At 53.9% G+C, this 57671-nt stretch carries 54 protein-coding genes (1 of these 54 only partly in view); 17 read left to right on the top strand and 37 right to left on the bottom strand.

Features of this window, described 5'->3' with window-relative positions; all coding sequences use genetic code 11:
* From rsxC to blr, 7 genes are all read right to left on the bottom strand, one after another.
* Window positions 1-1978 (bottom strand): electron transport complex subunit RsxC (gene rsxC / locus QVF11_RS12575; RefSeq protein ID WP_287857213.1); only part of this gene is annotated, 1978 nt, incomplete at its 3' end.
* Window positions 1971-2549 carry an electron transport complex subunit RsxB gene (gene rsxB / locus QVF11_RS12580; protein WP_110273995.1) on the bottom strand — a complete coding sequence of 193 codons (579 nt, stop codon included), beginning with the start codon at window positions 2547-2549 and terminating at the stop codon, window positions 1971-1973. The genes rsxC and rsxB, both read right to left, overlap by 8 nt.
* On the bottom strand, window positions 2549-3130 hold the full coding sequence (rsxA, locus tag QVF11_RS12585) for an electron transport complex subunit RsxA (protein WP_110273996.1): 582 nt from the start codon (window positions 3128-3130) through the stop codon (window positions 2549-2551). Before rsxA ends, rsxB begins: the two co-directional genes overlap by 1 nt.
* A 77-nt stretch (window positions 3131-3207) precedes the next feature.
* Window positions 3208-3648, bottom strand: a complete 441-nt coding sequence (locus QVF11_RS12590; protein WP_112214389.1) for a DUF2569 domain-containing protein — start codon at window positions 3646-3648, stop codon at window positions 3208-3210.
* A gap of 205 nt (window positions 3649-3853) precedes the next feature.
* Window positions 3854-4069, bottom strand: coding sequence for a transcription modulator YdgT (gene ydgT, locus QVF11_RS12595; protein ID WP_004134363.1), 216 nt, complete (start codon window positions 4067-4069; stop codon window positions 3854-3856).
* Between the two features lie 220 nt (window positions 4070-4289).
* Window positions 4290-5660, bottom strand: a complete 1371-nt coding sequence (locus tag QVF11_RS12600) for a GH1 family beta-glucosidase (protein ID WP_287857218.1) — start codon at window positions 5658-5660, stop codon at window positions 4290-4292.
* 103 nt (window positions 5661-5763) lie between these two features.
* Window positions 5764-5913 carry a division septum protein Blr gene (gene blr, locus QVF11_RS12605; RefSeq protein ID WP_112214386.1) on the bottom strand — a complete coding sequence of 50 codons (150 nt, stop codon included), beginning with the start codon at window positions 5911-5913 and terminating at the stop codon, window positions 5764-5766.
* A 318-nt stretch (window positions 5914-6231) separates the two neighbouring features.
* Here blr and QVF11_RS12610 point away from each other — a divergent pair, with 318 nt between their 5' ends.
* The gene (locus QVF11_RS12610; RefSeq protein ID WP_287857220.1) at window positions 6232-7272 is read left to right on the top strand and encodes an oxidoreductase; all 1041 of its coding nucleotides are present in this window, start codon (window positions 6232-6234) and stop codon (window positions 7270-7272) included.
* A gap of 224 nt (window positions 7273-7496) precedes the next feature.
* Here QVF11_RS12610 and QVF11_RS12615 read toward each other — a convergent pair whose 3' ends face one another.
* From QVF11_RS12615 to add, 9 genes are all read right to left on the bottom strand, one after another.
* Complete coding sequence (locus QVF11_RS12615) at window positions 7497-8081, bottom strand: fimbrial protein (RefSeq protein WP_142513941.1); 585 nt, start codon at window positions 8079-8081, stop codon at window positions 7497-7499.
* A 28-nt stretch (window positions 8082-8109) separates the two neighbouring features.
* Window positions 8110-8697 (bottom strand): fimbrial protein, encoded by a 588-nt coding sequence (locus tag QVF11_RS12620; protein ID WP_287857222.1) that lies wholly within the window; start codon window positions 8695-8697, stop codon window positions 8110-8112.
* Window positions 8698-8766: 69 nt separating this feature from the next.
* Window positions 8767-9906, bottom strand: a complete 1140-nt coding sequence (locus QVF11_RS12625; protein ID WP_112214384.1) for a fimbrial protein — start codon at window positions 9904-9906, stop codon at window positions 8767-8769.
* The gene (locus QVF11_RS12630) at window positions 9903-10637 is read right to left on the bottom strand and encodes a fimbrial biogenesis chaperone (protein ID WP_287857224.1); all 735 of its coding nucleotides are present in this window, start codon (window positions 10635-10637) and stop codon (window positions 9903-9905) included. The genes QVF11_RS12625 and QVF11_RS12630 overlap by 4 nt, the downstream gene beginning before the upstream one ends.
* Before the next feature lie 27 nt (window positions 10638-10664).
* The gene (locus QVF11_RS12635; protein ID WP_287857226.1) at window positions 10665-13235 is read right to left on the bottom strand and encodes a fimbria/pilus outer membrane usher protein; all 2571 of its coding nucleotides are present in this window, start codon (window positions 13233-13235) and stop codon (window positions 10665-10667) included.
* Window positions 13236-13284: 49 nt separating this feature from the next.
* Complete coding sequence (locus QVF11_RS12640; RefSeq protein WP_287857227.1) at window positions 13285-13863, bottom strand: fimbrial protein; 579 nt, start codon at window positions 13861-13863, stop codon at window positions 13285-13287.
* A 24-nt stretch (window positions 13864-13887) separates the two neighbouring features.
* Window positions 13888-14463: a fimbrial protein gene (locus tag QVF11_RS12645; RefSeq protein ID WP_287857229.1), complete on the bottom strand. Its 576-nt coding sequence runs from the start codon at window positions 14461-14463 to the stop codon at window positions 13888-13890.
* Between the two features lie 54 nt (window positions 14464-14517).
* Entirely contained in the window at window positions 14518-15099 is a 582-nt protein-coding gene (locus tag QVF11_RS12650; RefSeq protein WP_287857231.1) for a fimbrial protein, read from the bottom strand.
* 429 nt (window positions 15100-15528) lie between these two features.
* Window positions 15529-16530 (bottom strand): adenosine deaminase, encoded by a 1002-nt coding sequence (gene add / locus QVF11_RS12655; RefSeq protein WP_287857233.1) that lies wholly within the window; start codon window positions 16528-16530, stop codon window positions 15529-15531.
* A gap of 273 nt (window positions 16531-16803) precedes the next feature.
* Here add and metQ point away from each other — a divergent pair, with 273 nt between their 5' ends.
* A complete protein-coding gene (gene metQ, locus QVF11_RS12660; RefSeq protein ID WP_110274011.1) occupies window positions 16804-17619 on the top strand; it encodes a methionine ABC transporter substrate-binding lipoprotein MetQ in 816 nt (271 codons plus the stop codon).
* 79 nt (window positions 17620-17698) lie between these two features.
* Here metQ and yedF read toward each other — a convergent pair whose 3' ends face one another.
* The 3 genes from yedF to ydfZ all read right to left on the bottom strand — a co-directional run bounded on the left by yedF (window position 17699) and on the right by ydfZ (window position 19546).
* Window positions 17699-17932: a sulfurtransferase-like selenium metabolism protein YedF gene (gene yedF, locus QVF11_RS12665; RefSeq protein WP_110274012.1), complete on the bottom strand. Its 234-nt coding sequence runs from the start codon at window positions 17930-17932 to the stop codon at window positions 17699-17701.
* Window positions 17929-19140, bottom strand: a complete 1212-nt coding sequence (yedE, locus tag QVF11_RS12670) for a selenium metabolism membrane protein YedE/FdhT (protein ID WP_287857237.1) — start codon at window positions 19138-19140, stop codon at window positions 17929-17931. The genes yedF and yedE overlap by 4 nt, the downstream gene beginning before the upstream one ends.
* Window positions 19141-19342: 202 nt before the next feature.
* Window positions 19343-19546, bottom strand: a complete 204-nt coding sequence (gene ydfZ / locus QVF11_RS12675) for a putative selenium delivery protein YdfZ (protein WP_110274014.1) — start codon at window positions 19544-19546, stop codon at window positions 19343-19345.
* A gap of 513 nt (window positions 19547-20059) precedes the next feature.
* On the opposite strand from ydfZ, the gene QVF11_RS12680 reads away from it, so the two are divergent.
* Window positions 20060-21088 (top strand): CorA family divalent cation transporter, encoded by a 1029-nt coding sequence (locus tag QVF11_RS12680; RefSeq protein ID WP_142513935.1) that lies wholly within the window; start codon window positions 20060-20062, stop codon window positions 21086-21088.
* Window positions 21089-21138: 50 nt separating this feature from the next.
* Here QVF11_RS12680 and QVF11_RS12685 read toward each other — a convergent pair whose 3' ends face one another.
* The 3 genes from QVF11_RS12685 to manA form a co-directional block, all read right to left on the bottom strand.
* Window positions 21139-22311: a MalY/PatB family protein gene (locus QVF11_RS12685; protein ID WP_142513934.1), complete on the bottom strand. Its 1173-nt coding sequence runs from the start codon at window positions 22309-22311 to the stop codon at window positions 21139-21141.
* 217 nt (window positions 22312-22528) lie between these two features.
* Window positions 22529-24088, bottom strand: coding sequence for a YdgA family protein (locus QVF11_RS12690; RefSeq protein WP_112214374.1), 1560 nt, complete (start codon window positions 24086-24088; stop codon window positions 22529-22531).
* A gap of 101 nt (window positions 24089-24189) precedes the next feature.
* Window positions 24190-25365, bottom strand: a complete 1176-nt coding sequence (gene manA, locus QVF11_RS12695) for a mannose-6-phosphate isomerase (RefSeq protein WP_287857242.1) — start codon at window positions 25363-25365, stop codon at window positions 24190-24192.
* A gap of 197 nt (window positions 25366-25562) precedes the next feature.
* Here manA and fumA (QVF11_RS12700) point away from each other — a divergent pair, with 197 nt between their 5' ends.
* Together fumA (QVF11_RS12700) and fumC are read left to right on the top strand one after the other, a co-directional pair.
* Window positions 25563-27209 (top strand): class I fumarate hydratase FumA, encoded by a 1647-nt coding sequence (fumA, locus tag QVF11_RS12700; RefSeq protein ID WP_287857244.1) that lies wholly within the window; start codon window positions 25563-25565, stop codon window positions 27207-27209.
* Between the two features lie 142 nt (window positions 27210-27351).
* Window positions 27352-28752 (top strand): class II fumarate hydratase, encoded by a 1401-nt coding sequence (fumC, locus tag QVF11_RS12705; RefSeq protein ID WP_287857246.1) that lies wholly within the window; start codon window positions 27352-27354, stop codon window positions 28750-28752.
* Here the strand turns inward: fumC and tus are convergent.
* The 3 genes from tus to rstA form a co-directional block, all read right to left on the bottom strand.
* The gene (gene tus / locus QVF11_RS12710) at window positions 28742-29674 is read right to left on the bottom strand and encodes a DNA replication terminus site-binding protein (RefSeq protein WP_287857248.1); all 933 of its coding nucleotides are present in this window, start codon (window positions 29672-29674) and stop codon (window positions 28742-28744) included. The two genes, fumC and tus, sit on opposite strands and share 11 nt — an antisense overlap.
* Window positions 29675-29749: 75 nt before the next feature.
* Complete coding sequence (gene rstB / locus QVF11_RS12715) at window positions 29750-31051, bottom strand: two-component system sensor histidine kinase RstB (protein WP_112214370.1); 1302 nt, start codon at window positions 31049-31051, stop codon at window positions 29750-29752.
* A 15-nt stretch (window positions 31052-31066) separates the two neighbouring features.
* Window positions 31067-31783 (bottom strand): two-component system response regulator RstA, encoded by a 717-nt coding sequence (gene rstA / locus QVF11_RS12720; protein ID WP_287857251.1) that lies wholly within the window; start codon window positions 31781-31783, stop codon window positions 31067-31069.
* A 127-nt stretch (window positions 31784-31910) separates the two neighbouring features.
* Between rstA and QVF11_RS12725 the strand changes: the two genes are divergently transcribed.
* Window positions 31911-32246: a GlpM family protein gene (locus QVF11_RS12725; protein ID WP_004119621.1), complete on the top strand. Its 336-nt coding sequence runs from the start codon at window positions 31911-31913 to the stop codon at window positions 32244-32246.
* On the opposite strand, the gene folM is transcribed toward QVF11_RS12725, so the two are convergent.
* The 3 genes from folM to ydgH form a co-directional block, all read right to left on the bottom strand.
* Complete coding sequence (folM, locus tag QVF11_RS12730; protein WP_287857253.1) at window positions 32243-32968, bottom strand: dihydromonapterin reductase; 726 nt, start codon at window positions 32966-32968, stop codon at window positions 32243-32245. The genes QVF11_RS12725 and folM overlap by 4 nt on opposite strands.
* A 36-nt stretch (window positions 32969-33004) precedes the next feature.
* Window positions 33005-34387, bottom strand: coding sequence for an amino acid permease (locus tag QVF11_RS12735; protein WP_287857255.1), 1383 nt, complete (start codon window positions 34385-34387; stop codon window positions 33005-33007).
* Between the two features lie 179 nt (window positions 34388-34566).
* A complete protein-coding gene (gene ydgH, locus QVF11_RS12740) occupies window positions 34567-35517 on the bottom strand; it encodes a DUF1471 family protein YdgH (protein ID WP_112214366.1) in 951 nt (316 codons plus the stop codon).
* 521 nt (window positions 35518-36038) lie between these two features.
* On the opposite strand from ydgH, the gene pntA reads away from it, so the two are divergent.
* From pntA to QVF11_RS12760, 3 genes are all read left to right on the top strand, one after another.
* Window positions 36039-37568, top strand: coding sequence for a Re/Si-specific NAD(P)(+) transhydrogenase subunit alpha (pntA, locus tag QVF11_RS12750; protein ID WP_112214365.1), 1530 nt, complete (start codon window positions 36039-36041; stop codon window positions 37566-37568).
* 10 nt (window positions 37569-37578) lie between these two features.
* The gene (pntB, locus tag QVF11_RS12755) at window positions 37579-38967 is read left to right on the top strand and encodes a Re/Si-specific NAD(P)(+) transhydrogenase subunit beta (protein ID WP_112214364.1); all 1389 of its coding nucleotides are present in this window, start codon (window positions 37579-37581) and stop codon (window positions 38965-38967) included.
* A 149-nt stretch (window positions 38968-39116) separates the two neighbouring features.
* Window positions 39117-39305, top strand: coding sequence for a YdiH family protein (locus QVF11_RS12760; RefSeq protein WP_112214363.1), 189 nt, complete (start codon window positions 39117-39119; stop codon window positions 39303-39305).
* Between the two features lie 126 nt (window positions 39306-39431).
* Here the strand turns inward: QVF11_RS12760 and uspE are convergent, their stop codons facing one another.
* The 3 genes from uspE to ogt form a co-directional block, all read right to left on the bottom strand.
* Entirely contained in the window at window positions 39432-40382 is a 951-nt protein-coding gene (gene uspE / locus QVF11_RS12765) for a universal stress protein UspE (RefSeq protein ID WP_112214362.1), read from the bottom strand.
* Window positions 40383-40521: 139 nt separating this feature from the next.
* Window positions 40522-41274, bottom strand: coding sequence for a fumarate/nitrate reduction transcriptional regulator Fnr (fnr, locus tag QVF11_RS12770; RefSeq protein WP_004102577.1), 753 nt, complete (start codon window positions 41272-41274; stop codon window positions 40522-40524).
* Window positions 41275-41469: 195 nt separating this feature from the next.
* On the bottom strand, window positions 41470-41985 hold the full coding sequence (ogt, locus tag QVF11_RS12775) for a methylated-DNA--[protein]-cysteine S-methyltransferase (RefSeq protein ID WP_287857259.1): 516 nt from the start codon (window positions 41983-41985) through the stop codon (window positions 41470-41472).
* 166 nt (window positions 41986-42151) lie between these two features.
* Here ogt and smrA point away from each other — a divergent pair, with 166 nt between their 5' ends.
* The gene (gene smrA / locus QVF11_RS12780; protein WP_112214360.1) at window positions 42152-42715 is read left to right on the top strand and encodes a DNA endonuclease SmrA; all 564 of its coding nucleotides are present in this window, start codon (window positions 42152-42154) and stop codon (window positions 42713-42715) included.
* Here the strand turns inward: smrA and QVF11_RS12785 are convergent.
* Window positions 42712-43518, bottom strand: coding sequence for an IclR family transcriptional regulator domain-containing protein (locus QVF11_RS12785; RefSeq protein WP_110274033.1), 807 nt, complete (start codon window positions 43516-43518; stop codon window positions 42712-42714). The two genes, smrA and QVF11_RS12785, sit on opposite strands and share 4 nt — an antisense overlap.
* Before the next feature lie 167 nt (window positions 43519-43685).
* Between QVF11_RS12785 and QVF11_RS12790 the strand changes: the two genes are divergently transcribed.
* From QVF11_RS12790 to pcaC, 6 genes are read left to right on the top strand one after another with little or no spacing between them, the layout of a single operon-like run.
* Window positions 43686-44372, top strand: a complete 687-nt coding sequence (locus QVF11_RS12790; RefSeq protein ID WP_287857262.1) for a 3-oxoacid CoA-transferase subunit A — start codon at window positions 43686-43688, stop codon at window positions 44370-44372.
* A 10-nt stretch (window positions 44373-44382) separates the two neighbouring features.
* Window positions 44383-45039 carry a 3-oxoacid CoA-transferase subunit B gene (locus tag QVF11_RS12795; RefSeq protein WP_112214358.1) on the top strand — a complete coding sequence of 219 codons (657 nt, stop codon included), beginning with the start codon at window positions 44383-44385 and terminating at the stop codon, window positions 45037-45039.
* 10 nt (window positions 45040-45049) lie between these two features.
* A complete protein-coding gene (pcaF, locus tag QVF11_RS12800; RefSeq protein WP_287857335.1) occupies window positions 45050-46252 on the top strand; it encodes a 3-oxoadipyl-CoA thiolase in 1203 nt (400 codons plus the stop codon).
* 9 nt (window positions 46253-46261) lie between these two features.
* Complete coding sequence (locus QVF11_RS12805) at window positions 46262-47614, top strand: 3-carboxy-cis,cis-muconate cycloisomerase (protein ID WP_287857273.1); 1353 nt, start codon at window positions 46262-46264, stop codon at window positions 47612-47614.
* A complete protein-coding gene (gene pcaD, locus QVF11_RS12810; protein WP_287857275.1) occupies window positions 47604-48371 on the top strand; it encodes a 3-oxoadipate enol-lactonase in 768 nt (255 codons plus the stop codon). Before QVF11_RS12805 ends, pcaD begins: the two co-directional genes overlap by 11 nt.
* A complete protein-coding gene (gene pcaC / locus QVF11_RS12815; protein ID WP_112214354.1) occupies window positions 48361-48744 on the top strand; it encodes a 4-carboxymuconolactone decarboxylase in 384 nt (127 codons plus the stop codon). Before pcaD ends, pcaC begins: the two co-directional genes overlap by 11 nt.
* Window positions 48745-48795: 51 nt before the next feature.
* On the opposite strand, the gene QVF11_RS12820 is transcribed toward pcaC, so the two are convergent.
* From QVF11_RS12820 to QVF11_RS12830, 3 genes are all read right to left on the bottom strand, one after another.
* Window positions 48796-51306 carry an acyltransferase family protein gene (locus QVF11_RS12820; protein ID WP_287857278.1) on the bottom strand — a complete coding sequence of 837 codons (2511 nt, stop codon included), beginning with the start codon at window positions 51304-51306 and terminating at the stop codon, window positions 48796-48798.
* Window positions 51307-51696: 390 nt separating this feature from the next.
* A complete protein-coding gene (locus QVF11_RS12825; protein ID WP_112214352.1) occupies window positions 51697-53082 on the bottom strand; it encodes an MFS transporter in 1386 nt (461 codons plus the stop codon).
* A 59-nt stretch (window positions 53083-53141) separates the two neighbouring features.
* Window positions 53142-54233 carry a cellulase family glycosylhydrolase gene (locus tag QVF11_RS12830; RefSeq protein WP_142513986.1) on the bottom strand — a complete coding sequence of 364 codons (1092 nt, stop codon included), beginning with the start codon at window positions 54231-54233 and terminating at the stop codon, window positions 53142-53144.
* Between the two features lie 189 nt (window positions 54234-54422).
* On the opposite strand from QVF11_RS12830, the gene QVF11_RS12835 reads away from it, so the two are divergent.
* The gene (locus tag QVF11_RS12835; RefSeq protein WP_142513985.1) at window positions 54423-55430 is read left to right on the top strand and encodes a LacI family DNA-binding transcriptional regulator; all 1008 of its coding nucleotides are present in this window, start codon (window positions 54423-54425) and stop codon (window positions 55428-55430) included.
* 50 nt (window positions 55431-55480) lie between these two features.
* On the opposite strand, the gene fumA (QVF11_RS12840) is transcribed toward QVF11_RS12835, so the two are convergent.
* Window positions 55481-57130 (bottom strand): class I fumarate hydratase FumA, encoded by a 1650-nt coding sequence (gene fumA, locus QVF11_RS12840; RefSeq protein WP_142515030.1) that lies wholly within the window; start codon window positions 57128-57130, stop codon window positions 55481-55483.
* A gap of 55 nt (window positions 57131-57185) precedes the next feature.
* Window positions 57186-57671, bottom strand: partial view of an anion permease gene (locus tag QVF11_RS12845; RefSeq protein ID WP_112214348.1) — the final stretch only. It continues 1020 nt past the right edge of the window; only the last 486 of its 1506 coding nucleotides appear in the window; the start codon falls outside the window, past its right edge; the stop codon is at window positions 57186-57188.

Genomic DNA, 57671 nt, shown 5'->3' on the forward strand with positions numbered 1-57671 from the left:
GAACTGCTTGCTGTTCTGCTTTGCGAGCTTTAGCTCGGGCGATAGCGGCTTCAACGGCGGCTTTGCGCGGATCAATCGCTGTGGTTGTTGGCTGCTCTGCGACGACAGGCTCAGCCGGAACTGCTTGCTGTTCTGCTTTGCGAGCTTTAGCTCGGGCGATAGCGGCTTCAACGGCGGCTTTGCGCGGATCAATCGCTGTGGTTGTTGGCTGCTCTGCGACGACAGGCTCAGCCGGAACCGCCTGCTGTTCAGCTTTGCGGGCCTTAGCGCGGGCGATAGCGGCTTCGACGGCGGCTTTACGTGGATCGGCTGCGGCAGGTTGCTCAACGGCAGATTCAACCGCTGCGCTATTCTGTTCAGCTTTTCGGGCGCGCGCCTCGGCCTTGCGCGCTTCGCGAGCGGCGATAGCCTCGCTATTATCCGGTTTGGCACCAGCCAGCACGATAATCGGCTGCGCGGCATCACGTTGTTTTTCACGAACGCGCGCCAGGGCGGCGTTAATGGCGTCCTGATCTTTGGCCGCTGGCTGTACCGCAGCTTGTTTATGACGCTCCTGACGCGCGACCTTATCCCGCTCCAGACGAGTCTGACGCGCTTCGAAGCGCGCTTTTGCTTCTGCGGCACGCTTCTCTTCCTGAGCAATCGCGTAGATTTCGGCTTTTTCCTGACGGAAATACTGCACCAGTGGGATATTGCTTGGGCAAACCCAGGCGCAGGCACCGCATTCGATACAATCTGCGAGGTTGTGACCGGTTGCTTTGTCGTGCTGCTGACCTTTACTAAACCAGTACAACTGCTGTGGCAGCAGATCGGCAGGACAGGCGTCGGCGCAGGCGCTACAGCGAATGCAGCCTTTTTCCTCTTCCGGCTCGCCCATTTCCGTTGCCGACGGGGCCAGCAGACAGTTGGTGATTTTTACCACTGGAACATCAAGCCACGGCAGGGTGAAGCCCATCAGCGGACCGCCCATAATCACCATTGGCTCAGCGCTCGGGCAGAAACCGGCGTCTTTAAGCAGATGGCTGACCGGGGTACCCAGTCGCGCCCAGACGTTACCCGGACGCGAAACTGCTTCACCGGTTAGCGTGACCACACGCTCTGTCAACGGCTCGCCATCCATCACCGCGCGTTTCACCGCATAGGCAGTACCCACGTTTTGCATCAAAACGCCGATATCGGACGAACGCCCGCCGTGGGGAACCTGTTTCCCGGTCAGGATTTGCGTCAGCTGCTTAGCGCCGCCAGACGGATATTTCGTTGGGATCACACGCAGCGCAATACCGTGGGTATCGGCTAGTACTGCGCGCAGCATTGAAATTGCCTGCGGTTTATTATCTTCGATGCCGATCAGCACCTGGCTCGGTTGCAGGATATGGGCAAGGATACGAATGCCGTCAACGATCTGTGCTGCGCAATCCTGCATCAGGCGATCGTCGGCGGTGATATAGGGTTCACACTCGGCAGCGTTAATGATTAAGGTGTCGATTTTGTCGCCGCCGCCGCGCAATTTCGTCCCGGTCGGAAAACCGGCACCGCCCAGTCCGGCCACGCCAAACTGGTGAATGCGCTCAATGAGATCTTCACGTGATTTATTCTGGTAGTCGTTCCAGCCGTCGCGCTCAATCCAACGGTCTTCGCCGTCGGCATCAATAATAACGCTCATTTCCGCCAGTGCGGACGGATGAGCGGTGGAGTGCGGAGCGATGGCCGTTACGGTGCCGGAGGTTGGCGCATGAACCGGCAGCATTCTGCCCCAGCCTCGCGTCAACGGCTGGCCGCGCAGGACGCGATCGCCCGGCTGAACGCACAGCTCCCCTTCGGCGCCAATATGCTGTTTCAGCGGAATAACCAACCGCTGCGGCAGTGGGACCTGACGCAGCGGGGTGCCGTTGGACTGGGTTTTCATTTCCGGCGGATGAATACCGCCGTTGAAGTCCCAGACTTTGTCTTTTCGAAAAGCGGAAAATAACTTAAACATGTTGTTCCACAGGAATAATGCGTACCGGAATGGTTTGAAGATCCCATTTCCAGGTTTCTGTCGTCGCGGCGACCGGGCGCAGTTCAATACATTGGGTCGGACATGGCGCGACGCAAAGATTACAGCCGGTACAGAGGTCGCTCATCACCGTATGCATGGCACGGGTGGCACCGACGATGGCATCGACAGGGCAGGCCTGGATGCATTTCGTGCAGCCGATGCAATTTGCTTCATCGATCACCGCCAGCATCCGTACCGGCTCCAGCTCTTGCACATCGCCGTCAGTGGGCTGCGGGTCGACGTTCAACAGCTCGGCAATTTTGAGCATCACGGCTTCGCCGCCGGGGGCGCAGCAGTTGATTTTCTCACCTTGCGTGCCCACTGCTTCCGCATAGGGACGACAGCCGGGGTAGCCACACTGACCACACTGGCTCTGCGGGAGCAGGGCGTCAATTTTTTCAACTACCGGGTCATCTTCCACCTCAAAGCGGCGGGAGGCGTAGCCCAGAATTAAGCCGAAAATCAGCCCAAGCAGGCTGATGGCGACAACGGCTATCCAGACAGCGTTCATTACAACTTCACCAAACCACTAAAGCCCATAAATGCCAGCGACATTAAACCTGCGGTGACTAACGCAATGGCGTTACCGCGAAACGGCGCGGGGACATCCGCAACCACCAGACGCTCGCGAATGGAGGCGAAAAGGACCATAACCAACGAAAAGCCAACTGCGGCGGCAAAGCCGTACAGTGCCGACTGCAGGAAGTTATGCCCAAGGTTAATGTTCAGCAGCGCCACGCCGAGCACCGCACAGTTGGTGGTGATCAGCGGCAAGAAAATACCTAACAGGCGATACAGCGCTGGACTGGTCTTACGTACCACCATTTCGGTAAATTGCACGACAACGGCGATGACCAGGATAAAGGCCAGCGTGCGCAGGTAGACCAGGTTCAGCGGGATGAGGATCCAGGTATCAATTAGCCAGGCGCAAATGGAGGCCAGCGTCATCACAAAGGTGGTGGCGAGCCCCATCCCCATAGCGGCTTCCAGTTTTTTGGAAACCCCCATAAACGGGCACAATCCAAGGAACTTCACCAGCACGAAGTTGTTAACGAGGACAGTACCCACAAAGAGCAGTAAATAATCAGCCATTATTCGACCTGAAATAGAAAAAGCCGTCTATTATCGAATAAATCGATACACGCGACAACAGGTTAACTGTGTGGTTATTACGGATTCACAAAGGTCCGTTTAACCCGCTCTGAACGCCTGAAGTAAGGTGCCAGCAGCGCAGCCGCAAGAAGAGGGAACAGAAGCTGGCGCAGTGCCAGGACGTCCGAAATCGGAGAAAAGGCAAAGGCTTTTATCGCCAACAGGAGCGTTATCAATAGCCAGATAATGTAATGTTTTGGTACACCTTTGCGGCGCTTGAAAAAGGCGATGGTCAGCCATAGCGTGTAGTACCACATAGCAATTGAGAACGCTAAGGACGCAATCCACAGGGCAAGGTGCTCGGGACTCATATTACTCAGCAATGTATAAGTCTGGGAAGACATCAGGGCATGAGTAAAAAGAAGTAGCGACAGTGAGGCGCTAAGTAGAGCAACCAGTAGCCATGCCAACGGCGCCAGAAGCCATCCGCCAATACGTTCCACAGAGTCAGAGGACATTATTACTCCCGAATTCAAAGCCAGTCATACCTGTCATACTTCAAGTTGCTTATGTGTTGGCTACGCTCGCTCACCCCAGTCACATAGTTATCTATGCTCCTGGGGACTTACTCCCTTGCCGCCTTTAAGCAACTCGAATTATTTAAGGTATATAAATAAAAGCAGGGCGGGAAGTATAAGCAACTGGCGTGAATGATTACAGTCTTTATTGCACGTAGCGCCAGACGGACTTAGGAACTTCACCGATGTTGAACAATTTGCCGCCGGAAACCAGCTCCGCCCGGCGATGGTCGGCAGCGCGATACATGTTGACGATCTCTTCGTTATCGGTCAGGGAATAGTTAAGGTGATCAAAAAGTTTTTCCAGACTTTCCAGCGAACTGATTTTACGGAATTTTAATAAGTAGTCCTGAACGGTCATTTGCGTATCCATTTTATAATCGGAATAAATAAGTCGAATATTACCAGCTTTCAGTAAACTTGTTCTCAACCAACAAGCCTTTACTTTCTCAGGCTGTAAGGAATTATTTCGGTTGTAAATACTGATGACAAGAACAGACGGCGTTCCCGGTGTAATACAAAGAAAATTTAAGAATATTCCAGAACTGAATCAGGCGCCGGAAGGCGCCTGGGAGAGAAGATTAACGCTGTTCGCCTCGGCTGGCAATAACGTTTTGGTACCAGAAAAAACTCTTTTTTCGTTTACGCGCCAGATTTTGCTGGTGATCGACATAGACGAACCCGTACTGCTTTTTGTAGCCGTTAAGCCAGCTTAAAAGGTCGATAAAGGACCAGGGGTAGTAGCCGCGCACGTCAGCACCGAGCGCCAGCGCATTTTCCAGCGCATTAATATGGCTGCTGAGATAGTCAATGCGCGGGTCGTCAACGACCTCACCATCAATGATCGGGTCTATTGCGCCCAGTCCGTTCTCAGTAATATAAATCGGAATATCACCATAGCGCTCTTTAACCATCATGATGCCGTCGGTTAACCCCTGCGGCCAAATCTCCCAGCCCCATTCGGTATAGGTGCTTTGCGGGTTGCGCACAAAGTAAAAGAGCCCATCAACCCCAGGCTCGCCGCCGGTCGGCTCTTCGGGAGGCTGCGCCGATACAGTTTCACGGCGATAGTAGTTAAGGCCGATAAAGTCACAACGGTTCTCTCGCAGCAGGGCATCGTCGCCAGCCGCAAACGCCGGGACGCCCCAGAGCGCCTGGGTTTGTTGCAGCAGCGCTTCAGGGTAGCAGCCTTTTAAGACCGGATCGTAAAGCCAGTGGGTGTGGATAGCGTCCGCCATCTCGGTCGCACGCTTATCTTCTTCGCTGTCGGTTAGCGAGGTGTGAGGTTGCAGGACGTTAACGAAGCCAATCTCGCCTTCAACGCCCATTTCACGAAAAGCTTTGATAGCCAGCGCATGGGCAATAAATACGTGGTGACAGGCCTGAATGGCGCGCGCCGGGTCACGGACGGCTGGTGGGTGGAGGCCGTTAATGTAACCGTGGCCGATAAAGACGATGGTTTCGTTAAAGGTGGCCCACAGTTTCACGCGGGAGCCAAAACGTTCGTAACAGAGGCGGGCATACTCAGCGAAAGCCTCTGCCGTGCTGCGCGCTTCCCAGCCGCCTTCATCCTGCAACGCCTGCGGCAAATCCCAGTGATAGAGGGTTATCATCGGTTCAATATTATGCGCCAGTAGTTCATCAATCAGATCGCTATAAAATTGAATACCTGCTTCGTTAACTTCACCGCGGCCTTCGGGCAGCAGGCGAGGCCATGAAATAGAGAAGCGATAGCTCTGCAAACCCATTTCCGCCATGAGAGCGACGTCTTCGCGAAAGCGATGGTAATGATCGACGGCTATATCACCGGTTGTGCCCTGAAAAGTGGTGCCTGGGAGGTGGGAATAAATATCCCAAATAGAAGGGCCTTTGCCATCGGCATCGTGTCCGCCTTCAACCTGATAAGCTGCGGTAGCGGCACCCCATAAAAAGTGTTGCGGAAATCCGGCCATGAAGAAACTCCTTATCGAATGATAAGGTGAGTGTAATGAAAGCATGTGCAACTGTGCAACCGGTTTCTGAAACCGGTTGCACAGTTGCGAAGCGGGTCACTGTTTATTTAGACAGGGGCTTCGTCTGAACTACATCAATAGACGGTGGAGACTGGTAGTTATCAATATGATGAGCGATAACTAAAAGCAGGGCCGAAACGCCCAAAACAATCCAGCCAATAAGTTCAACAATACGATTAAAAACGTTTTCCATAACTCTAAAGCAAATAATCAAACCAGGCTGAAATGTTACTAAATGACTGAAGCAACGCAAGCGTTACCTGGCTTCAGTTGCGCAACTGGCGTAAAAACGATCAATCATTCCCCCTGCGTTAGCATAAATAATGGCCTGAGACCTATAGTGAATATATACCCTGAATAATTTGAGTTGCAGGACAAGGCACTCGTGCCTTGAACAGCGCTTGCGCTGGCCCAGAAGGGGCGAGGCCGAAGGCCGAGTTATTGCCAACGCACATGCAACTTGAAGTATGACGGGTATAACGACGTTATTTCTCATTAAAGGAGTTGCAAGATGAGTGACGCTATCCGGGTTGGATTAATCGGTTACGGTTATGCGAGCAAAACCTTTCATGCGCCATTAATTAGCTGCACGCCGGGAATGACGCTGGCGGCTGTATCCAGCAGTGACGAAAGCAAAGTGCTTGCCGATTGGCCCGTAGTAAAGGTGGTTTCCGATCCGGGACGACTCTTTAGTGACCCGACCCTCGATCTAATTGTGATCCCGACGCCAAACGATACCCATTTCCCGCTGGCGAAGGCTGCGCTGGAGGCGGGTAAGCATGTGGTCGTTGATAAGCCCTTTACCGTGACGTTGTCACAAGCTCGTGAGCTGGATGTGGTTGCGAAAAGAGAAGGGCGTTTGCTATCGGTGTTTCACAATCGCCGCTGGGACAGCGATTTTCTTACCGTTAAAGCGCTGATTAACGAAGGTCTGCTCGGCGAAGTGGGTTATTTCGAATCCCATTTTGACCGCTACCGGCCGCAGGTACGTAATCGCTGGCGCGAGCAAGGCGGTCCGGGCAGCGGCATCTGGTACGATCTGGGTCCGCATCTTCTTGATCAGGTGGTCAATTTGTTTGGCCTTCCCGTTAGTATGAATGTCGATCTGGCGCAATTACGCCCGGGCTCGCAGTCCACCGATTATTTTCATGCTGTTTTGGCCTACCCGCAGCGTCGTGTAGTACTGCACGGTACGCTACTGGCTGCGGCGGAAACGGCACGCTATATCATTCACGGCTCGCGGGGAAGCTATGTGAAATATGGTCTGGATCCGCAGGAAGAGCGACTGAAAAGCGGTGAGCGCTTGCCGCTGGAGGATTGGGGATATGATATGCGTGATGGGATGCTGACGCGTGCTCAAGGTGAGGAAATAACTGAAGAGTCATGGCTCACGCTGCCCGGCAACTACCCGGCCTATTACGCCGCAATTCGTGATGCCCTTAACGGAGTCGGCGAGAATCCGGTTCCGGCAGGTCAGGCAATTCAGATAATGGAGCTGATTGAGCTTGGGCTGGAATCAGCCAGGCACCGGGCAGCAATTGGTATTGTTTGAGACATTGCACGGCATGGGGCAGATTGTGAGATTTAACACAGTAATGCTGACCGGAAAACCAGCACTATTCATCGATTAGTGCTGGTGAATGTCGCGAGAGAATCAAACAACCCAGTAATTAATGCGCCAGTGTCTATGTTCATTATCATTCTCTGTTATAAATTCGGTCGTGGTTTATCAGAATGGGGCCGGCAGTAATAGTCAGCCCCATCGTTTGCGGATTATTAATAATAGATGATGTTATAAGTCACGCTGGCGCTCATGTTGCCAGGAGTAATTGCGCCGCTCCCCGGTACCTTACGGTAAGAAACTCGATAGAGGTTATTGATAATATTACCTTTAACTCGTGGGAACCAGGCAGCATAGCTATTCCCTTTGTAGTTAGGTCTTTGAATACCTGAACGGGTCCCGTCCTCAGAATAGTTTGTGATCTGGAATCCGACATTTTTTGCGCTGTCCGCTGTTTGATTCGGCATATAGAGCGTGCCATCGCTGGAGACATTATCGGTATGAAATGAAGGATGGCCTGTCATTTCACCCTCCATATAAACGCAATCGCGGAAATGTAGCGATAGGGTTGTTTCCCCCATAATATCGCCGCTGGCTAGCGATTCGGCGGAGATGGCAGGGAGATCAATTACCGGATTGAGAGACGGCGTCCCTCCGGCTACGGAAATACCTTCGAAGACACAGGTCGATTGTATTGCTTCGCCCTCGAAGTTGAGGGTTCCATCATAGGCTATCGCTGATGAAGAGATAAGGTACAGAAGGGCGCCAGATAATCCGCCCGCGATTTTAATGGTCATCATCGTTAAAATTCCTTTTTATATCCGGGGTTCAGAAATAAGTCACTTCGTACCAGGCGGTGCTGGTTATGCGACCTGCGGTGATGGGTTTGGCTGGATCCAGTTTTCGATAACCAGCGCCGTACATAATGGTGATATCCTCCTGGCCTTGCGGTAACGCAATTATCGATCGGCTATCGGTGTAACCACTAAAGCTCATGGTGACCCCTGAGCTCGGGGATCCCCATGATGTTTGTTCATACCAGTGTAAAATCTCAATGCCCAGGTTGCCTGCGCCATTAGCCGTGGTGTTAGTCAGCCGATAATCGTCGTAGATATTATTTGCGTGAAATCCGACAACGATATTTTTCAGGGCTGCGGTCGCTTTGCATCCTTTGAGATAAATATAAAAACGGCTTATATCGCCGCTGGTCCCGTTGGTTAAGCGGGTAGAAACTTTAGGCAGCAGAATAGTGGCATTGGTCGATGGCGTTCCACCTTCCGCTGCCGCACCTGTTACTGCACAGGTACCATCGCTAATTTTCCCCGAAACGGTGAGGGTGCCATCGTTTGCCCACGTAAGCGGCACGCTTATCAAAAATAGCGCCCCTGGTAATATCGTCTTCAGTTTTATTCTCATTGCCATCCCCTGGTGTATTTCGATGTTATTGTCCGCCAAACAACGGACCGTTTATTGACGAGTGAACTTTTAGTCGTAGGTCACCCAGATATTGACCTTGCCCTTTATGCTGCCGGTGTAGGGTTTCCCATCGCTGGTAATGGCTGCGTATTGAACGTAACGAGCCGTCAGGGCGAGGGGGGCGGCGGTACGATAGACAGGGAGGCTATTATTCTGCCCGTTGCTCCCATATGCTCCCGCGTCCACAGGAGTACCGTCACCGACATGAATACGCTTGCCGTTAAGCAGCATCTCAATCTCCAGCCCCTCAATGCTTTTGCTATCGTCATGTCGATACAGCACGATATTCTGCTGCGCCGAGGTCTGCGTGCCGCTGTCTTCAAGGCGCAGGCGCAGGTGCGCCACCTGACCGGTACACTCCAGCTGTAGCTCAAAGGGCGTTTGTGCGCCGCGAGCAGGAAGTTCTTGTTGACTGCGGATCACCCAACGCCCCATCTCCACCTGATACGCTTTTGTTGAGAGCCGACAGGCGGGCGCGATTGGCGTTATACCACCCAACCCAAGATTCACGCTACTGCTCTGCGCCGCGCCGGTATCAAGCCAGAGTTGCGACTGCGCGGTCAGTGGCGATATCGCCGTGCCGTATACCACCTCTGCGGTTTTCACCAGTTCCGCTTTGGCTGACAAGGTGGCGACTTTCCTGGGGTTAAAAATATAGCGACCCGCGCTATCGGTGCTGACCTCCAGGCTGGCACAGGCGCTAAGCTGGGGCTGGTTTTTCACGCTTTCCCCCTGCGCGGTACGAAAGTGCCAGCGGATCCCGACGCCGGGATTAGTGGTCGGCATCAGTTCATCACCGCCTTTCACCGTAAGGCACAGTTGCCGGTTAGCGGGATTATCATGCGCGGCGTCGCGTAGTCGGGGCGTTGAGTTACTGATCCCCGAGCCGACACAAGAGAGGGTGTAATCCGGTAAAAAGGTGGCGTAATCCCATGACCAGAGTCGTGTGCCGTACGGCTGAGCATTATCGACAACCAATGGGATGATCTCGGCAAACGGCAGTCGGTCAGGCGTGTGGTAGAGGCAGGTCGCCGCCTTCTGGCCCGCACGGTCGCCATCAAACCAGTGAACCTCCTCACTGATGTTGGCGGCCAGCGCTGGATGCGCGCAGATGAGGCCGCTCAGTATTCCGGCGACCGATCGCTTCACAGCGCCACCTGCTGGGTTAATTCTTCACCTGTGCCGCCATAATCGTGCACCGCGCTCCACGTCAGCGCGGCCTGGCCTCCGGCAAAGGCTGGCGGGACCTCATAACGCTGACTCCCTTTCGGCGGCGGCATATGGAATTTGTCATTGAGCATCACTTCCGCTTTTCCGGCCCGCTTAAGCGCCAGCTTGCCGAAGCTGATGTAGTAGGGGGTGGGATTGCTGGCGATAAGCCAGGTTTTACCACCGCTCTTTTCCACCTGCCATTTCAGCTGTTTGACGGCACTGCGCGCTTCGTCGCCGTTGAGTCCAGTCGGACGAACGAAAACTTTAATTCGACTACGGATCGCCATGACTAGCTTATTCCCGCCGTCGCCGGAGGCTTTTGGCGGGATCTCTTGTACCGCCAGCCAGTAAACGGACTCCCGGTCCTGGGGAATGCCGCCGGGGATCACCACCAGGCGTAGCTTGCCCTGCTTTTTGCCATCAAGTTGCATCACCGGCGGGGTCAGGACTAGCGGGATGTTATCATCGTTTCCCTGGGTATCCTCCAGCCAGGACTGCACCATATAGGCCTGAGGCGCGTCGTTAATAATATCTACCGGAGTCTCTTTATCCGTTGCGTACGCGACGATACGGGTCAACATGGGACGCACGGCGGCCTGTGCCGATGGCATCATGCTGGCGGCAAGAGCCAGCGGAATAAGTGCTTTGAGGATGTGATTCCCTTTCATGGTCTTTTCCTTGTGATAAGTACGACATTACTGACACTGGACTGCGATTTTCTGATACCAGTTATTGGGCTCCAGTTGCGCTCCGCTCGCCACTGGTAGCAGGAAATAGCAGCGCTGGGTGGGCATATCTCCCCATTGCACGCGCATTTTTTGCTCGCGGTCGGCGGCGATGCCGCTGAGATAGGCCTGGCCTTTATTCCCGACGATCCCTGCTTCATCTTTTTCACCTTCGACGTAAATTAGCGCGCCGAGCGGAATCGGCTTACGACTGCGGATCTCAACCATTGCCCGGCGACCGACGCGGGTAGCGAAATGCAGCAGAACGGCGGCTCCCTGGGTCGGGATAACCTTGCGTGAAGACTCTTTCAGCTCCACGCCTTCGGTTTTGCTGGTATCCAGGGTCAGCGTGTTGTAGCGATATGGCGTCATATATGAAAGCACCGTGCGCCCCCAGCGGTCGGTATTGGTGCTGCTGTTTCCGCTCACCTGAATGCCTTTTGCATCAGGCGTTTCGATAATGCCGATGGTATCGCCCAGCATCGGGGTGAGTAGGATGCCGCCGGAATAGATCACCAGGCCGCCGCTCATGCCTGCGGAGAATTGCATGACGTCGTCGCTGTGCCCGATAGAACCGTTCACCGAACCGATGCTGCTCCCATAGCCCAACGACAGCGATTCGCTGGTACCACCGCCCGGATCGCGCTGAAGATTGGCGGAATAAGTCAGGGCGTTGTCCAGCGCGTTGCCGGAATAGCCCAGCGTTTGGCTATACTGGTTCTCCCGGTTGCGTGTCAGGCCGTAATTGAGCGAACCCGCATTGTGTTGGCGTTTGCCCCAATCAAAGGGGATGCTGACGTTCAGGTTGAGCTGGTTGTCTTTGCTCTGATCACTTTTCGTCCAGCTCCAGGTCAGGGAGACGCTGGCCGGGCCTATTTGCGTGCCGCCACCGGCAGTGAGGGTGCTGTTTTTCTCCGAGGTGTGGTAGTAGCGGTCCTGGCTTAGGGAAAAATAGAGATTGCCCCATGTATTAAGCCCCTGATTGAGATTAATTTCCGTTCGGCTACGTCGGCGACGATTCCAGCCTTCATCACCGTAGGCGTAGCCATTCACCTCCTCATGGTGATATCTCTCCATGTAATCGCTGAAGTCCATAAAACCCTGGGAATGATATTGGTGGCCAGCGACCTGAAGATTAGTGTCAGTGGATTCGAAATAGCGGGCGTAAAGCACTCGTAGTGCGGAACCGTTTTTTTGGGCCTCGTTTTGCCAGGTTTCGCGATAGCGAGCTCCCGCCAGTTCCAGCGAAAAAGCGCCGATAGCACCGATATTCCATGCCGCACCCGCCGACAGCGACTGGTAGTCTTCCGCGACCAGTGTGGTGGAGAGTAGCGTCAGATGCTCAAAACCGTACTCCAGGCTGCCGAAACCCAGCCAGGGTTCACCTTCGGCATGACTATTTTGTCGATATTGGCCGACCGCCGCGCTATAGCGCAGCGCACCGGGACGAATCATGGTGGGGAGCGTGGAATAGGGCACCCGGAACACTTGTCGGCTACCATCAGCCTCTTCAATCGTCACTTCCAGGTCAGCACCCGAACGCGCGCTGGAAAGGTCGTCAATGGCAAAGGCTCCCGGTGTTACCGTGGTGCTGTAAATTGTTGAGTTTTGCTGGCGGATGGTCACTTTTGCATTGGTACGGGCGATCCCACGGATAACCGGGGAGAAATCAAACTGATTATCGAGCATCATGCGTTCGGTGGTCGCCAGCGTCACGCCGCGCAGGGGAATATTATTGAGGATTGCACTGCGTGACTGAGTAAAAATATCGCCGATAGAGATATGGCCGCGGGCGGCGGCAATGCCCCGATTGAGATAGAGGCTATCGTGATTGGTTTCCCAGCCGTTACCTTCATTTTTACTGAAGGAGTCGGTACTAAACAGTCGCCAGGGACCGGCTCCGCCCGTACTGTTCAGGCTAATCCATGCGTTGCGGCTGATTTTTTCATCGTTCTCGCTAACATCTTTAAGCTGTGATTGGTAGAAGTAGCCACTGTAGCTGGTGCGTAGATTCGCCACGCCATCGTCCCACTCTTTAGGCGAAAGCATCGCGGAATCGATGCGCTTTACCGCTTCCTGAGGTACCTGAAGAGATAACATTTGCAGGCTATTATCGTAGCTGACTGTCGATGCTGGAATGCGGGCAGTCACGTCTTCGCACTGGCTGGCGGTCAGCGTCGCTGGGTCGATATCCCCGTCAGCATCTGCGGAGAGTCGCCAGCCGTTGTACTGTTCGGTGCGTATCCCCAGTTGTTGCAGAAACGCGGTGGAAAGGCAGGGGACAGTCGTTTTGTTTTGTCTGTCTTCAACAAACAAAATTGAATAACGATCGATAAAGCGATCGTTCAGGGTGAAATCGACCGTTTTCAGGCCTGGCGTTACCGCATTGCGATAGAGAAAAACTTCAGCCGTTGCTCCGTGCTTATCTTTACGCAAAAACTGGGTCTCATATTCACTGTCGACGGCCAGCGCGTGGTGAACAGGCGCAAAGAATGCGCTGAGAACAAAGCCAGCCGAAAGCTGTTTTCCGTAACCTGTCACGCCATTTCCTTAACTATTTTGTGTTGTTATCGTGATTTACGCCGCCTGATTACTGATATTCCATCTCATAATCGACGCTGGTAGAAAACGCGCCGGGCGTGGCTGTTTCCTGCCAGGCTTCCTGGGCGACCGCTGTGAAGCCAAAGCGAATGAGACCGTCTCCGGAAGTGGATAACGCACTCCACGCTGTTGCCGAACGCCCGTTACCTACCGGCATAAATTGACCACCTCCAGAATCAAGGCTGCGCTCATACAGCACGACGACTTTTCCCTGCGCGCCGTCGCGAATGGCATTGCGCAATTTGCCGTCGCTTCCGGCATAAGGACTGCTCATTTTTATGCGGATGTTTTTCTGACTGGCGCGGACATAGCAGCCGGTAAGGTGAATCTGGAACCCGTTAATAGCAGTGACGGCATTACTGTTCTCAGAAAGATTGGTGAGCGTGATAACAGGATTAATTTCCGGCTGTCGGGTACCGACATCACTGTCGGATATCACCCCCAGCACGGCGCAGGTGGTATCGGTAATCGCGCCAGTAACGTTAATCGTGCCGTCGGCGGCTATTCCAGATTGCGACACCAGCAGCATCAACACAGCTGCGGCGGATACCAGGGTTTTAGTGTTCATCGATTTCATGATCCCTGTGATTAATCACTGATATTCCATCTCATAATCGACGCTGGTAGAAAACGCGCCGGGCGTGGCTGTTTCGCCATATGCGGTATGGGCGGAAGCGATAAAACCGAGCCGAATGATGCCGTCCTCGCCGCCGCTCTGCGCTGGCAGGTTGAACCATGCTGTTGCCGATCGCCCCTGGCCTACCGGCAGACTCTGGTTGCTGTTGTTGGTCACGCTGCGCTCATACAGCATGATGACCTTCCCCTGAGCACCGCCGCGAATGGCATTACGCAGATAACCGCTGCTGTCGGCATAGGGGCTGGCTAAACGGATGCGGATATTTTGCCGTTGAGCCGCTGCGTAGCAGTTTTTGATATGGATTTGGAACCAGCGAAAGCTGGTGGCGGAATTTGAGTCTTCAGAAAGATTAGTCAGAGTGATGACTGGATTAAGTACCGGCTGAGCTGTGCCAATTTCGCTATCGGAAATTACGCCTAATATGTTGCAGGTGCTGTCGGTAATCGCGCCGGATAGGGTCAATGAACCCTCGGAAGCCTGTAATAAAGGAGACGACAGAATTAAAGTTAGAGCCAGCAATTTTATTTTCATATCGGCGATAACCTGGCGGTGGATAACCTCCCGACCAGTGGCCGGGAGATAAAATCAAAAATAAGAAATTTCGTAGTTAATGGTGTTATAAACCGCGCCAGCGGTGACCGCTGCCCCGCTATTGACAACGGAATAAGAGGCTTGATACTTCATTGTCACATCGCCAGAAGTTGTTGGCAGTGCAGCGCCCGGATCCAGATTGGTGCCGCCGTTGACGTCAATGGCAGCGCCTGTTTCTGTCTGAAGAATGACCCCAATATTGCCTGCAGCGGCGCTGTTACCATTCGCACCTGCGACGATCACGCCATTGCTGACGGTATCAGCGGTGGTGAACAGCGCGCGTACGTTTTGTAGGCTGGTGGTTGCCAGACAACCGGTCAGCAGGATCTCAAAGTTGGTGGTGCCCGCGATGTTGGTGCCGCTGTCGAAAGCCGATGTTGGCAGTGTTGGCAGGTTAATCGTCGCAGCGGTGGAGTGGGTCTGGCCGGTTTGTGCCGCACCGGCGACAACGCAGGTTGAGGCGGTGATGGTTCCGTTAAAAGTAATGGTGCCATCCGCTGCCAGCGCAAGCGGGGAAGCCAGCAATAGTGCGGTTGTACCGGTAATTAATGTCGTCTTGATATTCATAAAATTCATAAAATTCACGTCCTTCTGAGGTAATTGCATCGATTCCCACGATAGGCTCGAAATAACCGAATGCAACGGCATGGATTAATCCGTTATGCGGTTAGGTGAGTTATTTAGGGACTTTGTATATAGTCGCCGCATTTATAAAAATTATATTAATTTAATGTGATTCTATTTGCTCTTTATTAGGTGTTTATTTAAAAAAGACTAGTGATTACTGGTGCGCTTTTGCTTGCAGCATAATAGAAGGTGGAAAATAACAATTCAAGTTTTTTATTTATTAAATGAGGTTGTTAAGTGAAGTTATTAAATGAATTCTTAATGAATTCATATTCCTTTTTTTACAGGAGATAGTTATTTCAAAGTGATTTATTTGGCATGCGGAAGAAGCTATTTAAAACTTAAAATCCCCCCCCGCTTTAAAACGGGAGGGTATCATCAAGCCTGTTGTACGCGCGCAATCAGCGCTGCTTTTTCCTGTGGGCTTAAAAAAGCGAGTTCCAGACCATTCACTTGCGCCTGACGAATTTGCTCGCGACTCAGGCCAGCAGCAGGGGCTGCGACGGTATATTCGTGGATAATATCAACGCCCTGGACGGCCGGGTCGTCAGTGTTAATACAGGCCAGCACGCCGTGTTCCAGGAACGTTTTAAGCGGATGTTGGGCCAGCGAGGGCACGGTGCTGGTCTGGATATTTGACGTCAGGCAGGACTCAATGCCTATACGCTGCGCGGCAAGATAATCCATCAGCGCCAGATCTTGTACCGCTTTTACGCCGTGACCGATACGTTCTGCGCCCAGCTCACGAATCGCCTGCCAGATGCTTTCCGGGCCTGCGGCTTCTCCCGCGTGCACGGTAATGCGCCAACCCACATCGCGGGCGCGGCTGAAGTGGTCCATAAACAGATTGCCAGGAAAACCGAGTTCATCTCCGGCGAGGTCGAGAGCAGTAATGCCGTCGCGGTGGGCAAGCAGGGCTTCCAGCTCTTCCTGACACGCAGCTTCACCGAAGGTGCGGCTCAGAATACCGATCAGACGCGCTTCAACGTTAAAATCGCGGCTGCCTTCTTTCACGCCGGCGATGACCGCTTCTACCACGCCTGCAACCGGCAACTGGTGCGTCATTGCCATATAGCGCGGGGAGAATCGCAGTTCAACATAGTGCAGGCCATTTCGCGCCGCATCCTCAAGGTTTTCGTAAGCAACGCGGCGGCAGGCTTCCAGCGAGGCCAGCACTTTTACGCCCCAATCCAGCTTAGAGAGAAAACTCACCAGGTCAGGTTCATTGCTGGTGACCTGTACGTGCGGGCGCAGGGTATCAAGAGTGTTTGCTGGAAGATAAAGATTGAACTGTCGGCCAAGATCGAGGATGGTTTGGGCCCGGATATTGCCATCAAGGTGGCGGTGAATGTCGGTTAGTGGCAAAGTTGAATCAATCATGGTCGCACTCTTTTTTTAGTTAAAGTGCGCACCATTGTACATCAGAGCGATAAACGGTTAAAAGCTCTGAAAAATACCGAATAAATCAATGGAAAAGAGAAAAAGCAGGGAGGATTACCCTTTTAAGTGCGTGGGTGACGGTAGCGTTCATAGCAAAACGCTATTAATCATAGTGAAACAGTCTTTAATTTTGCCAGCGAGATTTTTTATAGTCTCCGGCACTAGTTTTCCTGCAATGAGTGGCAGGCTATTTTAAAAAAGGACCCTGGGAATATGGTTTTCACGTTAAAAAAAATCACGGTATCACTGGCTGTGGCAAGCGCACTGTTGCTGAGCGGCTGCAAACCTTCTGAGCAGGATCCCAATCACGTCAAAGTGGGGATTAGCGCGGGCGTTGACCAGGAAGTGTGGGCGGTGGCGCAAAAAGTCGCAAAAGAGAAATACAATCTCGATGTTGAAGTAGTGACGTTTAATGATTTCGTGCTACCCAACGAGGCGCTCAACAACGGCGATCTGGATGCTAATGCTTTCCAGCACAAGCCCTATCTGGATAAGCAGATTCAGGAGCGCGGTTACAAGCTGGTTGAAGTGGGGACGACATTTGTTTATCCCATAGCGGCATACTCGAAGAAAATCAATTCGGTCGCGCAACTGCAAGATGGCGCGCAGGTCGCGGTGCCGAATGACCCGACCAACCTTGGACGTGCGCTGCTTCTGCTGCAAAAACAGGGGCTGATTACGCTGAAAGATGGCGTCGGGCTGTTGCCGACCTCGCTGGATATTATCAGCAACCCGAAAAATCTGAAGATTGTTGAAATTGAGGCCCCGCAGCTAACCCGCGCGCTGGACGACCAGCAAATAACGATGGCGATCATCAATACCACTTTCTCAAGCCAGGTGGGGCTGTCACCGTCGCGCAATGGCCTGTTTGTCGAAAGCAAAGACTCGCCTTACGTCAACATCTTCGCCAGTCGCATCGAAAACAAAGACAGTGAAAAGGTGAAAAACCTGGTCAAAGCCTATCAAAGCGATGAAGTCGCCGCTGCGGCGGAGGAGCTTTATAAAGGTGATGCGGTGAAAGGCTGGTAATCTTGCGAAATACCCGGTCCGGTAAGGCGTTAGACGCCGCCGGGCCAGTTCCGGCAGCGTGCACTCTGTTGGCTCGCGCCTATTTTTGAATTAAATAACGAATGGTTGGCCCATCCTGCTGGATATCAAGCACGGTGTAGCCATGATTTTTCGCATCCAGCGGGATATTGTTAATCGACTGCGGACAGTCGCTGACCACTTCCAGAATTTCGCCTTTCTTTAACGAAGGTAGAGCTTCCAGAGTGGCGATTGCCGGATAGGGGCAGGGTTCGCCAACCATATCGAGGCGATAATCCGGAACGATAGTTTTCATGCTGTCTCCTTAATGGATGCGGCGGTGAGGGACTTGCGGCGGAAAAAGTGTTTCTCCCAGGCGATGACCAAAATTAGCGCGATAAGCAGCAGAAGATAGGTCACCAGCAGGCCGCCGAAGGGGCCAAATGTCGCTAACAGATTGATTTTATCCCAGTTGGTTGCCAGCACCGGTGAGAGCCCATCCCAGTAATAAGCAAGGATAGTTGAGCCAATAACGTTGCCCAATCCGACCCACCAGAAATGCACCTGTCCCTCAACAGCACGGTACATCCAGCCGGTTTCACAGCCGCCCGCCAGCACGATACCGAAGCCAAACAGTAGGCCCCCGATGACCGCATTAGGGCCTGCCCACATAATTTTCGGCTCCATGCCAAGCTGCACGTAGCTAAAAATCCCAATAGCGCTGGCGGCCATACCGAAAATAATCGCCTTCGCCATATTGGTACGCCCGGTGATCCACATATCGCGGAAAGCAGAAGTGAAGCAGATTTGTGCGCGTTCAATCAGTAGGCCAAATCCAACGCCGAACAGCATTGCCAGACCGAGCTTGGGTTGATTCGCAGCCGTCAGCAGTCCCCAGGCAATCATGGCGAAAAATACCATCATCCCAAGGCGGAAACGACGCCGCGCCTGATCAGGCTTTTGCGTTAAAGGCGACGCGCTGGAGACCTTTTGCATCTTCACCGGAATGCGAAAAATAGGCAGCAAGGTAAAGCGCGCACCGAACCAGGTGCCGATAGCGGTAGCGATGGCAAAGAACCAGGCATGCAGAGAAAACTGCGGAATGCCGGTGAAGAATGCCGCCAGATTACAACCCATCGCCAGACGCGCGCCGAAACCGGCGATGATCCCTCCGGCGATGGCCTGGAGAATACGAACCCGGCTGCGCGGAAAGCGTAGCTTAACGTTGTTGGCCCACAGCGCCGCGGCGAAGCAGCCGCCGAACATGCCGATAATCATCATGCCGTCGATGCGGGTTAGCGGTGTTCCCTCAAGATGAATCAGTTTGTAGTAGCCCCACTGTTCGCTGTGAATGCCGACCAGTTGCAGTAACTGTCCGCCCCAGCGAGTAAATTCGCCGGTGACCGCCCAGAAGGTACCAGTAATACCGAAGTAGTAGGTAGAGAGAATACCGGCGGCGATAACTGCGGGAACGGGTGACCAGAACTTAATCAGCCACGCTTGTTTGAATTGTTGCCATGCCATGAAAATGCCTCTGAACTCAGAAGGTATATTACCCGTAGCGGGTTGGAGAGGCGCGATAATACGCCGTTTGAGCAGTTAAAACTCTCGACGGGATCAAAGTGAGGCGATGATATGAAGGTAAAAGGCCACGCGTTGTGGCCTTTTACAAGCGGCTATCCACTGCTATATCGAGGTGATGATGGATTGTCAGCTTATTCTTATATTAATTGAATCCGAGGCGAACGAGACCCAGCGGACAATATAATCCCTCACGGCCTTCAATTTCCACGCAATCTGAGCGGCGGAGCTGCTCTGCCGTTTTGCCGCTCCCGTGAATGGCCTTAATAACGCCCGTCGCGCCATTGTCGGCTACCATAACCATGCTGCCTGTCGAGATAGCGTTACGGTTACGATCGTAAGTTTTCATGGTTTCCTCCTGTTTAAGTCTATTTTGACGGGATGGTTAAAACGGCATTTTAATACACCTCCGGGGAAGATTTTTTTTTGAGTTTTGTCAAAATAATGAACGGTTTTCGCTAAGAATATAATAGGGCGGAATGGTTAAATTTAGAGCCTGATTATTCATAGAAGGTATGGCGCTGAACAATAAAGAAGTATTTCATTCAGGTTACCGTTATATGGATGAATTATTACGCTTGTCAGATGCGCGATAATAGCGAAATATGAGCTCCTTCGGGCTTAGAGCCTGTCCCATTAGGCTATTTTATTTGCCATTTTGGCCCTGGGCAGTGCTCACCCAAAACTCACAGCGTTTTAAAAGCCCTTCAGGGCGGCCCGAAGGGTGAGTGTAGCGAATCATCCTCACGTACTACGTGTACGCTCCGGTTGTTCCGTGCAGTCGGTGTCCAAACTGGCTACAACAATGGCGCCTACTGGGATAGGCTCTTAATTAGCGCTCACTGAGGATCCTGAGGGATATATGAGTCAAGACGTCACCAGTAAGATGTTAAAGCCTGATTTTGATATGGAAGTGTCCGGCTTAGTGCACGGATATGTCTTTCGTGAAGGGAGTTTACCCCTGCGGATCACCTCAAATGAGGTTTGCACCCAATATCAACAACTGGATAAGGAAAATGATTTTGTCTGGCTGCATCTGAATCTCAATCATGCAACCGCTGAGAAGTGGCTCAAAAGCCAGTTTGCCGTGGCGGACTTTTTCTTTGAAGAGATCCGTGGCGGTTCCCACACCACGCGGATTGAACGGCAGGGCGAAAATTTGTATGCTGTTCTGAACGATGTCATTTTTCACCCCAAGGATACTGGTTCAGAAACCTCGACGCTGTGGTTATATTGCAGCCAGAAGCTGGTGGTGACCGCCCGCTATAAGCCGCTCCGCTTTATTGAATGGATGCTCCCGCGCCTGCAAACCCTCAAAGTGAATTCATCGACCGAGCTGCTGGCTTTTTTGCTGGAAGAGCAAGAAGAAGTTCTCGAGCAGGTGGTTCGCCAGGCCAGCCAGCACGTGGATGTGATTGAAGAGCGCTTGCTAAGTAATCATGTCCAGCGTAATCGCGCCGATCTGGCGCGTCTGCGGCGAATGCTGCTGCGCTTTCAGCGTCTGTTAGCGCCAGAACCAGCGGCGATGTTCCGTTTACTTAACCGTCCTCCGGCGTGGATCGACCGCTCGGTGGTGCAGGAATTTCGCCAGTTCACCGAAGAGTTTACCGTGGTGCTGAACGATCTTTCTGGATTGATTGAGCGGATCAGCTTGCTTCAGGAGGAAATCAGTGCCAGACAGCTCGAACAAAGCAACCGTACGCTCTACACCCTGACGGTGATTACCGTGCTCGCGTTGCCAATTAATATCGTCGCTGGCTTTTTTGGTATGAACGTCGGTGGAATACCGCTATCGACCAACCATCACGGTTTTATTTGGCTGGTGGTGATTGTCGGCGTATTTACAATTGGAGCCGGATATTTGGCTTTTCGGCGGCGGGACGAACTTTAACGACAGCGGTAGCGGGTTGACCGCTACCGTTTTCGTAGTTTGAGGAGCGGTCAGCGCAGCGAGCGCAGGGCGGCAATCAGCCCCTGAACGCCTTTTTCTAGCTTCTCGCGAGGGCAACCCGCGTTCAGGCGGACAAAACCCTTTCCTTCATCACCGTAAGTGTAGCCAGGCATAATGGCCACTTTCTGCTCTTCAATTAACGCTTTTTGCAAAGCCTGATCATCAACGCCCAGCGGACGCAGGTCAATCCACGCCAGATAGGTTGCCTGCGGTGGCTGCCAGCTTAGCTCGGGGAAAGCGAGATTGAGTTCATGGGCGATGTAGCGTAGGTTTTCTTGTAGATACTTGCGCAGAGCGTCAAGCCAGGCTGCCCCTTCACGATAGGCGGCAACATGGGCGATTAGCGCCGGAACGGAAGGTGAAGAGAGACCGTCGCGGTTCTTGAGCGCCTGTAAATAGCTATCACGTGTGGTGCTATCGTCAATTAACCCGTATGCACCGGTAAAAGCCGGAATATTGAAGCTTTTTGATCCGGAAGTGAACAGCGCCCACGGGCCGCGAGCGACATCGCACCATGGGGTATGTTGATGTTCAGCCCACACCATATCCATATGGATCTCGTCGCTGATCACCTTCACGCCATGCTTTTCGCACAGTTGCGCCATGGTTTCCAGCTCTTCGCGGGTCCAGACTTTGCCGGTTGGGTTTTGGGGACTGCACAGCAGCAGGACTGTATTACGTGGTTGAGCCAGTATCTGCTCAAATTCGACCATATCACAACGCCATTGGCCGTTGTCGAGTTTTAGCGGAGCTGGGGCAATGCGCCGCTGGTTGCCTTCAATAGTCTTATAAAACGCGTCATAAGCTGGCGTATGCACCACGATACCATCGCCAGGCTCGGACCATTGGCGAATCATCTCCGCGACCATATAGATAACCGATGGCCCGTAAACAATGGCTCCGCGGTTGATTGGACTATGAAAACGGCTGGCGAACCAGTGGCTCACCGCGTTAAGGAATTCATCATTTTTCCAGCGGCTATAGCCAAAAACGCCGTGCGCCAGACGCTTGCTGACGGCATCCAGAATGCAGGGGGCGGTGGCAAAATCCATATCCGAGATAGTAAATGGTAGCAAGTCCGCGGTACCGAAGCGGTCGGCAACGTAATCCCATTGCGTACACCAGGTGCCGTGACGGTCAACCGGCGTTGAAAAATCAAACATCTGAACTTCCTTAATCAGAGTCTCCCTTCGGTAACGAAGGGGGAGCAGAACTTAAGCCTCAACGGCATTCATCAAATAGCCCTCTGGATTCGCTTTCAGAGCTGACGGAATCGCTGCAGCATTTTACGCTGATTTACCGGTGATGCAGGTGACGGATTTCTCAAATGTGACAGTGCCAGTAATGTGAAATAGCCCCTCGTAAGGGGCTATTTGTTGTTTACTGCTGCGGGGCTTCGGGTGGAACCACCTCTTGCGGAGTGGTTTCTTGCGGCAGGGTTTCTTGCGGTGCCGGTTCCGACACAGAAGGAAGCTCTAAACCAAACATGCTGGCAAACTCATCCAGCGGCATTTTCTGCCCGTTGAGCGTGACCTGACCGTCAGCGTACTGCAGGCTGGAGGTGATGGCGTTATCTTCCATGGTGGTGATGCGGAACATCTGGCCCATAGCCGCCAGGCCTTTCACCTGTTGGTCAGCCAGTTTGGCGGCGTCTGCGGGCTGATAGCCTTCAAGCCCGGCAATTTGGGTCATAAAGGCGGTTGCCATATCGACCGGGATCACCAGCTTGCCGTCGAGAGATTTGACGCTACGATCAACTTCATCCGCCAGGGTTTGCGGCGGTGTGGTAACCAGCGACGGATCTTTCAGCAGAACGGAAAGATTAAAGGTGGTTTCGCCTTTCGCATTACGCCAGCTCAGTGGCGAAATGGTCAGGGATGGGTTGCCTTTGAGCATAATTGGCAGCGAGCTAAAGAAGGTTTGCATTATCGCCTGCTGATACAGCTCGGGATTCTGCGCCAGCTGCGGATCCGCCATCAGCGCCTGCGCTTGCGAGTTATATTTTTGGCTAAACTCGTGGAAAGCCTGGCCATCAATATTATCCAGCTTCAGGGTCAGCCTGCCGCTACCAATATCCTGATTTTGCAGCTTCAGACTGTTGACGGTGTAATCCAGCTGGCTATTAATGCCTTTACCGTCGGCGGTGAGCGTAGAGTTACCGTCGATTTTCATCCCTTCGAACCGCGCCAGCTCTTTGCCTTCAACGCCAATCGACAGTTTTTCCAGCGAGATGGCCTGTTTGCCAATACGCTCGTTGAAGCTGGCCATTTCGGTGGAGCCATCGGTTTTCAGATTATTGAAGGTAAGCTGGACCTTCTGATTATACTCGTTTACTGCATTAATCTGCCCGCTGCCAGCTTCGCCGGTCAGGTTCAGGGTTTTCCCCTCACGGTCAGCATCCAGCTGGAACTGGCCGCCGCTGAAGGTCACTTTTTCATCACCTTTGGCGTAATCAAGTGGTTTGAGCACGATGGCGGATTGATTGTCGCCGCTATAGGCGATGCGGGTATCAATGGTGAACGGTGTTTCGCCTTTCGCGATATCGAACAGCGCCTTGCTGGCGTCGTTATTGACTAATGTAGTTTTGACGGAGGCCATTGATGGCGCAAGGTTAAAGGTTTTCAGTGAGGCCAGCGGGAAGGGGCCGTGATCGACGACTTCGTCAAAGACCAACGATTGTCCGGCAGCAAGCCAGCGGGTCTCTTTACCGGCAATCGGTTTAACCACCAGCTGTAAATGGCTGCTGAACAGACCGCGCTGGTAGTCCTGATACGTTAGCTCAACGCCCGCCTGCGGTGCGCTGCTTTGTAACCGAGCATTGGCCTGTTGCACCATATCGGCAATACGGCTCTCCAATTGCTTTCCGGTGTACCAGGAGCCGCCGGTCCAGACGACGCCCAACGCGATGATAACTCCTGCTGCGATCAGCGATTTTTTCATAGCATTTGTCCATAAATGAAACCAGGCGGATCGGGCCGCCTGGTTGTGTTGTCATGATGGGTGAAAGTCTAGCAACTGTGGCTAAAAAGTTCAGTAACTTACTAGAGCTTATTGAACACGCGCGCTACGCGACCGGTGCCGCTAACCTGTACTGGCGATTCGTTACAGGCGACAAACGCCGATTCACCCGCGGTCAGCGTCAGGCGCTGCTCGCCTTTAGTGATAACTGCTTCACCCTCAACGCAGAACAGAATCGCCGCGCTATCCTGGGCGATGGTTGAGGCCTGCGCAGACAGGTCGTGCAGAGAGAAGGCGAAATCATCGACCGGGATCGGGAAATCCAGTTCCGCGCCGTGGGTCACTGGCTGAGTCAGCAGCTCACCCGCAGGTTTGGCTGTAAATTTAACGTTAGCGACCAGCTCTGGAATATCAATGTACTTTGGCGTCAGGCCCGCGCGCAGAACGTTGTCCGAGTTAGCCATCACCTCCAGCGCCACGCCCTGCAGGTAGGCGTGCGGAGTTTCCGCAAACAGGAACATCGCCTCGCCTGGGTTCAGCTTCACTACGTTGAGCAGCAGCGGAGAGAAGAGGCCACTATCGTCAGGATAAAATTCGGCGATCAGGCGGATAGTCTGCCACGGTTCACCCTGCTCACTATCCAGCACCTTCTGCAGCACTTTCAACGCATGGGCTTTTTCTTCGCCCTTCATATTCAGCAGGCTGGCAAACAGCTGGCTCAGATGTTCGCCGTCCGGCTGCGCAAGAAATTGGGCAATGGCTGGATGGGCATCGGCTACCGGCTGCAGCAGATTGACGATATCGGCAAATTCGCGGAAGGCGTTCATGGCGAGGAACGGCGTCAGGGCAAAAACCAGCTCCGGCTTGTGGTTTGGATCTTTATAGTTACGCTCGGCGGCATCAAGCGGGATCCCGGCAGCGTTCTCTTTGGCGAAACCAATTTCGGAGGCTTGTTTGTTCGGATGAACCTGAATAGATAGCGGTTGTGCGGCACACAAGACTTTAAACAGGAACGGTAGCTCGCCGAAACGCTCTGCCACTTTTGCGCCGAGCAGGGCGGTTTTATCGCCTTCAATCACTTCACGCAGCGAGCGCGGAGTACCAGCGTTATCCAGAATCTGCGAGCTGCTCTTCGGATGCGCACCCATCCACAGTTCTGCCATCGGCAGGTTGTTCGGGTTGGCGATCCCATAAAGTTCGGTTAAGGCGGTATGACTTCCCCAGGCGTAGTTTTGCACTGAGTTGATGAGCTTTTGCATTCTCAATCCCTGTTTCCACTGAATAGTAATGGCTCTATTAAACCAGCAAACGCCCGATAAGCAACCGGCGCGAAGAAAAAGTCGTCCTGGTCTCAGTTTTTGTTAAGAAATTGTGTAAAATCGATCGACTCGCTTTTCTACGGGCAAATGGAGTGTCTGCCTGAAATATAATCAGCCAAGCAGTAAGTGAGAGCACAATGTCGAATAAACCGTTTGTATATCAGGATCCTTTTCCACTGAAAAAGGACGATACCGAGTATTACCTCCTCAGCAGTGATTACGTCTCCGTCGCCGAATTCGCCGGCCAGGAAGTTCTGAAAGTTGAACCTCAGGCGCTAACGCTACTGGCACAACACGCTTTCCACGACGCCTCCTTTATGCTTCGCCCGGCTCATCAGCAGCAGGTCGCCGATATCCTCAACGACCCTGAAGCCAGCGAAAACGATAAATACGTGGCGCTACAGTTCCTGCGCAACTCGGACATCGCCGCTAAAGGTGTGCTACCGACCTGCCAGGATACCGGCACCGCGATTATCACCGGCAAAAAAGGCCAGCGCGTGTGGACCGGTGGCGGCGATGAAGCGGCACTGGCGCAGGGCGTCTACAACACCTATATCCAGGATAACCTGCGCTATTCGCAGAACGCGCCGTTGGATATGTATAAAGAAGTGAACACCGGTACTAACCTGCCTGCGCAAATTGATCTCTACGCCACTGATGGTGAGGAGTATAAATTCCTCTGCATAGCAAAGGGCGGCGGTTCGGCCAACAAAACCTATCTGTATCAGGAAACTAAGGCGCTGATCACGCCGGCAAAACTAAAGAACTATCTCGTCGAGAAGATGCGTACCCTGGGAACCGCTGCCTGTCCACCGTACCATATTGCCTTTGTCATTGGCGGCACTTCGGCGGAATCAACGCTGAAAACCGTTAAGCTGGCCTCAACCAAGTACTACGATGGTCTGCCAACCGAAGGTAACGAGCATGGTCAGGCCTTCCGTGATATTCAACTGGAGCAAGAACTGCTGCTGGAAGCGCAGAACCTCGGCCTCGGCGCGCAGTTCGGTGGTAAATACTTCGCTCACGATATTCGCGTCGTACGTCTGCCGCGCCACGGTGCATCCTGCCCGGTGGGTATGGGGGTTTCCTGCTCGGCAGATCGCAATATCAAAGCGAAGATCAACCGCGAAGGGATCTGGCTGGAGAAACTGGAGAGCAACCCGGGTAAATATATTCCGGAGCATCTGCGTCAGGCCGGTGAGGGCAAAGCGGTTAAGGTCAACCTTAACCAGCCGATGAGCGACATACTGGCGCTACTGTCGCAGTATCCGGTGTCGACCCGCCTGTCGCTGAGCGGTACCATTATCGTGGCGCGCGATATCGCCCACGCGAAGCTGAAAGAGATTCTCGATAACGGCGATGAGCTGCCGCAGTACGTGAAAGATCATCCGATTTACTACGCGGGCCCGGCGAAAACCCCGGACGGCTACGCTTCCGGTTCCCTTGGACCAACCACCGCTGGCCGCATGGACTCTTACGTTGACTTGCTGCAAGCGCACGGTGCAAGCAAGATCATGCTGGCGAAAGGTAACCGTAGCCAGCAGGTCACCGACGCCTGCCATAAGCACGGCGGTTTCTATCTAGGCAGCATCGGCGGCCCGGCGGCGGTGCTCGCGCAGCAGAGCATCCGTAGCCTGGAGTGCGTGGCCTACCCGGAACTGGGGATGGAAGCTATCTGGAAAATTGAAGTTGAAGACTTCCCGGCGTTTATCCTGGTGGATGACAAAGGCAATGACTTCTTCCAGCAGATCCAGAGTTCGCAATGCACTCGCTGTGTGAAATGATCTCAGCCGCCCCTCGGGGCGGTTTTTTTATGCCCTTTAGCGGCACATTCCACTAAAACAACTTATAAATCTGACCAATACTTAACGCTTTAAGCAAGAGAGCTTTGTCGCTATTACACACTTTGAATTCAAGGAGAAAGTAATGACAACGCATCGCAGTGAAAAAGACTCAATGGGCGCGATTGACGTGCCCGCAGAAAAACTATGGGGCGCGCAAACCCAGCGCTCGCTGGAACATTTCCGCATCTCGACGGAAAAAATGCCGGGCGAGCTTATCTATGCGCTGGCGCTGACCAAGCGCGCGGCGGCGAAAGTGAACCACGACCTCGGCCTGCTGGCGTCAGAGAAAGCTGATGCCATTATTCGGGCCGCTGATGAAGTGCTGGCGGGCAAGCATCCCGACGAGTTTCCGCTAGCCATCTGGCAAACCGGTTCCGGTACCCAGAGTAATATGAATATGAACGAGGTGCTGGCTAACCGTGCCAGTGAACTGCTCGGCGGCGTGCGAGGGATGGAGCGTAAAGTTCACCCTAACGATGACGTCAATAAAAGCCAAAGTTCCAACGACGTTTTCCCGACGGCGATGCACGTGGCGGCGGTTATTGCCCTACGCGTAAAGCTGATCCCCCAGCTTAATGTGCTGAAAAAGACTCTCCACGATAAATCCGTTGCCTTCAACGATATCGTCAAAATTGGCCGTACTCATCTACAGGACGCCACGCCGCTGACCCTTGGCCAGGAGATTTCAGGCTGGGTCGCGATGCTTGAACACAGCCTCAAACACATCGACTACGGCCTGCCGCATCTGACGGAACTGGCGCTGGGCGGGACTGCGGTCGGGACAGGTCTGAACACGCATCCGGAATATGCGGTGCGGGTCGCGGCGGAGTTGGCGAGCATCAGCGGTCAACCGTTTGTTACCGCGCCGAATAAATTTGAAGCGCTGGCGACCGTTGATGCGCTGGTGCATGCTCATGGGGCGCTAAAAGGTCTGGCCGCCTCGCTGATGAAAATCGCCAACGATGTGCGTTGGCTGGCATCCGGTCCTCGCTGCGGAATTGGGGAAATCTCCATTCCGGAAAATGAACCGGGATCGTCGATTATGCCAGGTAAGGTCAACCCGACTCAGTGCGAAGCCCTGACCATGCTGTGCTGTCAGGTGATGGGTAACGATGTGGCGGTGAATATCGGCGGCGCGTCGGGTAACTTCGAGCTTAACGTTTATCGCCCGATGGTTGTCCACAACTTCCTGCAATCCGTGCGCCTGCTGGCCGACGGCATAGAGAGCTTTAATGAACACTGTGCGGTAGGGATCGAGCCTGAGCGCGAGCGCATCAGTCAGTTACTCAATGAGTCGCTGATGCTGGTGACAGCGCTCAACACCCATATCGGCTATGACAAGGCGGCGGAAATCGCTAAAAAAGCGCATAAAGAGGGGCTCACCCTGAAAGCTTCCGCGCTGGCGCTCGGCTACCTGACAGAAGCTGAGTTCGATAGCTGGGTGCGCCCTGAAGAAATGGTCGGCAGCATGGCTACTCGCTAGCCAGCCACAGGTGCAGCCTCGGGATCAATAACCTGAGCGACTGTGCCTGCGGTTTATAGCGGTACTGCACGTTATCGGCATCATAGTTCAGCAATTCCCCCAGGTCCGGCACGCTCACGCCTTTGGTGCCGGATATCAGCGTAATCAGCGGCCCGGGGCAGGCGTATTGCACCTGCTTTTGCTCCCCGGTATACCAGACCCGGGCGATGGGCTGCACCTTCACCGGCCGTTTGATTTTAAGTTTTGCCCGCTGCGGCAGGGCGGCAATAGCCTGATACTCCCGTTCCAGCTTGCTTTGCCACTGTTCGCGAGTCCAAGGTGGAACCGCGCGCGGCGATTGCAGGCTTTTCTCCAGTTGCACCAGCACCTGATCGCGGGTCAGGTTTTTAATCACATGCTTATTAGCCCAGCCGAAACGGATGGTGCTCGGATCACGCAATGGTGTCAGCGTGCGGTAGGCGCTGAGGGTAATCAGGCCTGGAAGATGGCGGTGGACCCACTCGAAGCGCGCGGCGCTGGGGAGTCCTGAATCAATGGTGACAATCTTCTCGAAGGTCGCTTTGAGGGCATTGATATGGGTGATTTGGCGCAATAATTCGGCCTGCTCGTCGATATCAGTCTGCAGACAAATCGCCCCTGGCAAACGCACGGCAGCCTTACTGCTGCGACTTTCCGACTGCTGCTGGATAAACAAGTGGCTATAGTGGCTGAGCGCCATCTCCAGCGCAGTTTTGCCGGTATGTTGAACCACATTGATCGCGTCCAACGGCTGGTGTTCGGCATTTTTGCTCACCGGCGGTAACTCAAATACCCGGGCAGCCAGCAGGCGGCAAGCACTCAAGGACTGCCGCAGTGCCAGGAGTTCTCGCTCCAACTGACGAAAGGTGTCATTCAAACGGTCAACAAGGTCATAGCTAGCCATATTTTCCACCTTAGTTACAACATACTAGATGTTTTTTTAACTATACGCAGGCCTCGGCATCTGCGCAAGGGCTAATCAGGTAGAGGTAAAATCAGGCAACTGGTGGTAGATAGGCCAGCTAAAACAGAAACTTGCCCCGCCCAATGGACTGGCGCCGCAATGAACCTCTCCGGCCATCGCCTGGGCGATACTGTGCACGATAGCCAGGCCGAGACCGCAGCCGCCGGTGGCGCGGTCACGGCTGGGGTCGAGGCGGACAAATGGCTCAAAAACCCGCTCCCTTTCATCTGGCGCAATTCCCGGCCCATCGTCTTCTACCCACAACGTCGCACGCGAGCCTTCTAGCGTTAGGCTCACTTGAATCCGCTGGTGACTGTAGCGCAGGGCATTGTTGACCAGATTATCCAGCACGCGTTCCATCAGGCGCATATCCAGCGCGCCATAATTTCCGGGGATGACCTTGCTCAGCGTCACCTCACGCTGTGGGTTAACCATCTGAATGTCTTCAATGTGAGCGCTGATCCACGCCGGGAAGTTGGGCGTGGTGAGCTTCAGTTCGTTTTGCGGGCGGTCAAGACGGGCGTAGGTCAACAGCTCCTCAATCAAGGCTTCCAGTTGGCCAATATCGCGATTTAGTGCCAGCGATTCCGCTTCAGTCAGATTCTCGCTCATCTCCAGGCGATAGCGCAGACGAACCAGCGGTGTGCGCAGTTCATGAGCGATACCGTCGATCAACTGTTTCTTGCTGGCAATGAGCGCATTGATGTTATCGGCCATCTGGTTAAACGCCACGCCCAGACGCTCAAAGCTGGACATGCTGTCAAAATGAATCCGCTCGGTCAGATGTCCTTCACCAAAGCGCTGGGCAGCAGTCTCGATACGCAGCATGTCCTGCCAGTGGGGGCGCATCCAAATAAAGACCGGGAAGGCCAATGAGATAGCGATAAAAGCCATCAGCGCGATATCCAGTAGCCGCATCTCGTGAAGAAAATAGAGATAGGGCACCGGGCCAACAGAAAGGACATAGTGGCTGCGCGGAATTCGCTGAATAAAGGTGTACTGATCGTCAAGGGCAACAATATCCCCGGCGCGCAGATGCTGCATCGAATTTTCCGAGAGCTTAAATTTGCTGATCGGTTCGATATGCAGGTCGAAGGAAAGATTCAGGTCCAGTTCTTTGAGAGTTTTACTCCAGTCGCGGGGCGGGATCTCCCGCAGCTCGCTACGCATCAGATACAGCGAGCTTTTCATCAGGTCGTCCAGCGACTGACGGCCTGCGCGCTCGGCGGTGAATTTATACACCAGACCGACCATCATGGTCATCACCAGGAAACAGACGAACAGCAGCAGGTAAAACTGCACAAACAGCTTCTTCATAGCCAGACCCGTAAATTAATTATCCCAGGCGTGCGGGGCGAACAGATAGCCTTTATTGCGCACCGTCTTGATGCGATACGGTTCTGTCGCGTTATCGAGTAGTTTTTTGCGCAACCGCGAGATAGCGACATCAACGCTGCGGTCCATTCCGTCGTAGGTCACGCCGCGCAGGTTTTTCAGCAGAGCGTCGCGGTCCATAATTTGTCCAGCATGGGTTGCCAGCTCCCACAGTAGATCGAAGTCTGCTGTGGACAGTGCGATGCTTTCGCCGCTGAGCATCACCTGGCGATTAACCGGGTCGATGCTCAGGGACCCAAACGTGATGGCTTTATGCGGTGTGAGCGAAGAAGGCACTCCGCTTGCTGGCGTGGTGATGTGCTGACGCAGATGCAGGCGCAAACGAGCCAACAGTACGGCGGGTGGAGTGGTTTTCAGAATATAATCGCTGGCACCCATTTCGAGCGATAAAATATGGTTCATATCGCTGTCAAGAGAGGTTAGCAGCACGATTGGGCCCTGCCACTGGCCGCGTAAATCCCGGCACAGCGTCATGCCGTCTTTACCGGGTAACATGATATCCAGCAGCACCAGATCCGGTTTTTCTCGAGCGATGACTTCTTCCGCCCGGTCTCCACGCGGCTCCACGATGACATCCATATCGTGTTTTCCCAGATAAGCGGCGATGAGCGCACCAACTTCCGGCTCATCCTCAACATAAACGATTTTATTCATATTTTATGCGTATATGTAAAAGGGCTAACATACACTGCGATTAATTTACCTGCCATTACTCTTTTATAAACAAATGTTCTTCCGTTATGCTGCGGGTACTTGTTGTTTAAATGTTAAGGCAAAAGGAATGGGGTTGTTGATTAAAGCGCTGCTCGGGGCGCTGGTGGTTGTCCTGATCGGCGTACTGTCCAAAACGAAAAATTACTATATCGCCGGGTTAATTCCACTCTTTCCTACCTTCGCGCTGATTGCACACTATATCGTCGCCAGCGAACGGGGCATTGAAGCGCTGCGGACTACCATTGTGTTCGGCATGTGGTCAATCATTCCGTACTTTATCTATCTGCTTTCGCTGTGGTATTTCACCGGGGTGATGCGCCTGCCGTTTGCTCTGGCAGGCGCTGTCGTGTGCTGGAGTCTTTGCGCGTGGCTGTTAATTATCGGCTGGAGCCGCTTTCACTAACGCAGATGACGGCCGCCGTCGACGGCGAATGAGCGGCCAGTCACATAGCTACTACTGAATAGATATTCGATAAGGTCGATAATCTCTTTTTCGCCCGGGGCAATTTTCATCAGCGATTTGTCCAGCGCCTGTCGACGGTACTCTGCATCGTCGCCTTCATTAAACAGGATAAGCGATGGGGCAATGGCGTTGACTTTAATTTCCGGTGCCAGCTTGCGGGCAAACGAGCGGCTCATATTATCCAGCGCGGCCTTACTGGCGGCGTAGGCAATATGTTTATCGCTGCCGCGTTCCACGACGTAATCGGTGATGTGAATAATATCGCTGGCAGCATGGCCGTGACCGCTCAGCAGGCTTTCCAGCGCATGGTTAAGCAGGTAGGGCGCGTTGACGTGAATTTGCATCATGCTGGCAAGCACCGTGGTTAACGCAATTCCCGGCTTTTCCGCCATCCAGCCGCTGGCGTTATGAATGATGGCTCGCAGACCGCTGCTGGCGTGCGCTTTTACCTCTTCAGCGAAAGCCAGAATGTTTTCGTCGGTACTGAAATCCGCATGCAAACAGATGGCCCCGGCTTCACGCAGAGCATCGATAGCCGGATAGTACGTGCGGTAGCTGATGATAACGGGCTGTTGTTGTGTCAAAAAATGGTGGGCCAGGGCGAGGCCAATACGACGACCTCCGCCTGTTATCAGAATCGGGCGAGGCTGGATTTCAGCCATGGGTATCTCCTTTGAGTTCAGCGGCAGGGCAACCGCTTACCCCACCAGCATCCACGTTGCCGGTACGGCGGCAACCAGCAAAAAACCAATTAATGCCAATTCACGGCGTTTGAGCGAGCGATCGTGCTGGTGTGTACGACGGGCATACAGGAAAACCAGAAGACCCGGGGCGTAAAGTATCACCGACATCAGCAAATGCACAGGGCCGGACGCATATAATAACCATAAGCCATAAATGCAGGCTCCGACACCCACAGCCTTATGCAGCGGGCGGACCGCAATCTTCAGCAGAAACGCGCCAACGAGAAAATAGGGGACCAGAATCATCTCGGAAGCGATAGTCAGTAGCGTGTTGTAATCCGATCCGGTGAGCCAGATCAACACCAGTGAAACCTGCACGCTAATATTGGTGAGCCACAACGAAGCCGACGGTGCGTTATTTTTATTCTGCCGGGCGAAGAGGCGCGGAAACGCTTTATGTGTTGCCGCCAGAAAAGGGACTTCCGCGGCCATTATTGTCCAGCTCAGATACGCCCCGCAAACCGAGATAATCAGCCCCGCGGCGATAACAATCTCGCCCCATGACCCCATCATTCTGACCATCAGCCCGGCCATTGAGGGATTACGAATTTCCGCCAGTTCAGCGCGCGGAACCACGCCCAAAGAGAGCAGCGTCACCAGCAAATACACTGCCAGTGCTGACAGCACCGCCAGCAGCGTGGCGCGTCCTACGTCCTGTTTATTGCGAGCGCGGGCGGAAACCACTACCGCGCCTTCAACGCCGATAAACACCCACAAGGTGATCAGCATGGTGTTTTTCACCTGCTCCCACACCGGTACACCTAGCGCCAGACCGCTAAAATCGAGCCGGAAAGTCTCCAGGCGAAACGCGATGGCGGCCAACGCGACAAACGCGCCCAACGGCAATAGCTTAGCGAGCGTTGCGGCCAGGTTGATGCCCGCCGCCGTTTGCACTCCGCGCAGGACCAGGAAATGCACGATCCACAGCAGTGCGGAAGCCCCCACGATAGACTGCCAGGTGTTGCCATCGCCAAACAGGCGCAGTTCCGGAGTATCGGTAAAGAAACTCAGCGCTGAGAAAACGATAACCAGATAGGAGACATTAGCGATAACCGCGCACAGCCAGTAGCCCCATGCAGAACAGAAGCCAATTAGCTCACCAAAACCTTCGCGAGCGTAGGTAAAAATGCCGCCGTCGAGTTCGGGGCGAATTCGGGTCAGCAGCAACATGGCGAAGGCAAGAAACAGAATTCCCACACCGGTAATCGCCCAGCCGATAAGCAGAGCGGAAGGGCTGGCGACGGCCGCCATGTTCTGCGGCAAACTGAATACACCTGCACCCAGCATCGAGCTGAGTACCAACGCGGTCAGGGCGCTAAGGCCCAGTTTCTTATCCATTGCATTCCCGAGGTGATAACCATAAAGCTAAGAATATTTATTTTGCGAAATCGCATAAAAATGGAGGATTGCGCTAAGGCGCGGGATTTTACGGAGTGTTTTGTATGCATGCAATGGAGAGAAATGAAAAAAAACAAAAAGGCGACAAAGTGTCGCCTTTTTATTCAGTTGGGGAACTGTTATTTGTACAGGTCGGCGCTGATGGTGATGTTGCCACCACGTTCCTGCCACTGACGGGTTATGTGATAGTACTTCGCGCCTTTCTTCGCTGCGCGTTTTGCCGTCTGGTAAGAGATTTCAGTCATGTTACCGTAGTTGCCGGTGAACTTGATGCTGTCATAAGGAACCATCTGTGCGGCGGTGATTTTGTTCACTTCTTCAACTTTAGTGCCATCCGGCAGCGTGACAGTGTAACGCCCGCCTTTAGAGGATTGCGTTTCAAAGAAGCGACCTACGCCAGTACCTGAACCCACGGCTGCGGTGGTAGCAACGCCTGGAATTTCAACTTTTTTGGCCGCGTCGCCGCCTTCGGCCAGCGCTGCGCGACCGGCTTCGGAATCAGCCGGGATCGCGTCTGGGCTTTGCAGGACGCGTTTTTTGGCATCCGCTTTATAGACGTAAGCGGTAATGCGCTGGTTGCCGCCCTGGTTAGCATCAACCTGGCGCACGATAAAGAATGAGGCTGCGCCTTTGGCTTTCGCCGCTTTGGTGATAGCGTCGTTGACTTCCGGCTGGCTGCGGTAGAAGCCCTGGACGGTGACGGTATCAAACGGTTCCAGCTCAACGGCCTGGTCTTTAGGCAATTCCATGACGCCGTTGATAATGCGATTTTTTGGCGCATCGGCCTGCGGGGCGTTTTCTTTATAGAAATCTGCCGTTACGCGCAAATTGCCGCCGCTGCCAAAATCAGACGTGTCGACAACATAAAAGGAAGCTGCGCCTTCTTTGTCCGCTTTACGGGAAACCGCCTGCACCGCGTCGCCGATGGCGTTAAAACGGCCGGTGACCACTACGCGGTCGTAGGGCTTCAGCGCTGCCGCCTGCTCTGGAGTCAGCTCGGTCGCTGCATGCGCAGACAACGCGGTCGTAGCCAGAAGAGCAGACGCCAGGAGTGAGTTCTTAAGCTTCATAAAAATAATCCTTTGCCTTGCGCAAACCATGTACTGGTATTGTTGTTGACTGAAAACGTTTGATTATTGCATTTATCGTAAGTGACTGTCTGCGTCAATTTTCAGTTGTCGCCCGAAACGTATAGTGCAGAAATATAACATTTTTCGATATGTGGAAAAAACAGCCGCTTGACCAGCAAAATCGATAATCCATATCGCTTTCATAAGTTAACGTAATGTTAATGTGATGTTCCGGATGGTAATAAATGGCGAATTAACCCATCATCCAGGCGAATTATCAGGTGTTGGCGTGAAAATGAGGTAAATATTGCTGCCTGACACGGTTAGCCGTGAGTTTTACCAATAAAATCAAAATTTCTGTTTTATCGCTGTAGATCACAGTCGGTATTTTCAGTAGGTTATAAAAAGTTTGTTACTGTTTCATTTTTTCAGACATATGTCAGGTCGCGCTTTCTTTCGCCACCGGACGGTCGTTTGTGAGAAAAGTAAACCATCATCAAAAACCGATGGAAGGGAAAACTATGCGTATTGGTGTACCAAAAGAGAGACTAGCCCAGGAAACCCGGGCAGCCGCCACGCCGAAAACGGTGGAGCAACTGCTGAAACTCGGGTTTAACGTCGCGGTAGAAAGCGGCGCCGGTAAACTGGCCAGTTTCGACGACGAGGCTTTTGTTGAGGCCGGGGCAGAGATTGTTAGTGGTAATGACGTGTGGCAGTCAGATGTCATTCTGAAAGTTAACGCGCCGGATGACGATGAGATCCCGTTGCTTAACCCCGGCACGACGCTGATCAGTTTCATCTGGCCTGCGCAAAACCCGCAGCTGATGGAAAAACTGGCGGCGCGTAACATTAACGTGATGGCAATGGACTCGGTGCCGCGTATTTCCCGCGCCCAGTCGCTGGATGCGTTAAGTTCAATGGCTAACATCGCCGGTTATCGTGCGATTGTCGAAGCCGCTCACCAGTTTGGTCGCTTCTTTACCGGGCAGATCACCGCCGCCGGTAAAGTTCCTCCCGCCAAGGTGATGGTTATCGGGGCAGGGGTTGCGGGCCTGGCGGCCATTGGTGCTGCAAACAGTCTCGGCGCGATCGTCCGCGCGTTCGATACCCGTCCGGAAGTTAAAGAACAGGTGCAGAGTATGGGCGCCGAGTTCCTGGAACTGGATTTTAAAGAGGAAGCGGGCAGCGGCGATGGCTATGCCAAAGTCATGTCTGAAGCCTTTATCAAAGCTGAGATGGCGTTGTTTGCCGCCCAGGCGAAAGACGTTGATATCATCGTGACCACGGCGCTGATTCCGGGCAAACCCGCACCGAAGCTGATTACCCGCGAAATGGTTGACTCCATGAAACCTGGCAGCGTGGTGGTCGATTTGGCGTCGCAAAACGGCGGAAACTGTGAATACACCGTATCGGGTCAAGTGGTAACGACCGCTAACGGCGTGAAGATCATCGGCTATACCGACCTGCCGGGCCGTTTACCGACTCAGTCCTCACAGCTGTACGGCACCAACCTCGTCAACCTGCTTAAACTGCTCTGTAAAGAGAAAGACGGCAATGTCGTTATCGATTTTGATGATGTCGTTATCCGCGGCGTTACCGTGGTTCGCGAGGGTGAAGTCACCTGGCCCGCACCGCCCATTCAGGTTTCTGCTCAACCGCAGGCGGCAGCGAAGAAGGTTGAAGCACCAAAAGCTGAGGCGAAACCGAGCTCACCGTTGCGCAAGTACGCGTTGATGGCGCTGGCGATTATCCTTTTTGGCTGGCTGGCAAGCGTGGCGCCGAAAGAGTTCCTGGGCCACTTTACCGTTTTTGCGCTCTCCTGCGTGGTGGGTTACTACGTCGTGTGGAACGTTTCTCATGCGCTGCACACGCCGCTGATGTCGGTGACAAATGCTATTTCAGGCATCATCGTCGTCGGAGCATTACTACAGATAGGCCACGGCGGCTGGGTTAGCTTCCTGAGCTTTATCGCGGTGCTGATCGCCAGCATTAATATTTTTGGTGGTTTCACCGTCACTCAGCGCATGCTGAAAATGTTCCGCAAAGGATAAGGGGTAACAAATGTCTGGTGGATTAGTTACAGCTGCATACATTGTTGCCGCGATCCTGTTTATTTTTAGCCTGGCAGGCCTGTCTAAACACGAAACCTCTCAGCAGGGCAACTACTACGGTGTTGCCGGGATGGCGATTGCGCTGGTGGCGACCATTTTGGGGCCGGACAGCAGCAACGTCGCGTGGATCCTGCTGGCGATGGTTATCGGTGGCGCCATTGGTATTCGTCTGGCGAAGAAAGTTGAAATGACCGAAATGCCGGAGCTGGTAGCGATTCTGCACAGCTTCGTAGGTCTGGCGGCGGTGCTGGTAGGCTTTAACAGCTATCTGCAGCATGAAACCGGCATGGAACAAATTCTGGTCAATATTCATCTGACCGAAGTGTTCCTCGGCATCTTCATCGGTGCGGTGACCTTTACCGGTTCCGTTGTCGCGTTCGGCAAACTGTGCGGCAAGATGTCCTCCAAACCGCTGATGCTGCCGAATCGCCACAAGCTGAACCTGGCGGCGCTGGTGGTTTCTTTCCTGCTGCTGGTGGTGTTTGTTCGTACCGACAGCGTAGGCATGCAGGTTCTGTGCCTGCTGGTGATGACCGTTATCGCGCTGGCATTTGGCTGGCACCTGGTGGCCTCTATCGGCGGTGCAGATATGCCGGTCGTGGTTTCAATGCTGAATTCCTACTCCGGTTGGGCGGCAGCGGCGGCGGGCTTTATGCTCAGCAACGACCTGCTGATTGTGACCGGTGCGCTGGTCGGTTCTTCCGGTGCGATTCTGTCTTACATCATGTGTAAGGCGATGAACCGTTCGTTCTTCAGCGTGATCGCAGGTGGTTTCGGTACCGATGGTACGGCTGCCAGTGGTGATGAAGAAGTGGGCGAACATCGCGAAATCAGTGCTGAAGAAACGGCAGAAATGCTGAAAGAGTCGCACTCGGTGATCATCACCCCAGGCTACGGCATGGCGGTAGCGCAGGCACAGTATCCGGTAGCGGAAATCACTGAGAGACTGCGCGCGCGCGGTATCAAAGTGCGCTTTGGTATTCACCCGGTTGCCGGGCGTTTGCCAGGTCACATGAACGTGCTGCTGGCTGAAGCGAAAGTGCCTTACGACGTGGTGCTGGAGATGGATGAAATCAATGATGACTTCTCCGATACCGACACCGTGCTGGTTATCGGCGCGAACGACACCGTTAACCCGGCCGCGCTGGACGATCCAAACAGCCCGATCGCCGGTATGCCGGTGCTGGAAGTGTGGAAAGCGCAGAATGTGATTGTCTTTAAACGTTCGATGAACACCGGCTACGCTGGCGTACAGAACCCGCTATTCTTTAAAGAAAACACCCACATGCTGTTTGGTGATGCCAAAGCCAGCGTCGATGCAATTCTCAAATCTTTGTAATGTAAAGCGTTTAATTTAAAACGTTTACTTCTTAAGCCGTCTCTTCTGAGACGGCTTTTTCATATGCATGACGAAGCCATTAATTGCTCATAAAATAGTCAGTCCGCAGTGTTATACTCAGTTCGTTTTCCCACCAAACTGAGGATATTATGGATACCGAGTTAACCCCCACGCAATTGGCCATCGAATTTCTGCGTCGTGACCCCGCCGTTTTAACCCCTGCGCAGTACCTGAAAAAGCTAAAACTGCTGGAGCTGGAGTTTGCCGACTTAATGGCGCTCTCATCCATGGAGCTTAAAGAAGAGATCGATCACGCCTGGCGTTTAGGTATCCACTAACGTTTCGTTACCGACATTTGCTGTTGATGACAGGGGCCATAAAGGGCCCTTTATTTTTGTCTTGAACATAAAAAATCCCCCGCGCAGGCAGGGGATAGTTTTTATTACAGTCTATTTAAGCGCTGGCTAATCGTCTTCGTCGTCATCCAGTTCAACCGGCGTCTGGTACTGATCCGGTTTCAATGCCAACAGGTCGCAGCGCAGGTGATCGATAACCTGTTCGGCTGTATTGCCGAGGAAGGCCGCCGATAACCCGGTACGCCCGATGGTACCCAGCACCACAATCCCCGCCTGCAGATGTTCAGACAGGTCGGGAATCACCTCTTCAGGTAGACCTTTCTCAACGTGGGTACGGCTTTCATCAATGCTGAATTTCTGGCGTAACGCTTTCATCGCCAGCAGATGCTGACCGCGAATGGCGTCGTTATAGATACTGGGGTCAAAATCAGGCAGTTCAATCGCGATATTGATTGGCGTTACCGGATAAGCACCCACCAGATGGACCTCGGTATGGTTAACCTGTTCCGCCAGTTCAATCGTTTCTCTTACCAGCTTCTCATTGAGCGCGTTGTGGTAATTCTCTTCGCTGGCGAGGTTGACCGCCACCAGCGCTTTACCGCCTTCCGGCCATGGCTGATCTTTGACCATCCACACCGGACATGGACATTTGCGCAGCAGATGCCAGTCTGTCGGGGTGAAAATGACCGCTTCCAGCCGGTCGTGCTGGTGCGCCATCTTCAGGACTAAATCATGCTTATCGCTGATGATTTCCTGAATAATGGCCTCAAAGGGACGGTTGTGCCACACCACTTTGATGTCGATGGGAACACCGGAATCAATATAAAATTTGGCCTGCTCGCGGATCCAGGCGCTACGCTGGCTGATAACGCCCTGGCGCATGGCCGTGCGTTCATCAGGGGATAGCAGGGTGGTCATCTCATAGGAAAAATCATAGATCGGCAAAAAGGCTTTGATGCGTCCACCAATCCTTTGGTGCAGATACACCGCACGCCGCAATGCAGGCTGGTCGTCCTGATTGGGGTCAATTACTACCAGCATGTTCTGATACTTTGCCATACAGGGTCTCCTTACAACTGTAACCACAGTTCGTAATTAAAAAGATAACCTATATGGATGAAATGAAACAGGGGATGTGCCTGGCCAGATCAACAAATTAGAAAAAAATTCGCAATCTGGCCCAGTAACAGAAGAGTTATCAGGCGACGTTGCGGGCCTGACCGGCAAGTTGTGCCAGCAGGTCGCTATTTTCGATGGTGATATATTTGCCTTTGACCGCCAGCATACCGCTTTTCTGGAAACGCCCCAGCAGGCGGCTAATGGTTTCCACCGTCAGACCCAGATAGTTACCGATATCGCCACGGGTCATGGTCAGACGGAACTCACGTGGGGAGAAACCACGTTGAGCGAAGCGACGGGAGAGATTATATATAAAGGCCGCCAGGCGCTCTTCTGCGTTCTTTTTGGAAAGCAACAGGATCATGTCCTGATCGCCTTTGATCTCGCCGCTCATCAGACGCATCATCTGCTGGCGCAGATTCGGCATTTTGCCGGAAAGATCGTCCAGGGTTTCGAAAGGAATTTCGCAGACCATTGAGGTTTCCAGCGCCTGAGCAAAGCTCGGGTGGTGGCCGGTGCCGATGGCGTCAAAACCCACCAGATCGCCCGCCAGGTGAAAACCGGTAATTTGCTCATCACCCTGTTCAGTGATGGTGTAACTCTTGATTGTGCCAGAACGAATTGCATACAGCGATTTCAGCTCATCACCGGCTTTGAACAAGGTCTGTCCTTTCTGGATAGGCTTTTTCCGCTCGATGATGTTATCAAGCTGATCAAGCTCATGCTCGTTCAGAGTAAAAGGGATGCAAAGCTGGCTGATGCTGCAATCCTGGCAATGGATTGCACAACCGCCAGACTGAATGCGTCGTATAATTCGCTTTTCCGGGATCATAAGTCTGCTCAGGCGTTTAATTGATATTGGTCAATTTTAACATCTTTTTGGTGAGCAGGTAAGCCTCGAACCTCTGAAACACGTAATATTAAGAGGGTAAATCAATTATCCCTCTTATCTGCTTGATTACGAATGAGTTGTCGGAACGTATGGGATTGTAAAATTCCCGGAAGATTCCAGAAAAGGCACATACGGTCAAAGAAGCAAATACCCCTCGTGGCGCAATAACCACTCTTTTCGTTGTACGCCGCCAGCGTATCCGGTCATGGTGCCGTTGCGCCCGATAACGCGATGGCAGGGCACCACAATACTGACTGGGTTAGATCCGTTCGCGGCACCGACCGCGCGCGCAGCGCCTGGCCGACCCAGCGTTTCCGCGAGCTGGCCATAGTGCATGACCTGACCGCAGGGTATGGTGCGCAGCGCTTTCCAGACTTCACGTTGAAACGGCGTGCCTGCGGTAGCGGTAGGAAGGGTGTCGATAATGCTCAAATCGCCTGCAAAATAGTCGGCGAGCTTACGGCTTAAATCACCCGGATTTACGGCGGCAACGCACTGGTAACCTTCGTGGCGATAGTGCACATCCAGCAGTTGCTCCATGCGATCGCTATGCTCTTCCCACTCCACGGCGCGTAGTTGATATTGCTCGTCGCAAATAATCCACAGCGGCCCCATTGGGGTATCGATTTTGTCCTGCAGCAGCGTCAGCATCGTTATTCCTCTTCCCTTGTATGAGGCCAACAAGATACCACGTGGCCCGCGCGGGCAACTATACCTCCAAAAGATAAACATCTCTGGCGGTAAAACAACGTAAACGGATTGAGGGCGCAGTGCGTCGCCGCTATAGTAATCCCCGGTAGTAGCTGGAGGAACGCGCATGAATCTTGACGACAAATCCCTATTTCTTGGCGCTATGGAGGACGTACAGCCTCTGAAGCGCAATAACGACGTTCACTGGCATCCCGAGCGTAACGCTCGCCCCGTACAACGGGTAGACACCCTGCAGCTTGATAACTGTCTCACCACCGGCTATCTCGATATTGTGCCGCTAGCCACCGCGCTGGAGTTTAAGCGCGAAGGGCTGCAATCCGGGGTGCTGGATAAACTGCGACGCGGCAAATACAGCCAGCAGGCGAGCCTGAATCTACTGCGTCAGCCGGTTGAACAGTGCCGACAACTGCTGTTCGCCTTTGTGATTCAGGCGCAGAAGGAGGGGCTGCGCAATTTGCTGATCGTTCATGGCAAAGGGCGCGATGATAATGCTCATGCCAATATCATTCGTAGTTACCTGGCGCGCTGGCTGGTGGAACTGCCGGAGGTTCAGGCCTTTTGTACCGCGTTAGGGCACCACGGCGGCAGCGGCGCGTGCTACGTCGCTCTGCGCAAATCTGCCGAGGCAAAACAGGAAAACTGGGAGCGCCACGCTAAACGCAGCCGCTAGCGCATCAGTAACGTCAGCTCCCGGGCCGCTTTTTGCAGCTCGGGCAAAACTCTTTCCAGCATCTCACGCGTTGAAACCTGCCCGGCATGAACGCCGACGTTAAGCGCCGCCTGAATTTGCCCCTGCGGGTTAAACAGTGGCACCGCCAGCGAGCGTAGCCCCATTTCCAGCTCCTGATCGTTAAGCGCGTAGCCTTGTTGATGAACGCGTTTAAGTTCAGCACGCAGTTTCGCTACCGAATCGACGGTTTGCGGGGTATAGCGAATCATCGTCACCCGACCCAGCATATCGTTGAGCTTCTCTTCCGGCTGGTGGCTCAATAGCACACGGCCCATTGAGGTCGCCCAGGCGGGCAAGCGGCTGCCAATATCCAAATCGATGGTCATAATTCGCGAGCTGGATGCGCGGGCGATATAGAGAATGTCGTCGCCATCAAGTGTCGCGATAGAGCAGGACTCATTAAGCATTTCGCTTAAATGCTTCAGTACCGGCTGCGCCGAACGCGCCAGCGGCGTGGAGGCCAGCCAGGCGTGCCCCAGAGCCAGAATCCTCGGGCGCAGCTGGAAATTTTTGCCATCCTCGGCGTAAACAAAGCCTAATTTGCTCAGGGTATACAGGCAGCGACGCACCGCCGCACGCGGAATACCGGTCTTCTGGCTGATTTGCGAGATGGACAGCAGTGGGCGCTGTGGGGTGAAGGCCTGAATCACTTCCAGCCCGCGCGCCAACGAAGCCATAAAGTTCGGATCGCCCTTAAACGGATCGCTATCGCCCGTCAGTAAATCGTCTGGATGTTTCTCCATTTTCGTCTCCGTATTTGCCATCGATCACATTCTTTCGCTAAAGATATACGATGTTCGATTATCGCACCATATTTCGATTATCGCCCTTGACCAGCATCGTTAAGCGGGTCACATTTTGTGCGAACAACGAATAAAAGTGCGATTACCGCACATACAGGAGCGACCTGATGATTGATAAAAGCGTGTCGACGCTAAGTGATGCCATCGTTGGGATCCACGACGGGGCGACCATTATGATTGGCGGTTTTGGCCCCGCCGGTCAGCCGACGTACCTGATAGATGCTCTGATAGAACAGGGGGCTCGTGATTTAACCATCATTAACAATAACGCGGGTAACGGCGAAGTGGGCCTCGCGGCGTTACTGAAAGCCGGGCGGGTGCGCAAGATGATTTGCTCGTTCCCGCGCCAGGTGGATTCACAGATTTTTGACGATCTCTATCGCCGCGGCAAAGTGGAGCTGCAGCTGGTGCCGCAGGGAAATCTGGCGGCACGCATTCAGGCGGCAGGCGCGGGTCTCGGTGCGGTATTTACTCCTACGGGTTACGGTACGCCGTTGGCGGAGGGTAAAGAGACCCGCGAGATCGACGGCCGTCATTACGTTCTTGAATATCCCATCAAAGCAGATTTCGCGTTGATTAAAGCCCATCAGGGCGATCGCTGGGGCAACCTGGTTTATCGCAAAGCGGCGCGCAACTTCGGCCCGATCATGGCGACCGCCGCTCAAACCACCATTGTGGAAGTCTCGCAACTGGTCGCCCTGGGTGAGCTCGATCCGGAAAGCGTTATTACGCCGGGCATTTTTGTCCAGCGCGTCTATTCCCTGGAAAACCTGATTGCTGCCAAAAGCGCCTGAGGAACCCATTATGCAAAAACTGACTCGCGATGAGATGGCCCAGCGCGTGGCCCGCGATATACCCGAAGGTGCTTACGTCAACCTGGGGATCGGTTTACCGACCCGTATTGCTAACTATCTTCCGGCGGATAAAGAAGTGTTCCTGCACAGCGAAAACGGCTTGCTTGGGATGGGGCCGAAACCGCAGCCGGGGGAAGAGGACTCAGAGTTGATTAACGCCGGGAAAGAGTATGTGACCCTGCTTCAGGGCGGTTGTTATTTCCACCATGGTGACTCCTTCGCCATGATGCGCGGAGGCCACCTGGATATCTGCGTCCTTGGAGCCTATCAGGTCTCCGCCCGCGGCGATCTGGCGAACTGGAGCACCGGGGCGCCCGATGCCATTCCCGCCGTCGGTGGCGCGATGGATCTGGCTATCGGCGCGCGTCAGGTCTTCGTGATGATGGATCACCTGACTCGCGATGGCGAATGCAAACTGGTCGAACACTGCACCTATCCGCTGACCGGCGTTGGCTGCGTCAGCCGCATCTATACCGATCTGGCGGTGATCGATATCAGTGAGAACGGCCCGGTGGTGCGGGAAATCTTTAACGGCCTCTCTTTTGAAGAACTGCAGCGCATCACTCCGGTGACGCTGACTTTCGAGCAACTGGCGGAAAGCGCGTAAGGAACCTATGATGAATCAGGCATTTATCTGCGATGCAGTGCGTACGCCGTTCGGTCGTTTTGGTGGTACGCTGGCGACAATGCGCGCTGACGATCTGGCGGCGCTGCCGCTAAAAGCGCTGCTGGAACGTAACCCAGGCCTTGATCCAGCGCGTATTGATGATGTGATTTATGGCTGCGCTAACCAGGCTGGCGAAGATAACCGCAACGTCGCCCGTATGGCGCTGCTGCTGGCCGGACTGCCGGAAAGCGTGCCGGGCAGCACCGTCAACCGCCTGTGTGGTTCCAGCCTTGATGCGATCGGCATCGCAGCGCGTGCGATTAAAAGCGGCGAAACTCAACTGATGATTGCCGGTGGTGTGGAAAGCATGTCGCGCGCGCCGTTTGTGATGGGTAAGGCGGAAATCGCCTTTAGCCGCACAATGAAGATGGAAGATACCACTATTGGCTGGCGCTTTATCAACTCGCAGATGAAAGCGCTGTATGGCGTTGATTCAATGCCGGAAACTGCCGAAAACGTGGCGGGTGATTTTGCCGTTTCGCGTGCAGATCAGGATGCATTTGCGCTGCGTAGCCAACTGCGCACCGCGGCGGCGCAAGAGGCTGGGCGCTTTGCCGACGAGCTGATCGCCGTTTCGGTCCCGCAGCGAAAGGGTGAAGCGCTGCTATTTACCCAGGATGAACACCCGCGCAGCACTAGCGCAGAGGTGCTGGCGAAACTACGCGGCGTGGTCCGTGCTGACGGCACGGTCACGGCGGGTAACGCCTCCGGGGTTAACGACGGTGCCTGCGCGCTATTGCTCGCCAGCGAGCAGGCGCTTACGGCGAATGATTTGCAACCGCTAGCCCGGGTGGTCGGCGTGGCGACGGCGGGGGTTGCGCCGCGCATTATGGGATTTGGCCCGGCACCGGCGGTGCGCAAGGTTCTGGCGCAAACCGGCCTGACCCTTGGACAAATGGACGTCATTGAGCTGAATGAAGCTTTCGCCGCCCAGGCGCTGGCGGTGACGCGCGATCTGGGGTTGCCTGACGATGCCGCGCACGTAAACTCGAACGGCGGCGCGATTGCGCTGGGCCATCCGCTGGGGGCCTCAGGTGGGCGTCTGGCGATGACTGCGGCGTATCAGCTGCGGCGGACTGGCGGGCGCTATGCGTTGTGCACTATGTGTATCGGCGTCGGTCAGGGGATCGCGCTGATTATTGAACGCGTTTAAGGAGCCAGAATGAGTTTGTTGACCCCGATGATGCGCACCAGCCCGCTGACCGCCTGGTTCAGCGATGCGCAGCGGGTGCAGGGTATGCTGGATTTTGAAGCCGCGCTGGCCCACGCTCAGGCCGAATGCGGGCTGGTGCCGCAGGCGGCGCTGAATCCGATTATCGAATCATGCCAGCATCAGCAAATTGACTTTGCGGCTTTGGGGCAGGCTGCCGCCAGCGCGGGAAATCTGGCGATCCCGCTGGTAAAACAGCTGACCTCGCGGGTCAAAGAACGCGATGAAGCCGCAGCGCGTTATGTTCACTGGGGGGCGACCAGCCAGGATGCTATCGACACTGGTTTTGTCCTGCAACTACGCGGTGCGCTGAATGAAACAGACGCGGTCTTACAACGCCTGCTCGATGCGCTGGCCAACCAGGCCGAGCGACATCAGCATACGGTGATGCCCGGGCGTACCTGGATGCAGCATGCACTGCCTGTGACCTTTGGCCTGAAGCTGGCGGGAACGCTCGACGCGCTACTGCGCTGGCAGATACGTCTGCGTGAAATGCGATCAAGGGTGCTGGTGCTGCAATTTGGCGGTGCCGCTGGCACGCTTGACTCGCTCAAAGCGCAAGCGCCGCAGGTTGCCGCAGCGCTGGCAAAAAAGCTCGACCTGAACCTTCCCGATACCCCGTGGCACAGCCAGCGCGATCGGCTGTTAGAAGTGGGGGCGTGGTACGCGGGTGTTTGCGGCACTCTTGGTAAGTTCGCCAATGATTTTTCCCTGCTGATGCAAACCGAAGTTGCCGAAGTCGCTGAACCGGTCGCCGAAGGTCGCGGCGGTTCATCGACCATGCCGCACAAACGTAATCCCATCTCCTGTGCGGCTATCTTGACCGCAGCTCAACGCACGCCCGGACTGGTGGCAACGTTGTATGCCGGCCAGATTCAGCAGCATGAGCGCGCGCTGGGCGGATGGCAAGCGGAGTGGGAAACGCTGCCGGACCTGATCACTCTCGTCGGCGGCGCGATGGTGCAAAGTGAAGCACTGGTGCGTGAAATGCAGGTGTTTGCGCATAAGATGCGCGCCAACCTTGATATCACCCATGGCCTGATTATGGCGGAAGCGGTCACCCTGACGCTGGCGGAGTTTATCGGTAAAGCTGAAGCCCATCATCGGGTTGAGGCCTTGTGTCGTCAGGCGATGGATGAATCGCGTTCGCTGCTGAGCGTGCTGGAAAACGATCCGTTGGTCAGTGAGCATCTTTCCACCAGCCGCTTAACCCAACTGCTGGACCCGGCAACGGCGACCGGCAGCGCTGAACTCTTCGTGCGTCAGGTGATGGCGCGCTATAAGGAGCAACGTAATGAAGGTTGATTATCAGATTGACGGGCCGGACGGTGCGCCGGTCATCGTACTTTCCAATTCGCTGGGAACCACCCGGTCGATGTGGCAGCCGCAGCTCGCGGCGCTAACGCAGCATTTTCGCGTCCTGCGCTATGATACCCACGGTCATGGTAAAACCGGCAAAAGCGGAAAGGTAACGCTGACGCAGCTTGGCGAAGATGTGATTGCGCTGCTCGATCATCTTAATATTGATAAAGCCTGGTTTTGCGGTATTTCTATGGGGGGGCTGACCGGACTGTGGCTGGGGCGTTTTGCACCTGAGCGTTTTTACGCCCTGGCAGTCGCCAACACCGCAGCGTGTATCGGCGATCAGGCGAGCTGGCTATCGCGCGCCCGCGCGGTTCGTCAGGAGGGGATGGATGTTGTGGCTGCCGGATCAGCGGATCGCTGGTTTACCCACGAATTTCGCCAGAAGACGCCGGAAGTGGTGGAAGCCCTGTGCCATCAACTGACCCATAGCAATGCAGAAGGTTATGCGGACTGTTGCGAGGCGCTGGCGGCGGCCGACCTTCGCGCTGAAGTGGCGCAAATTCCGCTACCCGTTTTGATTATTGCCGGAGAAAGTGACCCTGTCACTACGGTAGCGGACGCCAACTTCCTGCATCAGCAGATCCCCACCTCACAGGTGGTGGTACTGGCAGCGTCTCATTTATCGAATATCGAAGCACCGAAGGCATTCAACGCCGCGTTGTTGGGTTTTTTCCAGGGAGAACAGCATGGAAGATAAACAGCGTTATCAGCAGGGAATGGCAGTGCGCCGCAAGGTGCTTGGCGATACCCATGTTGATAAAACTCTGCAAAAACTGACGCCGCTCAATGAGGAGTTTCAGGATTTTATCACCCGCTACGCCTGGGGTGAGACCTGGACCCGTCCGGGCCTCGATCACCACACCCGCAGCATGATTACCATCGCGATGCTGATTGCCCTGAACCGCGAAGCTGAGCTGACAATGCATTTGCGCGCGGCGTTTAATAACGGCGTCACTCGCGACGAGTTAAAAGAGCTGATTATGCACTCCGCGCTCTACTGCGGCCTGCCCGCAGCTAACGCCACGATGCACCTGGCACAGCAGGTGTTTGATGAGATGGATGGTAGCTGAGGACAACAACTGCAACGCCAGATAATCTCTGGCGTTGCTTATTGAATCGCGTCAATCGGCAATAATTTTAATACTTATCAAACCAATACCGAGTTTTCTTTCATCTGCGGATTCGCCTGCTTCTCTAGGGCTTTGAGCATGAGGCGGAATAATTTCAATGCGCTTTGTACCTGCATGGTTAGCAAAATGCAACGCCTCTTCCTTAGCCTGTTCGCCGAGATTGAGCCGTTGCTCTTCGTTACCCACAATTACCCGAGCCTGATGACCAATATTGGGCCCATAGCCTTTGCTGGTTATCTGGAGCGTAAAGCCTTTGGGCAAGGGCTGAACAAAGGAGAGCACTACCGTCGGTGCTGAATTGCCATCGCTCCAGCGCCCCCACTCTTCGGCATGTGATAACCCAGATAAACTTTCGAGAAAGTCAGGAATGCCAGGTTGATTAAACTGATAACCCTGTGCCGGGATTTGGCTTGCGGCTGACTGCGCTGACTTTTCGAGCTTAGGCAGCATAAACTCACTAAAAGAGGGTAGCAGCGTCATGCTGCCAAATGCGCTGAGATGATCGCCATCGAAGAACATCGAGTGACCGTTTTTCCAGACGTGACACTCCGGGCCATCGCAGAGGATCGGGAAGGGATCCCAGATAGCAACCGCAGGCAGAGCGCGGATAACTTTGTTATAGCTTGCCAGAACAGGCGCACGATACTTTTGCAGCAGGTCTTGCGGCATGGTCATGCCTTTCGCGCAGATAGGGTTGCTACGGTTGAACCAGTCCGAACAGCGGAAAGGCGGTAAGGAGAAGATGGGTTTCGGCGCTTCAAAAACGACATGAACTCCCTGGTCTACAAAGCTACGGAGCTTATCAATGGCGTAATCAACGGAGCGCTGCCGGTTTTCCTCGGCCTGGGCGCTAAAGAACGATTGTTGATGTCCCTGAGAACCAAAGTAGACCCACTGGTCGCTAAAGCGAGGCAGGCGCAATGAGGCGAGGAAAAGCACGTCGCCAGGCTGGATTCGTTGATGTATTGCGTGTAGCGAGTTTTCAGCCTGTTCGCGACACTGCGGATTATCGATATCGCGTTCGGTCTGGAAACTAATAAACGGACAGCCGCCGTTGCGATATACATCGACTTCAAGATTGTTGCGGATAGCAAACTGCTTATACAACGCAGCATAGGCCAGAGTATGTGAATCGCCGATAACGTGCAGAACCCGGTATCTTGACGCTTTTTCCTGCACGCAGCCTTCCGGTTTGAAAACTATCACCTCGACGCCATCTTGAATGATGGTTTGCGGATCGGCACGACAACCAGGGTAATCTGGCGTCGCGGGGCCGCGATCCGGATACCATAAATCGGCATCGGCGCTAACCTGGCTCAAGGAAATTTTTCCGGCACGTGCATTCATTGCCGAAGCGCCCCACCAACTGATGGCAATAACGCAAAATCCCACGGCGATGATTGCAGGATTAGGCATCTGTCTTGCCATTTTGCTGCGTCGCATAGGGGTTTCGACAATATAGAAAGAGAGCGTAGCCATCACGAGGGTTAACGCGACAGCAAGCGCTTTGGTCAACGGCGTCTCAAGGCCATACGTCCAGCGAAAGAGAACGAAAACAGGCCAATGCCATAAATATAATGAGTAGGATGTTTTGCCAAAAAACAGAATGTAGCGATTTCCCAGCAAGCGGTGCAGCCAGGGGAAACTGTTCTGTTTATACAACGAAAATAGTAATAGCAGCGTTGAGATAACGGCGAGTACTGCTCCCGGCATAGGGAAGTTGTCAGGCGTTGAGATAACAAAAGCGACAAAAAGTCCGACAAGCGCAATCAGCGCTATAGGGCCGGAAAGTCGGTTTTCCCGACGTTTATCATCCCCGCTGTTCAGCGTAATCAACTGATAGAGCAGCACGCCTGAAGCCAGTTCCCAAAAACGTCCAGGGCTTAGGAAATAAGCATTGGTAGGGTTGGCCTGTGACTCCCACGCTGAGAAAATCAAAGATATCAGCAGCCCGACGGCGAACAGTATTGCCGATGCTTTTCTACCGCGCCGGCCGTGCAGCCACGCAACAAATAGTATCGGGAATATCAGGTAGAACTGCTCTTCAACGCCTAAAGACCAGGTATGGGTAAAGGGGTTAAATTCAGTGGTGGGAGCGAAGTAATCGCGCCCGTTAGCAGCCAGAATAAAGTTACTCAGGCCAACAAAGGCGAATAAGCCGGTTTGTTGGTTGACATCACTTAGCCAGGAACCAGGAATAAATAGTGCGGAAACATAGCCAGTGATCAGTAAGCAAACGATGAGGGCAGGGAAAATACGCTTTATCCTGCGCGCATAGAAGAATGCCAGAAAACGCCAGAAACCTTGCCCTTTGAAGTGAGTAATCGAGGCGCTGACGACAAATCCGGATATCACAAAGAATACATCGACACCTACGAACCCTCCTGGTAACCATGCGGCGTTGAGGTGATAGATAATCACCGCGATCACTGCCAGGGCGCGCAATCCGTCAATGAAGGGAAAATACTGCGACTGACCTTTTTGAGTTCTTTCGTACTGCATATTCGCCACTCTGATATCACTCCGGTGAGTGATTTTTAATCAAATTCTGGTTAGCGCTTTCAAAACGTTAGCCGATCTCAATCAACAATATGATTAATTTGTCTTTCTGGAATTTCTCGCGCCGAAGCTATGCGGATTCAGTAACGATTTACATATCATTTTATCGTCTTAAATATTCGCCGCAGTAATATATTGGATTGTGAAGAGAATGTGGAGAGATTAACGGGAAAAAAACAAAGTGTTTTATCCAGGTTGGGATAGATTACTTATTTTTCTCCAGCAAACCCCATGCCTAAGAGGGATGGTGCTTATTACGCAACAGTGGTTCTTGTTACTGACGAATAAAATGCGCAGGGCGGAATGTATCCGCCCGCGCTTGGGCCATATTAACTATGCCGGGCGCGCATCAGCGCTCGATTCCTCTGTTGCCACTCCCGCACTCTGGCGGCGCAGCGCCAGCAGGCGACAAATCTCCGCGTGCTTTTCTTCCGTGAAGGTAAAGCGGGACATGCACAGCAGGCGAATCAAGGATCCGATAGCCGGGAGCAGGCAAATCCCGAAGAACAGGCCATTCAGCACGCTCTCGCTCTGGCTTTGCGCTTGCGGAATATAACCTATCATCGTTAGCCAGATGCCAATCAGGCCGCCACCCACCGCGACGGACATTTTTCCGGTGAACGTCTGGCCGGAGAAGGTGATCGCCGCACAGCGCCGATGGGTATGATATTCAGCGTATTCGATGGTATCGGCAATCATCGATGAAGTCAGAATGTTGCTCATCATGACAAACAGCGTGCTAAGGCCAAGCAATAAGAACAGCATCGCCACGTGCTGATAGCCGATAAACCACATCACCACGCGAACCACAATATCCAGCGCGCAAAGGATCATAAACAGCTGGCGTTTTTGCATATGACGGGTGAGAAGCGGGGCAATCAGGCAGATGACGGCGGCGGCAATCCCCATCACGCCTATCGCCATTTGCAGGCTGCCATCGCCCAGATTGTAGATAAAGAAGTAGATATAAATACCGTTCGCGACGTTATGAAAGACGCAAAAGAAAAACGACAGCAGAATAATAAACAGCGGCTTATTGTGGCGCAGGTTGCGGAAGGTATCGCGAATGGTGACCTTTTCCGGGCTTGGCGGCACGCGCTCTTTGATCTGAAAGAATCCGTTTAACATTAGCGGCAGACCCACCAGCATCATCACCAGCGCAGCCATAAAATAGCCTTTGTCATTGCTGTACTGGGCGAAGAAGGCCGCCAGTTTGGGGAAGAAAATATTAGCACAGGCGATACCGGCGTTAACTCCGAGCATGGCGGCGGTCACCGCGCGGGTACGCTGACCGGAATCGTTAGTCATCACCGATGACATCGACCAGAACGGAATATCGGAAATGGCGTACAGCGTGCCCCACAGTATGTAGGTCACCCCGGCATAAAGGATCTTAGTGGTGAGATCGGCTTCTATTTTGTAAAACGCCAGCAGGGTGACGCCGGTTATTAACAGCGGTGCGATCAGCAGGAAGTGGCGAAACTTACCGAAGCGACTGTTTAACGTATCCATGATACTGGCGAACAGCGGGTCGTGAACTGCATCCCAGGCGCGAGCGATCAAAAAGATGGTGCTCGCCGCGAGGGCAGAGATCCCCAGCACGTCAGTATAAAAATAGTTAATAAACGAACCCACTAAACCAAAGCTAAAACACTGACCTAAACCATAGCCAAAATAGGACCATAACTCGCGAGAAGGTATTTTCATGGTGCTTGCCATCGTGTGTTCCCTCACGCCCTGGCCGCATTGGGTCAGGGCGTCTGTAGAGATAATATTTTTTATGCTTTATGCGGATGCAGGCCAATCCGGCTGAGTTTACGCACCAGCGCCATTTCGGCTTTGGCAAACGGGATGCCGTTTTCGTCAAAAACGTCATGGAACCACAGGCGACAGTAGTCCGGTGAGTTTTTCATCACCACCGGCCACGGCAGCCAGGTCTGGGTTTTTCCGCGCACCAGCCCCCACTGATAGGGGGCAATATTAGCGGCATGCATTAGCGGGAGCTGCTCTTCGATCAGGCTGCCGACATGGCGCGCCAGCCACTCGGTGCAGAACAGAGGCCGTCCGTGCTGTTCGAGCTGGTGGATGATGGCTACCATGCGTGCGGTATTGGTATAGGCGTGAAAGCTGATCACATCAGATAATGCCAGCGCAGTCTGGTCTAAAGGATGTTGATAGAACACCTCGCCTTCGACTTCATCCGGCAGTTTCCATGCGCAGACGGTGAGTGGCTGCGTCGGATCTTCTTCCCGCACCCAGTGAAACGTCGCCTGCATGAGTTCGAGGGCGTAATGTTCCAGTTTTTCGTCATACAACACTTCGACGGTGCCAGTGGAAAAAATCCCCCGGTTGCCCGGCTCGTTATACAGATCCCAAAGCAGCACGCGGCGGTCGTCGCGGAACTGGCGCACGATATCACGTACGTAGCATTCAACTTCAGGCCAGGCATCACGGTTACAGACGATTTCCCGCCCCGGACTGGCGGCCGCCTGGCTGTTGTGTTTCCCCGGCTCCGGTGCTTTTTGCGGCCCAAGGTAAGGCTCATCGCCGGAGAAACCGCAGTCATCCATCAATGTCAGCATGGTGCTAAACCCGCGCTCATCGGCCAGCGTCAGAAACTGGTCGATACGCGCTATGAGCCCGTCGCGATCGTGCTGCCAGACGATAAACGGCAGGTTGATGCGCAGGGAGTTGTAACCCGCCTGCGCCGCCCAGCCAAGCTCGCGGTCAATCGTTGCTGCGTCAAAGGTTTCCGCCTGCCAGATATCCGTCCAGTTCACCGCCGTTGATGGCAGGTAGTTAAAGCCACATAACCAACCCTGTTGCTGGTACCACGTCTGTGCCTGTTCACGTGTCCATTGTTGTTTCATCATCGCCTCGCTTACTGATAATAATTAGCTAATAAATATTAGTTGACGTATAAATGAGCAAATAGCGAAGTAAAAAAAAGCGAAGCGAGTCACAATCCTGGTGGGATCAAGGCAAAGAAACGTGAGCGAGAGCGCAGCTGGCGCAAACTGCGGTTATGATGTTGGTTCTGTATGCGAAGGGAAGGGATGATGAAACGCAAAACCAAAGTGACGATGAACGACATCGCCAGAGCCGCCGGGGTTTCCCAGGCAACGGTGTCGCTGGTGCTCAATCAGTCGCGCAATATTAAACTTAGCGAAGAGACCCGTCAGCGGGTGATTGAGATAGCGACATCACTGGGTTACGACCGTCTACCGGCGATTCACTCTCCGCGTAATCAGCAAGAGATAGCCCTGCTCATTAGCTCGCTGCAGAGCTACGATCCGTTTATTGATGCCATAAGTCAGGCTCGCGAGGCGGCGTGGCGCAATGAAATCCTGCTGACGGTGTATGAATATGGTGATGATGCTGAACTGGCAATTAACATTATTCGCCAACTGGAAAAGCGCAACTGCGTGGGTATTATTCTCGCCTCTCCGGTGACCACCGTTAGCGACATGTCGCAGTTTCGCGATTGTACTGAATTGCCGCTGGTGCTGCTTAACCAGCGCGATCCGGATTCCCCGCTGCTGCCGTCCTTTGTTCCGGACGACTATGCCAACGCGTTTCAGGTGACGCGCCATCTGATTAGCCAGGGGGCGCAGCGGGTGGCGCATATTACTGGCGAAGGATGGATGGAAGCGACAAAACAGCGTCTGGCTGGATGGCGTGCGGCGCTGGAGCAGGCGGGGATCGCCGTGCAGAATGAGTGGATTTGTGAAACCAACTGGCAGTTCAGCGAGTCGCACCAGGCCACGCTAAAGCTGCTGGCGCTGGAAACGCGTCCCGATGCTATTTTTTGCGCCAGTGACTGGCTGACGATTGGTTGCTATCAGGCGCTGGCAATGCAGCGCATCACGATCCCTGAAGATATTCTGGTGGCGGGTTATGACGACCAGAAAATTTCTGAACAGCTCACCCCACCCCTGACCAGTATTCAGTTGCCCTACAGTGAGCTGGGACGTCTGGCCGTTGAGTATTTGTGCAACGAGGAAGATGCCGCCACTCACGTGACGCTTGCCGGGCGGCTGAAAACACGGAAATCGAGCCAGCGCTGATTGCAAAAAGGCCGCCATTCGGCGGCCGTAAAAGTCAGGTTAACCCCTTTTTAACGCTGTGAACAACCCGCGCACTGCTTATTCTGGATCTGTTGGAAGAAGTCGTTGCCTTTGTCATCCACCAGGATAAACGCCGGGAAGTTTTCAACTTCGATTTTCCAGATGGCTTCCATCCCCAGCTCCGGATACGCCACGCACTCCAGGCTCTTAATACTCTGCTGCGCCAGCACCGCCGCCGGGCCGCCGATGCTGCCAAGGTAGAAACCGCCGTGTTGATGGCAGGCATCGGTCACCTGCTGGCTGCGGTTGCCTTTGGCCAGCATTACCATGCTGGCGCCGTGAGATTGCAGCAGATCGACGTAGGAGTCCATTCGACCTGCGGTAGTTGGGCCGAGAGAGCCGGAAGCGTAGCCTTCCGGCGTCTTCGCCGGACCTGCGTAGTAAATCGGGTGATCTTTCACATACAGCGGCAGCTCTTCACCGTTATCAATCAGCTCTTTCAGCTTCGCGTGGGCGATATCGCGAGCCACAATAATCGTGCCGTTGAGGGTCAGGCGAGTTGATACCGGATGGGCGGAAAGCTGAGCCAGAATGTCGCTCATCGGCTGATTCAGGTTGATGCTAACCACATTGCCTTCGCCCTGCTGGCGCAGGTGCTCAGGAATATACTGGCCCGGGTTGCTCTCCAGTTTCTCAATCCAGATACCGTGGCGGTTGATTTTTGCTTTGATATTACGGTCTGCCGAGCAGGAAACGCCCATGCCCACAGGGCAGGATGCGCCGTGGCGTGGCAGGCGAATGACGCGGATATCGTGCGCGAAGTATTTGCCGCCAAACTGTGCGCCGAGGCCGAGGTTTTGCGCCTCAAGCTGTAGCTCCTGTTCCAGTTGAATATCGCGAAAAGCCTGACCGTGCTCGTTACCTTCGGTCGGCAGCCCGTCGTAGTAGTGGGTGGAGGCCAGCTTGACCGTTTTTAGCGTGGCTTCCGCCGACGTCCCGCCAATCACAAAAGCGATATGGTACGGCGGGCAGGCGGCGGTGCCGAGAGTGCGCATCTTCTCTACAAGGTAGTTTTTCAGTTTTGCCGGGGTGATCAGCGCTTTAGTTTCCTGATACAGGTAGGTTTTGTTGGCTGAGCCGCCGCCTTTAGCCATGCACAGAAACTTGTATTCATCGCCGTCGACGCTGTAGAGATCGATTTGCGCGGGCAGGTTAGTGCCGGTGTTGACCTCTTTATACATATCCAGCGCGGCGTTCTGCGAATAGCGTAGGTTGTCTTCGGTATAGGTGTTATAGACGCCGCGGGCGAGGGCCGCTTCATCGCCGCCGCCGGTCCACACATGTTGGCCTTTTTTACCCATAATAATCGCCGTACCGGTATCCTGGCAGGTTGGCAGCACGCCCTTGGCGGCGATTTCTGAGTTACGCAGAAACTGTAGCGCCACGTATTTATCGTTGTCGCTGGCTTCCGGATCGAGAAGGATCTGCGCGACCTGTTTCTGGTGGGAAACGCGCAGCATAAACGCCGCATCGTGGAAGGCCTGCTGCGCCAGAAGAGTGAGGGCTTCAGGTTCTACTTTGAGGATTTCCTGGCCTTCAAATTCGGCCACGGAGACGTGCTCATTGCTCAGCAGGTAATATTCAGTTTCATCTTTTGCTAACGGAAACGCTTCCTGATAGACAAAGGGTTTAGTCGACATTGCTTTGCTCCCTAAGAGTAAAAACCGCCGGGGTTTCACGCCCGACGGTTATGAATCAGAACATCATGGACATCCACGGATAGCCAATCAGCAGCAGGGCGGCCAGGAAGATGGCGCCGAAGATGGTGCCGAGACGCCAGTAGTCTTTGGTCGGCAGATAGCCGCTGCCGTAGTAAATTGGGCTTGGGCCAGTGCCGTACGGGGTGATGATTCCCATCACGCCGAGTGAGGTCACCATCAGCAGAACGAACACCTGCATATTCATACCCGGAATGGTAGAGGCGATGGTCAGCATTGCCGGCAGCAGCGCGGTGGTGTGCGCAGTGGTACTGGCAAACAGATAGTGCAGCAGATAGAACGCCAGCAGCAGCACGACGGTGGCCACGCCCGGGGAGATGCCGCTCATCAGCGCGCCGCCTTCTTTGCCCAGCCAGGCGATAAAGCCGGTAGAAGAGAGGCCGTCGGCCAGCGCAACCAGGGTGGCGAACCAGGCAAAGGTATTCCATGCCGCTTTGTTACTGGTGATATCGTTCCAGGAGAG

The sequence above is a fragment of the Klebsiella sp. genome (genome assembly GCF_027492335.1).
GTDB lineage: Bacteria > Pseudomonadota > Gammaproteobacteria > Enterobacterales > Enterobacteriaceae > Klebsiella > Klebsiella huaxiensis.

Coding starts and splice junctions, on each gene's coding strand:
- rsxB (WP_110273995.1), bottom strand. CDS start 2,549: ATGAACGCTGTCTGGATAGCCGTTGTCGCCATCAGCCTGCTTGGGCTG.
- rsxA (WP_110273996.1), bottom strand. CDS start 3,130: ATGGCTGATTATTTACTGCTCTTTGTGGGTACTGTCCTCGTTAACAAC.
- QVF11_RS12590 (WP_112214389.1), bottom strand. CDS start 3,648: ATGTCCTCTGACTCTGTGGAACGTATTGGCGGATGGCTTCTGGCGCCG.
- ydgT (WP_004134363.1), bottom strand. CDS start 4,069: ATGACCGTTCAGGACTACTTATTAAAATTCCGTAAAATCAGTTCGCTG.
- QVF11_RS12600 (WP_287857218.1), bottom strand. CDS start 5,660: ATGGCCGGATTTCCGCAACACTTTTTATGGGGTGCCGCTACCGCAGCT.
- blr (WP_112214386.1), bottom strand. CDS start 5,913: ATGGAAAACGTTTTTAATCGTATTGTTGAACTTATTGGCTGGATTGTT.
- QVF11_RS12610 (WP_287857220.1), top strand. CDS start 6,232: ATGAGTGACGCTATCCGGGTTGGATTAATCGGTTACGGTTATGCGAGC.
- QVF11_RS12615 (WP_142513941.1), bottom strand. CDS start 8,081: ATGATGACCATTAAAATCGCGGGCGGATTATCTGGCGCCCTTCTGTAC.
- QVF11_RS12620 (WP_287857222.1), bottom strand. CDS start 8,697: ATGAGAATAAAACTGAAGACGATATTACCAGGGGCGCTATTTTTGATA.
- QVF11_RS12630 (WP_287857224.1), bottom strand. CDS start 10,637: ATGAAAGGGAATCACATCCTCAAAGCACTTATTCCGCTGGCTCTTGCC.
- QVF11_RS12640 (WP_287857227.1), bottom strand. CDS start 13,863: ATGAACACTAAAACCCTGGTATCCGCCGCAGCTGTGTTGATGCTGCTG.
- QVF11_RS12645 (WP_287857229.1), bottom strand. CDS start 14,463: ATGAAAATAAAATTGCTGGCTCTAACTTTAATTCTGTCGTCTCCTTTA.
- QVF11_RS12650 (WP_287857231.1), bottom strand. CDS start 15,099: ATGAATTTTATGAATATCAAGACGACATTAATTACCGGTACAACCGCA.
- add (WP_287857233.1), bottom strand. CDS start 16,530: ATGATTGATTCAACTTTGCCACTAACCGACATTCACCGCCACCTTGAT.
- metQ (WP_110274011.1), top strand. CDS start 16,804: ATGGTTTTCACGTTAAAAAAAATCACGGTATCACTGGCTGTGGCAAGC.
- yedF (WP_110274012.1), bottom strand. CDS start 17,932: ATGAAAACTATCGTTCCGGATTATCGCCTCGATATGGTTGGCGAACCC.
- yedE (WP_287857237.1), bottom strand. CDS start 19,140: ATGGCATGGCAACAATTCAAACAAGCGTGGCTGATTAAGTTCTGGTCA.
- ydfZ (WP_110274014.1), bottom strand. CDS start 19,546: ATGAAAACTTACGATCGTAACCGTAACGCTATCTCGACAGGCAGCATG.
- QVF11_RS12680 (WP_142513935.1), top strand. CDS start 20,060: ATGAGTCAAGACGTCACCAGTAAGATGTTAAAGCCTGATTTTGATATG.
- QVF11_RS12685 (WP_142513934.1), bottom strand. CDS start 22,311: ATGTTTGATTTTTCAACGCCGGTTGACCGTCACGGCACCTGGTGTACG.
- QVF11_RS12690 (WP_112214374.1), bottom strand. CDS start 24,088: ATGAAAAAATCGCTGATCGCAGCAGGAGTTATCATCGCGTTGGGCGTC.
- manA (WP_287857242.1), bottom strand. CDS start 25,365: ATGCAAAAGCTCATCAACTCAGTGCAAAACTACGCCTGGGGAAGTCAT.
- fumA (WP_287857244.1), top strand. CDS start 25,563: ATGTCGAATAAACCGTTTGTATATCAGGATCCTTTTCCACTGAAAAAG.
- fumC (WP_287857246.1), top strand. CDS start 27,352: ATGACAACGCATCGCAGTGAAAAAGACTCAATGGGCGCGATTGACGTG.
- tus (WP_287857248.1), bottom strand. CDS start 29,674: ATGGCTAGCTATGACCTTGTTGACCGTTTGAATGACACCTTTCGTCAG.
- rstB (WP_112214370.1), bottom strand. CDS start 31,051: ATGAAGAAGCTGTTTGTGCAGTTTTACCTGCTGCTGTTCGTCTGTTTC.
- rstA (WP_287857251.1), bottom strand. CDS start 31,783: ATGAATAAAATCGTTTATGTTGAGGATGAGCCGGAAGTTGGTGCGCTC.
- QVF11_RS12725 (WP_004119621.1), top strand. CDS start 31,911: ATGGGGTTGTTGATTAAAGCGCTGCTCGGGGCGCTGGTGGTTGTCCTG.
- folM (WP_287857253.1), bottom strand. CDS start 32,968: ATGGCTGAAATCCAGCCTCGCCCGATTCTGATAACAGGCGGAGGTCGT.
- QVF11_RS12735 (WP_287857255.1), bottom strand. CDS start 34,387: ATGGATAAGAAACTGGGCCTTAGCGCCCTGACCGCGTTGGTACTCAGC.
- ydgH (WP_112214366.1), bottom strand. CDS start 35,517: ATGAAGCTTAAGAACTCACTCCTGGCGTCTGCTCTTCTGGCTACGACC.
- pntA (WP_112214365.1), top strand. CDS start 36,039: ATGCGTATTGGTGTACCAAAAGAGAGACTAGCCCAGGAAACCCGGGCA.
- pntB (WP_112214364.1), top strand. CDS start 37,579: ATGTCTGGTGGATTAGTTACAGCTGCATACATTGTTGCCGCGATCCTG.
- QVF11_RS12760 (WP_112214363.1), top strand. CDS start 39,117: ATGGATACCGAGTTAACCCCCACGCAATTGGCCATCGAATTTCTGCGT.
- uspE (WP_112214362.1), bottom strand. CDS start 40,382: ATGGCAAAGTATCAGAACATGCTGGTAGTAATTGACCCCAATCAGGAC.
- fnr (WP_004102577.1), bottom strand. CDS start 41,274: ATGATCCCGGAAAAGCGAATTATACGACGCATTCAGTCTGGCGGTTGT.
- ogt (WP_287857259.1), bottom strand. CDS start 41,985: ATGCTGACGCTGCTGCAGGACAAAATCGATACCCCAATGGGGCCGCTG.
- smrA (WP_112214360.1), top strand. CDS start 42,152: ATGAATCTTGACGACAAATCCCTATTTCTTGGCGCTATGGAGGACGTA.
- QVF11_RS12785 (WP_110274033.1), bottom strand. CDS start 43,518: ATGGAGAAACATCCAGACGATTTACTGACGGGCGATAGCGATCCGTTT.
- QVF11_RS12790 (WP_287857262.1), top strand. CDS start 43,686: ATGATTGATAAAAGCGTGTCGACGCTAAGTGATGCCATCGTTGGGATC.
- QVF11_RS12795 (WP_112214358.1), top strand. CDS start 44,383: ATGCAAAAACTGACTCGCGATGAGATGGCCCAGCGCGTGGCCCGCGAT.
- pcaF (WP_287857335.1), top strand. CDS start 45,050: ATGAATCAGGCATTTATCTGCGATGCAGTGCGTACGCCGTTCGGTCGT.
- QVF11_RS12805 (WP_287857273.1), top strand. CDS start 46,262: ATGAGTTTGTTGACCCCGATGATGCGCACCAGCCCGCTGACCGCCTGG.
- pcaD (WP_287857275.1), top strand. CDS start 47,604: ATGAAGGTTGATTATCAGATTGACGGGCCGGACGGTGCGCCGGTCATC.
- pcaC (WP_112214354.1), top strand. CDS start 48,361: ATGGAAGATAAACAGCGTTATCAGCAGGGAATGGCAGTGCGCCGCAAG.
- QVF11_RS12820 (WP_287857278.1), bottom strand. CDS start 51,306: ATGCAGTACGAAAGAACTCAAAAAGGTCAGTCGCAGTATTTTCCCTTC.
- QVF11_RS12825 (WP_112214352.1), bottom strand. CDS start 53,082: ATGGCAAGCACCATGAAAATACCTTCTCGCGAGTTATGGTCCTATTTT.
- QVF11_RS12830 (WP_142513986.1), bottom strand. CDS start 54,233: ATGAAACAACAATGGACACGTGAACAGGCACAGACGTGGTACCAGCAA.
- QVF11_RS12835 (WP_142513985.1), top strand. CDS start 54,423: ATGAAACGCAAAACCAAAGTGACGATGAACGACATCGCCAGAGCCGCC.
- fumA (WP_142515030.1), bottom strand. CDS start 57,130: ATGTCGACTAAACCCTTTGTCTATCAGGAAGCGTTTCCGTTAGCAAAA.